This window comes from Erwinia sp. AC075, assembly GCF_979253995.1.
In genome coordinates, this window is the sequence record NZ_CEEDEU010000001.1 from 683,345 (window position 1) to 739,473 (window position 56,129).

At 54.2% G+C, this 56,129-nt stretch carries 57 protein-coding genes, 3 pseudogenes and 1 riboswitch (2 of these 61 running past the window's edge); of the genes and pseudogenes, 26 read left to right on the forward strand and 34 right to left on the reverse strand.

Going from position 1 to position 56,129, the window contains the following annotated elements; genetic code table 11:
• On the forward strand, nucleotides 1-2,685 hold the 3' portion of the coding sequence (locus tag AC0IXH_RS03120) for a transporter substrate-binding domain-containing protein (RefSeq protein ID WP_471719938.1). It extends 897 nt beyond the left edge of the window; 2,685 of the gene's 3,582 nt are visible here — the last part of the coding sequence; its start codon lies off the left edge, out of view; the stop codon is at nucleotides 2,683-2,685.
• 46 nt (nucleotides 2,686-2,731) lie between these two features.
• Here AC0IXH_RS03120 and AC0IXH_RS03125 read toward each other — a convergent pair whose 3' ends face one another.
• Nucleotides 2,732-3,421 (reverse strand): cysteine hydrolase family protein, encoded by a 690-nt coding sequence (locus AC0IXH_RS03125; protein ID WP_346566703.1) that lies wholly within the window; start codon nucleotides 3,419-3,421, stop codon nucleotides 2,732-2,734.
• Nucleotides 3,422-3,563: 142 nt separating this feature from the next.
• On the opposite strand from AC0IXH_RS03125, the gene AC0IXH_RS03130 reads away from it, so the two are divergent.
• Entirely contained in the window at nucleotides 3,564-4,517 is a 954-nt protein-coding gene (locus tag AC0IXH_RS03130; protein WP_346594222.1) for a GlxA family transcriptional regulator, read from the forward strand.
• Between the two features lie 69 nt (nucleotides 4,518-4,586).
• Here the strand turns inward: AC0IXH_RS03130 and AC0IXH_RS03135 are convergent, their stop codons facing one another.
• Nucleotides 4,587-5,117, reverse strand: coding sequence for a hypothetical protein (locus tag AC0IXH_RS03135; RefSeq protein WP_105759969.1), 531 nt, complete (start codon nucleotides 5,115-5,117; stop codon nucleotides 4,587-4,589).
• A 573-nt stretch (nucleotides 5,118-5,690) separates the two neighbouring features.
• On the opposite strand from AC0IXH_RS03135, the gene phnF reads away from it, so the two are divergent.
• The 13 genes from phnF to phnE (AC0IXH_RS03200) all read left to right on the forward strand — a co-directional run bounded on the left by phnF (nucleotide 5,691) and on the right by phnE (AC0IXH_RS03200) (nucleotide 16,219).
• A complete protein-coding gene (phnF, locus tag AC0IXH_RS03140; RefSeq protein WP_471719939.1) occupies nucleotides 5,691-6,407 on the forward strand; it encodes a phosphonate metabolism transcriptional regulator PhnF in 717 nt (238 codons plus the stop codon).
• Nucleotides 6,408-6,854 (forward strand): phosphonate C-P lyase system protein PhnG, encoded by a 447-nt coding sequence (gene phnG, locus AC0IXH_RS03145; RefSeq protein WP_265910861.1) that lies wholly within the window; start codon nucleotides 6,408-6,410, stop codon nucleotides 6,852-6,854.
• Nucleotides 6,854-7,429, forward strand: coding sequence for a phosphonate C-P lyase system protein PhnH (gene phnH, locus AC0IXH_RS03150; protein WP_471719940.1), 576 nt, complete (start codon nucleotides 6,854-6,856; stop codon nucleotides 7,427-7,429). The genes phnG and phnH overlap by 1 nt, the downstream gene beginning before the upstream one ends.
• A complete protein-coding gene (locus tag AC0IXH_RS03155) occupies nucleotides 7,429-8,502 on the forward strand; it encodes a carbon-phosphorus lyase complex subunit (protein ID WP_471719941.1) in 1,074 nt (357 codons plus the stop codon). The genes phnH and AC0IXH_RS03155 overlap by 1 nt, the downstream gene beginning before the upstream one ends.
• On the forward strand, nucleotides 8,495-9,340 hold the full coding sequence (locus tag AC0IXH_RS03160) for an alpha-D-ribose 1-methylphosphonate 5-phosphate C-P-lyase PhnJ (protein ID WP_206404750.1): 846 nt from the start codon (nucleotides 8,495-8,497) through the stop codon (nucleotides 9,338-9,340). The genes AC0IXH_RS03155 and AC0IXH_RS03160 overlap by 8 nt, the downstream gene beginning before the upstream one ends.
• A complete protein-coding gene (phnK, locus tag AC0IXH_RS03165) occupies nucleotides 9,337-10,098 on the forward strand; it encodes a phosphonate C-P lyase system protein PhnK (protein WP_053142301.1) in 762 nt (253 codons plus the stop codon). The genes AC0IXH_RS03160 and phnK overlap by 4 nt, the downstream gene beginning before the upstream one ends.
• A 14-nt stretch (nucleotides 10,099-10,112) precedes the next feature.
• Complete coding sequence (gene phnL, locus AC0IXH_RS03170; protein WP_346566707.1) at nucleotides 10,113-10,814, forward strand: phosphonate C-P lyase system protein PhnL; 702 nt, start codon at nucleotides 10,113-10,115, stop codon at nucleotides 10,812-10,814.
• Complete coding sequence (phnM, locus tag AC0IXH_RS03175; RefSeq protein WP_471719942.1) at nucleotides 10,811-11,947, forward strand: alpha-D-ribose 1-methylphosphonate 5-triphosphate diphosphatase; 1,137 nt, start codon at nucleotides 10,811-10,813, stop codon at nucleotides 11,945-11,947. Before phnL ends, phnM begins: the two co-directional genes overlap by 4 nt.
• Nucleotides 11,947-12,486 (forward strand): ribose 1,5-bisphosphokinase, encoded by a 540-nt coding sequence (gene phnN, locus AC0IXH_RS03180; protein ID WP_471719943.1) that lies wholly within the window; start codon nucleotides 11,947-11,949, stop codon nucleotides 12,484-12,486. The genes phnM and phnN overlap by 1 nt, the downstream gene beginning before the upstream one ends.
• 138 nt (nucleotides 12,487-12,624) lie before the next feature.
• Nucleotides 12,625-13,458 (forward strand): phosphonate ABC transporter ATP-binding protein, encoded by an 834-nt coding sequence (gene phnC, locus AC0IXH_RS03185; RefSeq protein WP_346566710.1) that lies wholly within the window; start codon nucleotides 12,625-12,627, stop codon nucleotides 13,456-13,458.
• 26 nt (nucleotides 13,459-13,484) lie between these two features.
• The gene (phnD, locus tag AC0IXH_RS03190; protein WP_471719944.1) at nucleotides 13,485-14,411 is read left to right on the forward strand and encodes a phosphonate ABC transporter substrate-binding protein; all 927 of its coding nucleotides are present in this window, start codon (nucleotides 13,485-13,487) and stop codon (nucleotides 14,409-14,411) included.
• Between the two features lie 60 nt (nucleotides 14,412-14,471).
• Nucleotides 14,472-15,341 (forward strand): phosphonate ABC transporter, permease protein PhnE, encoded by an 870-nt coding sequence (phnE, locus tag AC0IXH_RS03195; RefSeq protein WP_471719945.1) that lies wholly within the window; start codon nucleotides 14,472-14,474, stop codon nucleotides 15,339-15,341.
• Nucleotides 15,338-16,219 carry a phosphonate ABC transporter, permease protein PhnE gene (gene phnE, locus AC0IXH_RS03200; RefSeq protein ID WP_471719946.1) on the forward strand — a complete coding sequence of 294 codons (882 nt, stop codon included), beginning with the start codon at nucleotides 15,338-15,340 and terminating at the stop codon, nucleotides 16,217-16,219. Before phnE (AC0IXH_RS03195) ends, phnE (AC0IXH_RS03200) begins: the two co-directional genes overlap by 4 nt.
• Before the next feature lie 84 nt (nucleotides 16,220-16,303).
• Here the strand turns inward: phnE (AC0IXH_RS03200) and AC0IXH_RS03205 are convergent, their stop codons facing one another.
• The 3 genes and pseudogenes from AC0IXH_RS03205 to vapB all read right to left on the reverse strand — a co-directional run bounded on the left by AC0IXH_RS03205 (nucleotide 16,304) and on the right by vapB (nucleotide 17,517).
• Complete coding sequence (locus tag AC0IXH_RS03205; RefSeq protein ID WP_151037071.1) at nucleotides 16,304-16,921, reverse strand: dTMP kinase; 618 nt, start codon at nucleotides 16,919-16,921, stop codon at nucleotides 16,304-16,306.
• A gap of 211 nt (nucleotides 16,922-17,132) precedes the next feature.
• Nucleotides 17,133-17,222: pseudogene (locus AC0IXH_RS03210) on the reverse strand (VapC toxin family PIN domain ribonuclease); the annotation flags it as partial.
• A 76-nt stretch (nucleotides 17,223-17,298) separates the two neighbouring features.
• Nucleotides 17,299-17,517 (reverse strand): annotated as a pseudogene (gene vapB, locus AC0IXH_RS03215) (type II toxin-antitoxin system VapB family antitoxin).
• Between the two features lie 130 nt (nucleotides 17,518-17,647).
• Here vapB and AC0IXH_RS03220 point away from each other — a divergent pair.
• Entirely contained in the window at nucleotides 17,648-18,277 is a 630-nt protein-coding gene (locus AC0IXH_RS03220) for a LysE family translocator (protein WP_471719947.1), read from the forward strand.
• A 119-nt stretch (nucleotides 18,278-18,396) separates the two neighbouring features.
• Here AC0IXH_RS03220 and AC0IXH_RS03225 read toward each other — a convergent pair whose 3' ends face one another.
• Nucleotides 18,397-18,792, reverse strand: a complete 396-nt coding sequence (locus tag AC0IXH_RS03225; RefSeq protein ID WP_471719948.1) for a hypothetical protein — start codon at nucleotides 18,790-18,792, stop codon at nucleotides 18,397-18,399.
• Nucleotides 18,793-19,326: 534 nt separating this feature from the next.
• Here AC0IXH_RS03225 and AC0IXH_RS03230 point away from each other — a divergent pair.
• The 3 genes from AC0IXH_RS03230 (at nucleotide 19,327) to AC0IXH_RS03240 (ending at nucleotide 21,412) form a co-directional block, all read left to right on the forward strand.
• Nucleotides 19,327-19,530 (forward strand): hypothetical protein, encoded by a 204-nt coding sequence (locus tag AC0IXH_RS03230; RefSeq protein WP_471719949.1) that lies wholly within the window; start codon nucleotides 19,327-19,329, stop codon nucleotides 19,528-19,530.
• Between the two features lie 147 nt (nucleotides 19,531-19,677).
• The gene (locus AC0IXH_RS03235) at nucleotides 19,678-20,838 is read left to right on the forward strand and encodes an IS30 family transposase (protein ID WP_471719950.1); all 1,161 of its coding nucleotides are present in this window, start codon (nucleotides 19,678-19,680) and stop codon (nucleotides 20,836-20,838) included.
• 289 nt (nucleotides 20,839-21,127) lie between these two features.
• Complete coding sequence (locus AC0IXH_RS03240; protein ID WP_028725237.1) at nucleotides 21,128-21,412, forward strand: DUF3892 domain-containing protein; 285 nt, start codon at nucleotides 21,128-21,130, stop codon at nucleotides 21,410-21,412.
• A gap of 263 nt (nucleotides 21,413-21,675) precedes the next feature.
• Here AC0IXH_RS03240 and AC0IXH_RS03245 read toward each other — a convergent pair.
• The 7 genes and pseudogenes from AC0IXH_RS03245 to AC0IXH_RS03275 form a co-directional block, all read right to left on the reverse strand.
• Nucleotides 21,676-21,846, reverse strand: a pseudogene (locus AC0IXH_RS03245) (transposase); the annotation flags it as partial.
• A gap of 82 nt (nucleotides 21,847-21,928) precedes the next feature.
• Entirely contained in the window at nucleotides 21,929-22,390 is a 462-nt protein-coding gene (locus AC0IXH_RS03250; RefSeq protein WP_471719951.1) for a M67 family metallopeptidase, read from the reverse strand.
• Nucleotides 22,365-24,134, reverse strand: coding sequence for a ThiF family adenylyltransferase (locus AC0IXH_RS03255; RefSeq protein WP_471719952.1), 1,770 nt, complete (start codon nucleotides 24,132-24,134; stop codon nucleotides 22,365-22,367). Before AC0IXH_RS03255 ends, AC0IXH_RS03250 begins: the two co-directional genes overlap by 26 nt.
• On the reverse strand, nucleotides 24,131-25,195 hold the full coding sequence (locus AC0IXH_RS03260) for a cyclic GMP-AMP synthase DncV-like nucleotidyltransferase (protein ID WP_471719953.1): 1,065 nt from the start codon (nucleotides 25,193-25,195) through the stop codon (nucleotides 24,131-24,133). The genes AC0IXH_RS03255 and AC0IXH_RS03260 overlap by 4 nt, the downstream gene beginning before the upstream one ends.
• Nucleotides 25,196-25,218: 23 nt before the next feature.
• Nucleotides 25,219-26,292: a patatin-like phospholipase family protein gene (locus AC0IXH_RS03265; RefSeq protein WP_471721115.1), complete on the reverse strand. Its 1,074-nt coding sequence runs from the start codon at nucleotides 26,290-26,292 to the stop codon at nucleotides 25,219-25,221.
• Between the two features lie 407 nt (nucleotides 26,293-26,699).
• The gene (locus tag AC0IXH_RS03270; RefSeq protein ID WP_471719954.1) at nucleotides 26,700-27,554 is read right to left on the reverse strand and encodes a hypothetical protein; all 855 of its coding nucleotides are present in this window, start codon (nucleotides 27,552-27,554) and stop codon (nucleotides 26,700-26,702) included.
• Nucleotides 27,555-28,055: 501 nt separating this feature from the next.
• On the reverse strand, nucleotides 28,056-29,051 hold the full coding sequence (locus AC0IXH_RS03275; protein ID WP_471719955.1) for a DUF4238 domain-containing protein: 996 nt from the start codon (nucleotides 29,049-29,051) through the stop codon (nucleotides 28,056-28,058).
• Nucleotides 29,052-29,372: 321 nt separating this feature from the next.
• Here AC0IXH_RS03275 and AC0IXH_RS03280 point away from each other — a divergent pair, with 321 nt between their 5' ends.
• Nucleotides 29,373-30,284 carry an alpha/beta fold hydrolase gene (locus tag AC0IXH_RS03280; protein WP_471719956.1) on the forward strand — a complete coding sequence of 304 codons (912 nt, stop codon included), beginning with the start codon at nucleotides 29,373-29,375 and terminating at the stop codon, nucleotides 30,282-30,284.
• A gap of 75 nt (nucleotides 30,285-30,359) precedes the next feature.
• Here AC0IXH_RS03280 and AC0IXH_RS03285 read toward each other — a convergent pair whose 3' ends face one another.
• Both AC0IXH_RS03285 and AC0IXH_RS03290 read right to left on the reverse strand, forming a co-directional pair.
• Nucleotides 30,360-30,569, reverse strand: a complete 210-nt coding sequence (locus AC0IXH_RS03285; protein ID WP_471719957.1) for a DUF6434 domain-containing protein — start codon at nucleotides 30,567-30,569, stop codon at nucleotides 30,360-30,362.
• Between the two features lies 1 nt (nucleotide 30,570).
• A complete protein-coding gene (locus tag AC0IXH_RS03290; protein WP_471719958.1) occupies nucleotides 30,571-31,803 on the reverse strand; it encodes an MFS transporter in 1,233 nt (410 codons plus the stop codon).
• Nucleotides 31,804-32,032: 229 nt separating this feature from the next.
• On the opposite strand from AC0IXH_RS03290, the gene AC0IXH_RS03295 reads away from it, so the two are divergent.
• Complete coding sequence (locus AC0IXH_RS03295) at nucleotides 32,033-32,545, forward strand: NUDIX hydrolase (protein ID WP_471719959.1); 513 nt, start codon at nucleotides 32,033-32,035, stop codon at nucleotides 32,543-32,545.
• 186 nt (nucleotides 32,546-32,731) lie between these two features.
• Here AC0IXH_RS03295 and AC0IXH_RS03300 read toward each other — a convergent pair whose 3' ends face one another.
• Entirely contained in the window at nucleotides 32,732-33,133 is a 402-nt protein-coding gene (locus AC0IXH_RS03300) for a winged helix-turn-helix transcriptional regulator (protein WP_471719960.1), read from the reverse strand.
• Nucleotides 33,134-33,218: 85 nt separating this feature from the next.
• Here AC0IXH_RS03300 and AC0IXH_RS03305 point away from each other — a divergent pair, with 85 nt between their 5' ends.
• Entirely contained in the window at nucleotides 33,219-34,154 is a 936-nt protein-coding gene (locus AC0IXH_RS03305; protein ID WP_471719961.1) for an aromatic alcohol reductase, read from the forward strand.
• Nucleotides 34,155-34,267: 113 nt separating this feature from the next.
• Here AC0IXH_RS03305 and AC0IXH_RS03310 read toward each other — a convergent pair whose 3' ends face one another.
• The 18 genes from AC0IXH_RS03310 to AC0IXH_RS03395 form a co-directional block, all read right to left on the reverse strand.
• Nucleotides 34,268-34,750 (reverse strand): glutathione peroxidase, encoded by a 483-nt coding sequence (locus AC0IXH_RS03310; RefSeq protein ID WP_134824424.1) that lies wholly within the window; start codon nucleotides 34,748-34,750, stop codon nucleotides 34,268-34,270.
• A gap of 415 nt (nucleotides 34,751-35,165) precedes the next feature.
• Nucleotides 35,166-35,987, reverse strand: coding sequence for a glycosyltransferase family 8 protein (locus AC0IXH_RS03315; RefSeq protein ID WP_471719962.1), 822 nt, complete (start codon nucleotides 35,985-35,987; stop codon nucleotides 35,166-35,168).
• A 17-nt stretch (nucleotides 35,988-36,004) separates the two neighbouring features.
• Entirely contained in the window at nucleotides 36,005-37,384 is a 1,380-nt protein-coding gene (locus tag AC0IXH_RS03320) for a D-arabinono-1,4-lactone oxidase (protein ID WP_471719963.1), read from the reverse strand.
• Between the two features lie 169 nt (nucleotides 37,385-37,553).
• Complete coding sequence (locus AC0IXH_RS03325) at nucleotides 37,554-38,189, reverse strand: TetR/AcrR family transcriptional regulator (protein ID WP_013202741.1); 636 nt, start codon at nucleotides 38,187-38,189, stop codon at nucleotides 37,554-37,556.
• A gap of 230 nt (nucleotides 38,190-38,419) precedes the next feature.
• A complete protein-coding gene (locus tag AC0IXH_RS03330; protein ID WP_105759945.1) occupies nucleotides 38,420-39,181 on the reverse strand; it encodes a hypothetical protein in 762 nt (253 codons plus the stop codon).
• Nucleotides 39,182-39,381: 200 nt separating this feature from the next.
• Complete coding sequence (locus AC0IXH_RS03335; RefSeq protein ID WP_471719964.1) at nucleotides 39,382-40,317, reverse strand: ABC transporter substrate-binding protein; 936 nt, start codon at nucleotides 40,315-40,317, stop codon at nucleotides 39,382-39,384.
• A 25-nt stretch (nucleotides 40,318-40,342) separates the two neighbouring features.
• On the reverse strand, nucleotides 40,343-41,110 hold the full coding sequence (locus AC0IXH_RS03340; protein WP_471719965.1) for an ABC transporter permease: 768 nt from the start codon (nucleotides 41,108-41,110) through the stop codon (nucleotides 40,343-40,345).
• Entirely contained in the window at nucleotides 41,107-41,856 is a 750-nt protein-coding gene (locus AC0IXH_RS03345) for an ABC transporter ATP-binding protein (protein WP_471719966.1), read from the reverse strand. The genes AC0IXH_RS03340 and AC0IXH_RS03345 overlap by 4 nt, the downstream gene beginning before the upstream one ends.
• Nucleotides 41,853-42,548, reverse strand: coding sequence for a thiaminase II (gene tenA / locus AC0IXH_RS03350; RefSeq protein ID WP_346594247.1), 696 nt, complete (start codon nucleotides 42,546-42,548; stop codon nucleotides 41,853-41,855). The genes AC0IXH_RS03345 and tenA overlap by 4 nt, the downstream gene beginning before the upstream one ends.
• Nucleotides 42,549-42,613: 65 nt before the next feature.
• A riboswitch (TPP riboswitch) is annotated at nucleotides 42,614-42,718 on the reverse strand.
• A gap of 118 nt (nucleotides 42,719-42,836) precedes the next feature.
• Nucleotides 42,837-44,111 (reverse strand): TonB-dependent receptor, encoded by a 1,275-nt coding sequence (locus AC0IXH_RS03355; RefSeq protein WP_471719967.1) that lies wholly within the window; start codon nucleotides 44,109-44,111, stop codon nucleotides 42,837-42,839.
• Nucleotides 44,112-44,263: 152 nt separating this feature from the next.
• Entirely contained in the window at nucleotides 44,264-45,664 is a 1,401-nt protein-coding gene (locus AC0IXH_RS03360; protein ID WP_471719968.1) for an FAD-binding oxidoreductase, read from the reverse strand.
• 30 nt (nucleotides 45,665-45,694) lie between these two features.
• The gene (locus tag AC0IXH_RS03365) at nucleotides 45,695-46,510 is read right to left on the reverse strand and encodes an ABC transporter permease (RefSeq protein ID WP_455916550.1); all 816 of its coding nucleotides are present in this window, start codon (nucleotides 46,508-46,510) and stop codon (nucleotides 45,695-45,697) included.
• A gap of 3 nt (nucleotides 46,511-46,513) precedes the next feature.
• Nucleotides 46,514-47,341, reverse strand: a complete 828-nt coding sequence (locus AC0IXH_RS03370) for an ABC transporter ATP-binding protein (protein ID WP_013202732.1) — start codon at nucleotides 47,339-47,341, stop codon at nucleotides 46,514-46,516.
• Nucleotides 47,338-48,321 carry an ABC transporter substrate-binding protein gene (locus tag AC0IXH_RS03375; protein WP_167738452.1) on the reverse strand — a complete coding sequence of 328 codons (984 nt, stop codon included), beginning with the start codon at nucleotides 48,319-48,321 and terminating at the stop codon, nucleotides 47,338-47,340. Before AC0IXH_RS03375 ends, AC0IXH_RS03370 begins: the two co-directional genes overlap by 4 nt.
• 13 nt (nucleotides 48,322-48,334) lie before the next feature.
• Nucleotides 48,335-49,216, reverse strand: coding sequence for a creatininase family protein (locus AC0IXH_RS03380; protein ID WP_471719969.1), 882 nt, complete (start codon nucleotides 49,214-49,216; stop codon nucleotides 48,335-48,337).
• Between the two features lie 21 nt (nucleotides 49,217-49,237).
• Nucleotides 49,238-49,708: a RidA family protein gene (locus AC0IXH_RS03385; RefSeq protein WP_338574581.1), complete on the reverse strand. Its 471-nt coding sequence runs from the start codon at nucleotides 49,706-49,708 to the stop codon at nucleotides 49,238-49,240.
• On the reverse strand, nucleotides 49,698-50,987 hold the full coding sequence (locus AC0IXH_RS03390; protein ID WP_471719970.1) for an amidohydrolase family protein: 1,290 nt from the start codon (nucleotides 50,985-50,987) through the stop codon (nucleotides 49,698-49,700). The genes AC0IXH_RS03385 and AC0IXH_RS03390 overlap by 11 nt, the downstream gene beginning before the upstream one ends.
• Entirely contained in the window at nucleotides 50,984-51,952 is a 969-nt protein-coding gene (locus AC0IXH_RS03395) for a PDR/VanB family oxidoreductase (protein ID WP_471719971.1), read from the reverse strand. Before AC0IXH_RS03395 ends, AC0IXH_RS03390 begins: the two co-directional genes overlap by 4 nt.
• Nucleotides 51,953-52,098: 146 nt before the next feature.
• On the opposite strand from AC0IXH_RS03395, the gene AC0IXH_RS03400 reads away from it, so the two are divergent.
• The 4 genes from AC0IXH_RS03400 to AC0IXH_RS03415 form a co-directional block, all read left to right on the forward strand.
• Nucleotides 52,099-53,019, forward strand: a complete 921-nt coding sequence (locus AC0IXH_RS03400) for a LysR family transcriptional regulator (protein ID WP_105759937.1) — start codon at nucleotides 52,099-52,101, stop codon at nucleotides 53,017-53,019.
• A 302-nt stretch (nucleotides 53,020-53,321) separates the two neighbouring features.
• Nucleotides 53,322-54,260: an ABC transporter substrate-binding protein gene (locus AC0IXH_RS03405; RefSeq protein ID WP_346566795.1), complete on the forward strand. Its 939-nt coding sequence runs from the start codon at nucleotides 53,322-53,324 to the stop codon at nucleotides 54,258-54,260.
• An 11-nt stretch (nucleotides 54,261-54,271) separates the two neighbouring features.
• Nucleotides 54,272-55,699, forward strand: a complete 1,428-nt coding sequence (locus AC0IXH_RS03410; RefSeq protein ID WP_013202724.1) for an amidohydrolase family protein — start codon at nucleotides 54,272-54,274, stop codon at nucleotides 55,697-55,699.
• 27 nt (nucleotides 55,700-55,726) lie between these two features.
• On the forward strand, nucleotides 55,727-56,129 hold the 5' portion of the coding sequence (locus tag AC0IXH_RS03415; protein WP_013202723.1) for an isopenicillin N synthase family dioxygenase. The gene runs 578 nt beyond the window's last position; the window shows 403 of its 981 coding nt (coding positions 1-403); it begins with the start codon at nucleotides 55,727-55,729; the stop codon falls past the right edge of the window.

Here is a 56,129-nt window from a genome sequence, read left to right on the forward strand (position 1 = left end):
GTTGTGGCGATCGACGGCTTTGCGCCGCTGACCTTCACTGATGATGATGGCAATTACCGGGGCATTACGGTGGATGTGCTGTCGCAGATCCGCCTCCGTACCGGGCTGGATTTTGAGATAACCAGCGCGGATACGGTTGGCCAGATGCAGCAGATGCTGGCAGATAATGAGGCCGATATGATAGGTGCCCTGACGCCAAGCATTGAGCGCAAAAGCGATCTGTTGTTCAGCCGGTCATACTTCACCAGTGCCTTTGTGATGGTGGTACGCCAGCAGGCCAATGCCCCGCGCAACCTTAGCGAGCTGGCAGGCAAAAGGCTGGCGGTGATTGGCGGCACGGGCATCGGGGCCCGCATTCGCAGCCAGCATCAGGGCATTCAGATTATTGATGCCGCCAGCGCTACCGAAGCGCTGGCGTTGCTCAACAGTGGAAAGGTGGATGCGGCGGTTAACACCCTTGCCAACTCGGAATACCAGATCGCCCGATACTACCGTAACCGCATGCGTATCAGCGCCACGCTCGGGGAATCCCCGGCCTATCTGTCGTTTGCCGTGCCCGGCGGATCCGCCGAGCTGTTGAGCATTGTCGACAAGGTAATGCTAAGCATCCCGCCAGATGAAATGGACGTGATTGGCAACCTGTGGCGACCGAATAACATGGTGGCACCAGAGAGCTTCTGGCGTGAAAATCGCAGCTGGATTTATACCGGCGGCGCGTTTGCCATCGGGCTGGTGCTGGTGTCTCTGCTGTGGGCCTTCTGGCTGCGGCGTCAGATTCGGATCAAAACCCGGGTGCAGCGTGAGCTTAACGACCAGCTTGAGTTCATGCACGACATGATCAACGGCACGCCTAACTCCACCTATATCCGTGATGCCTCCGGGCGACTGACCCAGTGCAACGACAGCTATTTACAGGATGTGGGCATTGCCCGGGAACACGCTGTGGGGCAGTTGCTACACGAGAGCCATATCTTCAGCGAAACCGGTCAAATACAAAGCTATATCCAGGATTTTTATCAGGTGCTGAGCAGCGGCAGCCCGGTTTCGCGCGATCGCACTTTCCTGCATCCGGTTTCCGGGCAGGAAAAAACGGTGTTTCACTGGATCCTACCCTACCGTGACGCGGATGGTACGGTGAAAGGGGTGATTGGCGGCTGGCTAGATATCAGCGAGCGTCGTCAATTGCTTGAAGCACTGAGCCTGGCAAAAGAGCAGGCAGAAGGGGCAAACCGCGCCAAAACGCTGTTCCTGTCGACCATGAGCCATGAAATCCGCACGCCGCTGAATGCGGTGATTGGCATGCTGGAAATGGCCCGCAAGGCGGCTGACAAGAATCGCGTCGATCATCAGGCGCTGGACGTCGCCTCGGACTCCGCCAACGAACTGGTGGAGCTGTTGGGCGATATTCTCGACGTGGCGCGTATTGAGTCTGAAAAAATGACGCTGCAGCCGGAGTCCTGCAGCGTACAGCAGCTCTGCCGGTCGGTGCTGCGGGTGTTTGAGGGGCTTGCTGCGCAGAAAGATCTCACTCTGTCCCTGACTCTGGAACCGGAAAGCGGTACGCGGGTGTTCATTGATCCGCTGCGCTTCCGACAAATCCTTTCCAATCTTGTTGGCAATGCCATCAAGTTTACCCGCCGGGGCGAAGTCAGCGTCAGAGTAACGATTACGCCAACGGCAGACAGCCGCTGGAAAATTGCCTTCACCGTGAAGGACACCGGTAAGGGCATCACCCCTGAAGATCAGCTGAAACTGTTTGCGCCGTTCAGTCAGGTCGGCGATCACGGGGATCTGTCTGCCAGGGGAACGGGTCTTGGGCTGATTATCTGCAAAAGCCTGTGCGAAATGATGGGTGGCAGCATTGCATTACGCAGCCTGCCGGGAGAGGGGACTGAAATCGATGTGGTGGTGTATGGCGAGAGTGTGGAAGAACACCCGCCGGAATCCGACGAGACGGACAGCATTACGCCGCTCAGTCCTCTTTCACCACTGCGCATTTTGATTGCCGATGACTTCCGCGCCAATCGGCTGCTGCTGACCCGGCAGTTACACTTCCTTGGCCATCAAGTGGTCGAAGCGGTTAACGGGGCAGAGGCGTTGGAAAAATGGCGTGAAGACGATTTTAGCACGGTGATCACCGACTGCCGGATGCCGGTGATGGACGGCTATCAGCTGGCGCGGGCGATAAGAAAAGTGGAAAGTGAAGCGGGCAGTGATCCCTGTACGATCCTTGGCTTTACGGCCAGTGCTTTGCCGGAGGAGCTTGAACGTTGTCTGGCGGCGGGCATGAACGGCTGCATGTTTAAGCCGGCCACCCTGCAGGATATTGAAAGCTGGCTGAGCAGCGTCCCGCGTACGGCTGAACGGGAGGCTAACAACTCTGACAGCGTTCATCAACTTACCGGCGGAGATCGGGCGCTGATGGCGGAACTGATGCAAAGTTTCCAGCAAGACAGCATGGAGCTGGCCGCCGCTCTGGCTGAAGACGACCGGCACAAGCTTGGCGAGCTGGCACATCGGATCAAAGGCGGTGCGCGAATGACCGGCGCCTCATCGCTGGCCGACGCCGGTATCGCACTGGAAGCCTGCTGTAACAGGGCTGAATCTGAACGCAAAGAGATTGTCGAGGCCGGACGGCATCTGCTGAGCGAACTGCGGCGGCTGATTAATAGCCTGAGCCAATAACCTGTAGGTCAGGCATTGCCCGGACCTGCAGAGTGACTTTCAGGCGTTAATTCACCGGCAGTGCCAGCACTTGCTGCGTGGTCTTAATCTCAGCAAACACATCAGCCACGCCGGCCAGGGCAGCACGCTGTAAATCGTTATGGTCAATCACCTTGCCATCCCAGGTGTCCAGATCGCGGGTGGCGGTGGCATCTTCCGGGATAATCACCTGGTAGCCCAGCGGCACCGCATCACGCGCGGTGGAGGAGACGCACATATGGGTCATCAGACCGGTAACAATCAGATCGCTGATCCCTAACTTCTTCAACTGCGCATCCAGGTCGGTGCCCACGAATGAGCTCGGGGTGGCTTTGGTGATCACAAGGTCACCGTTGGCCGGGCTCAGATCCTTGTGAAAATCGGCAAAGTGGCTGCCTTTGGCAAACAGCGGGCCGTCTGCCGGGCCTTCATGACGCACGAAGACCACCGTCATGCCTTTTTTATGGGCAAAATCCACCAGCTTTTTCGCCTCTTTCAGCGCTTTCAGGCCATCAGGGATTTTCATTTTTCCATCAAAGTATTCGTACTGGAAATCGACCACAATCAGCGCGGTTTTTTTCGCGGTCAGCGAAGTGATGGGCGTGGCGCCACTCAGGGTGCGGATGGTTGGCGCGTTAGCCTGGCGACCGTCGGCGAAGGCGGCGGAAGACGCCATCATTGACAGCGCCAGGGTAGAACAGATAAACAATTTCTTCATGGTATTGTCCTTCTCAGTTTAAGGTAGCGGTGCCGCTGGCACCCTTGTTGACGGCGAGAAGTATGACGATTTTCGTCGATGTCCAGCAGTAGCCTGGATAACCAAAAGCGAGCAGATTGGGCCAACCTCAGGGAGAACACCGGTGATAACCCGCGTAGCGATAGTGGTATTTGATGACATCATCCCTTTTCATCTTTCCGTGCCGTGCGCGGTGTTTGAAAAGGCGCTTAATCCTGACGGAACGCCCGCCTATCAGATGACCATCTGCGCGCCCGAACCTGGCGTGCTGCGCACCAACGCCGGTTTTTCTATCGTGGCCGAACACGGGCTGGAGGCGTTGCAGGAAGCTGAGATGGTGATTGTGCCGAGCTGGACGGATCCGGCACGGTCGCCTTGCCCGACGCTGTTAACGTCGCTGCGGCAGGCGCATCAGCGCGGCGCGACGATAGTGGGGTTGTGTATGGGCGCCTTTGTGCTGGCGGCGGCGGGATTGCTGGATGGACGGCGGGCGACGACGCACTGGCGCTGGACGCCGGAATTTATCCGCCTCTATCCGCAGGTCAACATCGATAGGGATGTGCTGTATATCGACGAGGGCGACATTGTGACGTCAGCAGGAACGGCCGCCAGTATCGACTGCTGCCTGCATCTGGTGAGGAAACTGCGCGGGGCCGATGTGGCGAACAGCGTGGCGCGACTGCTGGTGGTGCCGCCGCATCGTCAGGGTGGGCAGGCGCAGTACGTCGAGCAGCCGGTGTATAACACCAAAAGCGGCGATCACTTTCTGGCATCGCTTAACTGGGCAACGGAAAATTTGCAGCAGCCAATTTCACTGGAGTCGCTGGCCGAACGTGCCTTTATGAGCCGCCGCAGCTTCACCCGACGCTTCCAGCAAACCACCGGCACCACTTTTACGCAGTGGCTGTTAAACCAAAGGCTGGCGGTGGCGCAGCGCTTCCTGGAAAAAACCGACCAGTCGGTGGAGCAGGTCGCCTGCCATGCGGGCTTTACCTCCGCAGTGGTGTTGCGCCGTCATTTCAAAAAGCAGTTCAACACTTCGCCAGGCCGTTACCGCCGGGAGTTCGGGGCAAGGTAAACACGCCGTCGTACATCCCCCAACGCATTCGCCAGAACAGCCCGATTTCTCGGGCTGAATGACAGTGGCTTAGTGAACCTGCAACAGCGCTTCGCCGTCAATCATGGCCAAGCCATGACGGGTGCGGATAAAGCGCGGTGCCTTAAGATCGTCAGCCAGCACGTGCAGCATATCGTAGAGCATTTCGATCAGCTGGTCTGACAGATCCGTCGGCTGCTGCTGGCTAAGCAACACCAGCGTCAGGGCCGAACAATATCCGCAGAGCGTATCCGAATCGGCCGTCAGCGGATTGACAGCGCCGCAGGGCTGACCCTCATCGACCGTTAACTGCGCAACCAGATAATCCGGCAAAGGCTGCTCTAATACCAGCTTCAGCACTTCCAGCCCGGCGAACAAACGGCCACAGAGCGCCATGCGTTCGGTGGTACTGTCATTCTCAATTAATGCGTCGACGTAGCACTGGCACCGATCCAATATCTGGAACAGATCCAGCGCAGGACTTACCGGTAATTCCAGCAGTGCCGTGATTTCAAGATCAAAAATAGACGGTGTGGAAGTGAAATCATGTCGAACGTCTGTGTTACTATTCGCGTTAGCCATATTCGTTCTCCTATAACGTTTGTGGTCAGACGCCCTGATTGTGGTTCCAAGCACTTTCGGGGCGTTGCTTTTTGTTACGCGGAAATAAGGGGTTGTACGTAACAGAAACTATTCTCCTGTATGGATATATAGGAGTCAATGCCAAAGCGGCGGTAAATACTGACGCGGGAGAATGTCGTTAATTTTCTTCGAGTCGGCTCGCAAAAATAATTAAACGCGGGGTTTTGTTGCAGGATTAGTGCCGACGCCAGAAGAGTATTGGTGTTGCGCATAATATTAAAATGTTAATAAGAGATATAATTCTTTTTATTATTCATCATACCTTTCGGGCTACGCGCCAATAATCCTGACCTGATATCTGCTGCTAATCTTCCTTGTTTTCCGAAAACCGGTTCTGCAAATGCGCAGGCTCACTGCCTGACTCTGCCCTGAGCCTCAAATTCATCTGCCCGACACTTAGCCTTAACCCCGCTGTCACATTGCGCACGCAACATACCTGCATTGAAAAAGTCAGGTCGCCAGAGCATTGCCGTCTCGCGACACCGCCTCCTCCCTGTGATTGAGGATTTTTCCATGCTGAACCTGTCCAGACATCCGACCACTGTATATCAGGCGATTGCCGCCCAGCTTGAAACGGAACTCAGCAACACCTACCGCTGCGGGGAATACCTGCCTTCCGAAAAACAGCTGGCGGAGCGCTATGCCGTCAATCGCCATACGCTGCGCCGCGCGGTGGATGAGCTGGTCAATAAAGGCCTGGTTCAACGGCGGCAGGGCGTTGGCATCCTGGTGCTGATGCGCCCGTACAACTATCCGCTGCATTCGCAGGCGCGCTTCAGCCAGAACCTGCTGGAGCAAGGCAGCCATCCCACCAGCGAACGTCTGCTGGCGGTGCTGCGTCCCTGCAATGCGGAAATCGCCGCCGCACTTGGCCTCGTTGAGGGCGACACGGTGATCCATCTGCGCACGCTGCGTCGGGTGAACGGCGTGCCGGTGTGCGTGATCAATCACTATCTTCCCGACCTGCGCTGGTGGCCGAGCCTGCAGCAGTTCAACTGCGGATCGCTGCATGACTATATGCAACAGAACCTGTCGCTGGCGTTGTCCCGCAAGCAGACCCGCATTACCGCACGTCGCGCCCAGGCTAAGGAGAGCAAACTGCTGGAAGTCGCGCTGCACTCGCCTTTGCTGTGCGTCCGCACGCTTAACACCACCGGCGAGCAGCAACTGGCGGAATACTCCGTCAGCCTGACGCGCGCCGACATGATTGAACTGACGCTGGAGCACTAAATGGATCCGATTAAGGCAAGACAGCGCTGGCTGTCGGTGCTGGCTCACTGTCAGCCCGCGCAGCTGCTGGCCCACTGGCAGCCGCTGAATCTTCATCCGCATTACGAACAACTGAGGGTGCCGGAAACCGGTCTGACCCGCCTGCAGGCCAGAATGGGCGGCACCGGACGCCGCTTTATTGTGGGCGATACCACCGTTACCCGCGCCGTGGTGCGCCTGGATGACGGCGTGTGTGGTTACAGCTACGTGATTGGCCGTAATAAAGCGCATGCCGAACTGTGCGCGGTACTGGATGCCCTGTTGCAACAGAGCAGCAGCGCCGAACGGATCCAGCAACAGATCATCGCGCCTCTGGCCGCCGCCCGCCAGGAGCTTCTGACCCAGCGTGCCCGCGAAATCGCCAGCAGCCGCGTCGACTTCTTTACCCTTGTCCGGGGAGATAATTAATGACCTTACTTGCCAGCTTTACCCATCCGGTTGCCGATTCTCAGCGGGCCTTTCGCCGCATCCTGAAAGCCATGAGCGAGCCGGGCGTGATGGTCTCGTTGCCGCATCTGCCGGCCTGGGGACGGGTATCTTCCGCCGCCACCGCGGTACTGATGACGCTGGTCGACCGCGAAACGCCGGTTTACCTCGACAGCACCCTGAATGATGAGGCGCTGCTGACCAATCTGCGCTTCCATACCGGTGCGCCGGTAACCGAACAGACCGACGCGTCGTTTGCGCTGCTGCATGCCAGATCCGATACCGCGATTGGGCAGTTTTCGGCAGGGAATAACGTTTCGCCGGAGAAAAGCACCACGGTGATTATCGAAGTGCCCAGCCTGAACGGCGGGCTGACGCTGCGCCTCAGCGGTCCCGGCCTGCTGGAAACGCGGGCGATTGCACCGCAGCTGCCGGAAGGCGTGCTGCAGTATCTGCGCGAGCGCCCGCACTGCTTCCCGCAGGGCATCGATCTGATTTTCACCTGTGGCGAAAACATGATGGCGTTGCCACGCACCACTGACGTGAGGGTCTGCTGATGTACGTTGCCGTTAAAGGGGGCGAGAAGGCGATTGAAGCCGCCCATCAGCTGCAGGAAAACCTGCGCCGTGGCGAAGGCAAGGATGAACTGCAGTGCCAGCAGATCGACCAGCAGCTCGGGCTGGCGGTCGATCGGGTGATGACCGAAGGCGGCATCCACGATCGTGAACTGGCGGCGCTGGCGATCAAGCAGGCCTCAGGCGATTTGGTGGAAGCCATCTTCCTGCTGCGCGCCTATCGCACCACCTTGCCACGCCTGGCCGACAGCCTGCCGCTGGCCACCGAGAATATGCGGCTGGAACGTCGCATCTCCGCCGTCTACAAAGATTTGCCCGGCGGACAGGTGCTCGGCCCGACCTATGACTACACCCATCGCCTGCTGGATTTCACCATGCTGGCAGAAGGTAAAGCGCCCGCTGCGCCGCGTGCCGAACAGCCGCTGGATGAACGCTGCGCGCATACCTTTGACCTGATGACGCGCGAAGGGCTGGCCCTGCGGGAAGAGGATGACGGCAGCGAACCGGTGGATATCACCCGCGATCCGCCGTCCTATCCGTCGCCGCGTTCCGCCCGTCTGCAACAGCTGGTGCGCGGCGATGAAGGTTTCCTGCTGTCGCTGGGTTACTCGACCCAGCGCGGCTACGGACGTAATCACCCGTTTGCCGCGGAAATCCGCACCGGCTATCTGACGGTGGAGATTGCGCCGGAAGAGCTGGGCTTTTCGCTGGATATCGGCGAGATCCTGCTGACCGAATGCGAGATGGTCAACGGCTTCACCACGCCTGCCGATAAGGCACCGCACCTGACGCGCGGCTATGGCCTGGTGTTTGGCCGCGCCGAACGCAAAGCAATGGCGATGGCGCTGGTGGATCGCGCGCTGCAAACCGGCGAACACGGCGAGTGCGTGACCAGCCCGGCGCAGGACGAAGAGTTTGTGCTGTCCCACGCCGATAACGTGGAGGCGGCGGGCTTCGTCTCGCACCTTAAGCTTCCGCACTATGTTGATTTCCAGGCCGAGCTTGAGCTGCTCAACCGCCTGCGTGCCGAATACCAGGAGAAGCACCGTGACTGAACTGAGCGGTTATAACCCCGGCTACCTTGATGAACAGAGCAAACGCACTATTCGTCGGGCGATCCTGAAAGCGGTGGCCATTCCGGGCTATCAGGTGCCGTTCGGCGGCCGCGAAATGCCGATGCCGTATGGCTGGGGCACCGGCGGCATCCAGCTGACCGCCAGTATCATTGGCGAACACGATGTGCTGAAGGTGATCGACCAGGGCGCGGATGACACCACCAACGCCGTCTCGATCCGTCGCTTCTTCCAGCGGGTGAGCGGCGCGGCGACCACCGAGCGAACGGTGGACGCTACCCTGATTCAGACCCGTCACCGCATTCCGGAAACGCCGCTAACCGAAGATCAGATCCTGATTTTCCAGGTGCCGATCCCGGAACCGCTGCGCTTTATCGAGCCGCGCGAAACCGAAACCCGCACCATGCACGCCCTGGAAGAGTACGGAATTATGCAGGTGAAGCTGTATGAAGATATCGCCCGCTACGGCCATATCGCCACCACCTACGCCTATCCGGTGAGGGTCAACGATCGCTACGTGATGGACCCGTCGCCGATCCCGAAATTCGACAACCCGAAGATGGACATGATGCCCGCGCTGCAGCTGTTTGGTGCCGGACGTGAAAAGCGCATCTATGCCTTGCCGCCGTATACCAAAGTGGAAAGCCTGGACTTTGACGATCACCCGTTTACCGTGCAGAAGTGGGAAGAGCCCTGCGCGATTTGCGGTTCACGGCACAGCTATCTGGACGAAGTGGTGCTCGACGATCAGGGGACCCGGCTGTTTGTCTGCTCCGACACCGATTACTGCCACCAGCAACAAGAGGCACACCAAGCATGATCAGCGAACACCCCCTGCTGGCCGTTAACCAGTTAACCCACCTTTATGCGCCAGGCAAAGGCTTCCGCGACGTGTCGTTCGAGCTGTATCCCGGTGAAGTGCTGGGCATTGTCGGCGAGTCCGGCTCCGGTAAAACCACGCTGCTGAAGGCCATTTCCGCGCGCCTGGCACCGCAGCAGGGCAACATTATTTATCAGGGACAGGATCTGTACGCCTTAAGCGAAAGCGATCGCCGCCGGCTGCTGCGCACCGAATGGGGCGTGGTCCATCAGTATCCGATGGATGGCCTGCGTCCGCAGGTGTCTGCCGGGGGCAATATCGGCGAGCGTCTGATGGCCGTCGGCCAGCGCCATTACGGCAATATCCGCGAAACGGCCGGCCAGTGGCTGGAAGATGTCGAAATCCCGCTGTCGCGCATCGACGACCTGCCGGGCACCTTCTCCGGCGGCATGCAGCAGCGTCTGCAGATTGCCCGCAACCTGGTAACGCATCCGAAGCTGGTGTTTATGGATGAACCAACCGGCGGGCTGGACGTGTCGGTGCAGGCGCGCCTGCTCGATCTGCTGCGCAGCCTGGTGCGGGATCTGAATCTGGCGGTGGTGATTGTCACCCACGATTTGGGCGTCGCGCGTCTGCTGGCCCATCGCCTGCTGGTGATGAAAGAGGGTGAGGTGGTGGAAAGCGGGCTGACCGATCGGGTGCTGGACGATCCGCATCATCCTTACACGCAGCTGCTGGTCTCTTCGGTGTTGGGTTAACTCTGGAATAAAACATGACTCTTCAACTTCGCGTCGAAAATTTGTCGAAAACCTTCGTGCTGCATAATCAGCACGGTGCCGAGCTTCCGGTTTTACAGCATGCCAGCCTGGAGGTGGGGGCGGGGGAATGCGTGGTGCTGCACGGCCATTCGGGCAGCGGGAAATCCACGCTGCTGCGTTCGCTGTACGCCAACTATTTGCCGGACAGCGGTCATATCTGGGTCAGGCATCAGCAGGAATGGATCGATCTGGTCAGCGCGCCGGCGCGACAGATCCTCGCACTGCGCCGCGACACCATTGGTTGGGTCAGCCAGTTTTTGCGGGTGATCCCGCGCATCACCACTCTGGACGTGGTGGCGCAGCCGCTGCGGGAACGGGGAGTGGATCGTCAGGAGAGCGAGGAGCGCGCCAAAGCCCTGCTCAGCCGTCTGAATGTGCCTTCCCGCCTGTGGGGACTGGCACCGTCAACCTTCTCGGGCGGCGAGCAGCAGCGGGTAAACATCGCCCGTGGCTTTATCGCCGATTATCCGGTGTTGCTGCTGGATGAACCGACCGCCTCGCTGGACAGCACCAACAGCGCCGCGGTGGTCAGCCTGATTGAACAAGCCCGCGATCGCGGTGCCGCCATCGTGGGCATCTTCCACGATAGCGCGGTGCGCGACCGTATTGCCAACCGTCTGCATGTGATGAACCCTGTTGCCGAGAGCGCCTTATGATCATCAATAACGTCAAACTGATTCTGGAAAATGAAGTGGTCAACGGATCGCTGGCCGGTGAAAACGGCGTGATCCAGGCCTTCTCGGACACCGCAAGCCAGCTGCCGGGCGCGATCGACGGCGAAGGCGGCTGGTTGATGCCGGGGATGGTCGAGCTGCACACCGATAACCTCGACAAATTCTTTACCCCACGTCCGAAGGTGGACTGGCCGGCCCACTCGGCGATGAGCAGCCACGATGCGCTGATGGTCGCCAACGGCATTACCACCGTGCTGGATGCGATTGGGGTCGGCGACGTGCGTGACGGCGGCCACCGGCTGGATAATCTGGAGAAGATGATCAACGCCATTCGCTACAGCGAAAAGCATGGACTGAATCGCGCCGAGCACCGCCTGCACCTGCGCTGCGAACTGCCGCATGACTCCACCCAGCCGCTGTTTGAGCAGTTGATGTGCACGCCGGAACTGTCGCTGGTGTCGTTGATGGACCACTCGCCGGGCCAGCGTCAGTACACCTCGCTGGAGAAGTATCGCGTCTATTTCCAGGGCAAATACAACCTGAGCGATACGGAAATGGATGAGTTTGAATCCAGCCAGCTGCGCTATGCCGAGCGCTGGTCGAAGCCGAATCGCGAAGGGATTTCCGCCTGGTGCCGCAAATACAATATTCCGCTGGCCAGTCATGACGACGCCACGCTGGCCCACGTTGAAGAGTCAAAGCAGGTCGGCAGCGTGATTGCGGAATTCCCGACCACCGAAGAGGCGGCGAGAGCCTCCCGCGAGCAGGGATTGCAGGTGCTGATGGGCGCGCCGAACATCGTGCGTGGCGGATCGCATTCCGGCAACGTGGCCGCGCATCAGCTGGCGGCGCTGGGACTGCTTGATATTCTCTCCTCCGATTACTATCCGGCCAGCCTGCTGGATGCGGCCTTCCGTATCGCCAACGATGCGGATAATGGCTACGACCTGCCGGCGGCCATTGCGCTGGTGACACGCAATCCGGCCCGTTCGATTGGCCTTCACGATCGCGGGGTGATTGCCGAAGGGAAGCGCGCCGACCTGGTGCTGGTTAAGCAGCATAACCAGCAGGTTTACGTGCGCTCGGTGTGGGCGAAAGGCAAGGCCGTTTACTGATGGCCAGGCTGATCTGGCTGATGGGCGCGTCAGGATCGGGCAAGGACAGCCTGCTTGATGCGCTGCGGGAAACGGCTCCCGCCGGGGTGCTGGTGGCCCATCGCTACATCACCCGCGCTGCCGACGCCGGGGGCGAAAACCATGTCGCCCTCAGCGAGGCCGAGTTCAGCCGGCGGCGTGCGAAGGGGCTGTTTGCCATTGACTGGCAGGCGCATCAGCACAGCTATGCGCTGGGCATCGAGATCGACTTCTGGCTATCGCAAGGGCTGGATGTGGTGGTGAACGGTTCACGGCTGCATCTGCCGGCCGTTGAACGGCGTTATGGCGCGCAGCTGCTGCCGGTCTGTTTGCAGGTCTCGCCTGACGTGCTGGCCCAGCGTCTGCGTCAGCGGGGCAGGGAGAGCGAAGAGCAGATTGCCCTTCGGCTGCGCCGCGCAGCGGAAGGAGCGCCCGCATGCTGCACGATGCTGAATAACGACGGTCCGCTCAGCCAGACGCTGGACCATTTTCTGACGCTGCTGGCCGAGCCCACGGCGTAAACGGCCTGATGGCGCTGGGGTTTTCTCTTTCACCTTCCGGCGTCACGCTTTCATCATCCCGTTGTCATTAAAACGTCACCCCGCTCACCCTTAATAGGGCGCACAAGGCGTAACGCCTGACTCACTACGGGAAATATTATGGCACAGGCACTTTTAAAACCGGCTCCCGCTCCTGACGTCACACCGCTACGGGCAGCACAGAAAAAAGTTCTGGCAGTGAAGGGCCTCGGCAAAGCCTATAACGCGCAGGAACGCGTGTTGCACGACATCAATTTCGATCTGCACGCCGGTGAGCTGGTGGCGGTGGTTGGCCGTTCCGGCGCGGGGAAATCCACCTTGCTGCACGTGCTGAACGGCACCTTACCGGCCACGGACGGTGAAATTCTTAATTACCGCGACGGCGGTCAGCAGCAGAACATCGTTGAGCTGAATGCGCGCCAGATGCGCGAATGGCGCAGCGAATGCGGGATGATTTTCCAGGACTTCTGCCTGGTTCCGCGCCTCGATGTGCTCACCAATGTCCTGCTTGGCCGTCTCAGCCAGACCTCTACCCTGAAATCCTTCTTCAAAGTGTTCCCGGATGCGGATCGTGCCCGTGCGATTGGCCTGCTGGAGTGGCTGAATATGCTGCCGCAGGCGCTGCAACGCGCCGAGAACCTGTCCGGCGGACAGATGCAGCGCGTGGCGATTTGCCGTGCGCTGATGCAAAACCCAAAGATTCTGCTGGCCGACGAACCGGTCGCTTCCCTCGATCCAAAAAACACCCGCCGCATTATGGATGTGTTGCGTCAGGTGAGCGACAACGGCATCAGCGTAATGGTCAACCTGCATTCGGTTGAGCTGGTGAAAGAGTACTGCACCCGCGCCATTGGCATTGCCAAAGGGCGCATTGTGTTTGACGGGCATCCGTCGCAGTTAACAGAAGATCTTCTCCATACGCTGTATGGCGAAGAGATGACGCAACTTAACTAAGACCTTTTTGGGATACGGACTCAGCAATGAAAAAATTATTTTTATCGGCAGTACTGGCCAGCGTGATGGCGTCTGGCGTTGCTCAGGCTGCCACGCCAAAGGAACTGAACTTAGGCATTTTGGGTGGTCAGAACGCCACGCAGCAGATTGGTGATAACCAGTGCGTGAAGGATTTTTTTGATAAAGAGCTGGGTACCGATACCAGGCTGCGCAACTCTTCCGACTACTCTGGCGTGATCCAGGGCCTGCTGGGCGGCAAAGTGGATATGGTGCTGAGCATGTCACCGTCGTCTTACGCTTCGGTGTACATCAACGATCCGAAAGCGGTGGACGTGGTCGGCATCGCGGCGGACGACACCGACAAGTCAACCGGTTACCACTCGGTGGTGATCGTCAAGGCCGACAGCCCGTACAAAAAACTGTCCGACCTGAAGGGCAAATCATTCGGCATGGCGGATCCGGATTCGACCTCTGGCTTCCTGATCCCGAACCAGGCGTTCAAGAAAGAGTTTGGCGGCAGCGTGGATGATAAGTACAACGGCTTCTTCAAAAGCGTGACCTTCTCCGGTGGCCATGAGCAGGACGTGTTAGGCGTGCTGAACGGCCAGTTCGAGGGCGCGGTGACCTGGGCGTCAATGATCGGTGATTACAACACCGGTTACACCAGCGGCGCGTTCACCCGCATGATCCGCATGGATCACCCGGACCTGATGAAGCAAATCCGCATTATCTGGGAATCGCCGTTAATTCCTAACGGCCCAATCCTGGTGAGCAACAAGCTGGATCCGGAATTCAAAGCGAAGCTGATTACCGCCATCAAGAAGCTGGATACCAGCAACCACAGCTGCTTTATCAAGGCGATGGGCGGCACGCAGCACATTGCGCCAGCCACCGTGGCTGACTACAAAAACATCATCGAGATGAAACGCGAGCTGACCAAGGGCGCGCGTTAAGCTGTCACTGCGGACAACGCCCTGTGCTGTGAGCAGGGCGTTGCCACAAGAGAGTTCCGTATGCAAAACACTGAGTTCGAGCGCTATTATCAGCAGATCCGTGGCAGGCAAAAACGCGATACGGTGCTCTGGTCACTGGTGCTGTTGGCACTGTATCTGGCTTCCGGCACCCTTTCTGAGTTCAGCCTGACCACCGTCTGGTCGTCCCTTCCGCATTTCTTCGATTACCTGGCCGAAACCGTCCCCGTTCTGCACTGGAAGCTGCTGTTTGCCAATGGGCACACGGAGGGATCGCTGGCGTACTGGGGTTACCGTCTGCACATTCAGCTGCCGTTAATCTGGGAGACGCTGAATCTGGCGTTAGCAGCCACCATCCTGTCGGTGATTGTCGCGGTGATCCTCGCCTTTCTGGCGGCGGATAATACCCAGTCGCCGGTTGCGGTGCGCTATGCCATCCGCACGGCGGTGGCCTTCTTACGTACCATGCCGGAGCTGGCGTGGGCGGTGATGTTTGTGATGGCCTTTGGCATTGGGGTGATCCCCGGCTTTATGGCGCTGGCACTGCACACCATCGGCAGTCTGACCAAGCTGTTTTATGAAGCGATTGAGAGTGCGTCCGACAAGCCGGGGCGCGGGCTGGCGTCCTGTGGTGCCGGGCCGTTGCAGCGAATGCGCTTTGCCCTGTGGCCGCAGGTGAAACCGGTGTTTCTGTCATACAGCTTTATGCGTCTTGAGGTGAATTTCCGTCAGTCGACCATTCTCGGGCTGGTGGGTGCCGGCGGGATAGGTCAGGAGCTGATGACCAATATCAAACTGGATCGTTACGATCAGGTGAGCATGACCATGCTGTTGATTATCGTGGTGGTGTCGTTACTGGATACGCTCTCCGGGCGGTTACGCCGATGGGTGGTTGAGGGGAAAGCAGCATGATTGCACTAGCCGGTTCAGAGACATTGCACAGTATGAAGACGCAGCACAGCGAGCTGTTTTCTGTTCAGCGCCGTTATTTGCGCCGGACCGGGATGGTGGCGGCGTGCATTCTGGCTTACTACATTTTCTTTTTTAACATGTTCGGCATTAGCTGGGCGCAGATCGCCACCGGTTCGCTGCAAATCAGCCGTTATTTCCTGCGGATGTTTGTCTGGCATGACGTGGCCAACTGGCCGTTCGCCTACTACTTCAACCAGATTTTCATCACCCTGGCGATCGTGTTTGCCGGCACCCTCACCGCCACGCTGGTGGCGTTACCGGTGTCGTTCCTTGCGGCGCGTAATGTGATGTCATCGAAGCCGCTGCGGCCGGTGGCGCTGGTGGTCAGGCGTTTACTGGATATTATGCGCGGCATTGATATGGCGATTTGGGGACTGATTTTTGTCCGCGCCGTCGGGATGGGGCCATTGGCCGGGGTGCTGGCGATTGTGATGCAGGATGTCGGGTTGTTGGGCAAGCTGTATGCGGAAGGGCACGAAGCGGTCGAGCGCTCGCCGGGCAGGGGATTGAATGCGGTGGGCGCGAACGCGTTGCAGAAGCACCGCTACGCGATTTTCACCCAGTCTTTCCCGGCGTTTCTGGCACTGAGTCTGTATCAGATTGAGTCGAACACCCGTTCAGCGGCGGTATTAGGCTTTGTCGGCGCAGGCGGCGTGGGTCTGGTGTATGCCGAGAATATGCGTTTATGGAACTGGGATGTGGTGATGTTTATCACCCTGATTCTGGTGGTGATCGTGATGGCGATGGATTACGTGTCTGCCAAATTGCGTAAGCGCTATATCACCGGCAAAGCGATTCCGTTGTTTGGTCAGGAATAGGGTAGGGATAAAATGGATGCCGCATCCCTGCGGCAGGCGAGGGTGAGGATCCTGTTTGAGGTGATCTGCCCGCAAAATCGATGCTTACAGGCACTCATGCACCCTGTAGATCTCAGAAACCACGTGCATCGTTGCGACCTCGAGCGGTCCGTCATTACGGCATAAAACCCAGCCGTTATCTGCAACTTCTCGCTCGAACGCCTCGGTACACGCGACATGTTCGTCCAGCTTGTGGATCACCGTACTGCTTAGCCCACGCGTTCTGGCTGCGGCCCTGGCCCATGAAATCTCCGGCGCTGTGACCACCCCGACATGCAGATCGGGCGTGCGCACGTTTCTCTCGAGGTTAAGCTGTAAAATCTCTGCAAAGGGAACCATCCGGCGAAACGCGGCATCCGACGGATACCAACGATCCATCAGGATGATGCTACCCGGTGGCTGTTTAGTCAGCACATGCCGGGAGATCCATGCACGGCTATCAGCAAAGCGCTCACAAACTTCCCGTTCCAAATCCATGGCGGGATCTCTGGCAAATCTGTTTACCAGGGCCATGGTCTCTTTCCGCCAGGGATCGCTTTTTTTCTCGCACAGCCGGATCACCTTTTTGTTATCAGCCCTGAGTACTTGGGTAATGGCCTCCAACAGTGTGGTTTTACCGACCCCCTTGGGACCGTCCAGAGAGACAAACAGCGGACGATTCATAGTTGAAATGACGATGGGTAGGGGGTTTGTGTAAAAATTAAAACGGGTAAAAGCATCTTATTTCCATACCAAAGAGATTAGAGAAGTAGCAGCAGATTGCCGGTCTCGTAACAAATTTATCGTAATGAATCACCTATGCTGAGCTTCCACTCCTGTGCGGGTCCTGAACCTCTGTCGCCAGTTCCAGCGATGACAGGCCACTCAGGCATCGTTAGTTAACCCAGTCTTCTAATACCAGACCGGGCACCCGCTCAAACTCTCTCGTATTGTTTATCACCAGGATTACACCGGCTGCTATGGCGCGGATTACGGCTGCCCGCGCATAATGAACGAGCAGATATTGGTATCAAGCATATCGGTTTTGTTCGTGGTTGAAATCATCTTTCATCGATGACATCGTTCTCACGCTTGGCCATAAAGTCCTCATCAGCTTTCTCCTGCTGAGTAAACGAGCCCCAGGTCGGCCGGACGGGACGCAGGATAATGCTGTCGCCTTCGCGAACAATCTACAGTTCGCTGACGCCCTCAAAGTCCAGATCGCGCGGCAGAAGGATCGCGCGGTTAGTACCGTTTTTAAAAATAGAAACTGTCCGCATGGTTTTTCCTCTTATATCGGGTCGGCAGGGTTGTTCCCTGTCAGGTGAAGAAATCAGCGACAGGATATAGTAAATATTTGCGCGAATAGATATAACAGACGCAAAGGACAACCTTACCGCTGAGGAAAACATGGCGCTATCCCATGAATTAATTCTGATTTATTCCACTTACTTTATCGCAACTGCCAGCCCCGGACCGAGCAACATGGCTATTATGGCTACGGCAATGAATAAGGGCCGTGGGGCGGCGTTGGTTCTGGCTGGTGGCGTGATAGGTGGGTCGATGATGTGGGCACTACTGGCGGCCTGCGGCGTGCTAACCGTGCTGTCGACCTTCGCGCAATTGCTGATCGTGTTAAAAATCGGCGGCGGTTTATACCTGTTATGGCTGGCATTCAAAGCGAGTAAATCGGCACTTTCGCCTTCTGATCCCACGGTGTTCAAGACCCATGATAAAAGCTTCGCGTATGGCGAACTTTTCCGTCAGGGTATCCTGATGCACGTTGGCAATCCTAAAGCGATCCTCACCTGGGTGGCGATCATGTCTATAGCACTCAAACCAGGTGCGGCAGCCTATACGTTACCCATGATCATCTTCGGCTGTGCAGCTATTTGCGTGGCGGTGTTCTGCGGTTACGCGCTGCTGTTCTCAACGGCATTAATGAGCGCATTTTATCGTCGTATCCGCCGCGGGCTTGATGCGTTGTTAGCCTGCTGCTTTGCTATTGCTGGCCTGAAGCTGGTTTTCAGTCGCAGCTAAAGGTAGCTCCCTATTTATTCATTACTCGCTCGGGCGTTTGCCACGTCGGCGGTCGGCACAGTGCAGTCATACGACCAGGGCAGGATTCCGCCGTGGCTTATCCGGGGCCGTTTTGATTATTAAGGCCGTGCATCGCGTAAGCAGGACCGAATCCTGTGGATGACGGTGTCGGGATGACCCGTAACCGGCCCGGACAGGGTGACAAACACCCAGTGACCGGCCTTTAGCCCGCTGCATATTGCCCTGCATTTTTCATCGTCTTCAGGGCGTGTCTGCGGGAATATCATCAGCGGCCGCTTTTCATCCTCTTCAAAATACCGCAGGATCCCAGCTAATTTTTGGTCTGCAGTTATGCCCTCCGGGGCACTGACCACAACGATCGCCGGTCCTTTTCTGATACAGAGATCGGCCACAGATCGGTCATCCCTCAGGGCGGGCGAAGACAATTCACCGGCGGGTGATAATATGAAAATATGGCTGTCCAGCGGACCCACCGTTACGTTTTGGCTGATCATGTCGGTTAACCTGTCTTCCCGTTTATTACCAGAGCACGGTTTGCCTGGCATGTTGCGCTGTCTGATTTATTCCTGCCGTTAACTGTGAGCATGAATTGTTTCAATTTTATTACACGGCGATATAAAACAACTCCCTGCCGTATAAGTTAAACTTAATAAATAAGAAGGGATATTTTATATATAAAATGCATGTTCTGTTTTTTCTCTTACGTTACAGGTCAGCTTGCGCCTGGCATTGGCTTATAATCCATTAAATTCATTATCATGCGTTTTGTACAACAACATGCCCTTGCACAGACTATGGGCTAGTGTGTTGATTATAAAGACGTAAACGCATTAGGTCAGGGAAAGTAATAATCATCAGGTAAATGAATTTAATCGTGCGGTATCCTGCGTCCGTATTTTTTAACTCATCTTCAGTCAGAATGCATATTTTCGGTGATCCGGTGCGGTCGCGTTAAGGGTTTCTGTTCGATCCTGCTATATCCTATTTTTTCATGTTAGAATCCCCGATTATTCTCAATGGGGTAAATAATGATTCTGGATGAAGAAAAGGCCCGGGTGATTGCCTGCGAAATAGGGTACGCCGTGCTGAAAATTATAAAAAAAGGTGACGCTATCACCCAATATAATATCTCATCTCTGCTGGAACATAAACGGGCTGAGGTTGACGACGTGTTGCATAAACTGTTGCTTAAGGGGACAGCGCAGTTGATCAGAAACGGTTTTGAAAATTAATGCCGGCATTTTTCCCGCCAGTCGTGATCTTCTGCCTGTAGGGCCCGGTTGTCGTTGATTCACTCTCCTAGTCTAGGGATATCCGCTTTTGAATGTGAGTTCAACGGGTCGACGCAACGCTATCCTTAAACAAGGGGGGACGTTGCCATGAAACGAAGAACGCGCATTTACTACACGCCAGAACAGAAAGCGATTATCTGGGACAGGTATAAGCAAGGTGATTCCCTGCATGATATCGCCAGAATGTTCGACAGATATCACTCTTCTGTTATGCCCACTATTCACCAAACTGGTGGTTATCGCCCTTCTGTCAGAAAGCGACACCGGCTGGCTCTTTCACTTGATGAAAGAGAGGAAATATCCAGGGGGCTGGTAGCAAAAAGTAGCATCAGGGACATCGCCGACAAATTATCAAGAGCCCCTTCAACTATTAGCCGCGAGATCAAAAGGCATGGAGGTGCAAAACATTACCGAGCTGCAAAAGCGGATAAGGACGCGTGGGACAGTGCCCTGAGGCCAAAACCTTGCAAGCTAATTGGATGCCCCGCATTGTGTAAAATCATTGCAGAGAAGATGTATCAGGACTGGTCGCCGGAACAAATCGCCGGTTGGCTTAAACGCTGTTATCCGGATAATCAGGAAATGCAGGTGTCACACGAAACGATTTATAAAACGCTTTTTATACAAACCCGGGGAGCTTTAAAAAAAGAGCTGCAGCAGTGCCTAAGAAGCGGGAGAGTAGTACGTAAATCCAGAACGACATCACTTAAAGGAAAGGGATTAGGCTCAATACCGGATGCAATACCCATCAGCGAAAGGCCATCTGATGTTGCAGACAGAGCTATACCAGGTCACTGGGAGGGAGACCTAATACAGGGCTCTAAAAACTCATATATTGTCACGATGGTAGAACGCCATTCCCGCTTTGTTATGCTTGCCAAAATCAGTGATAACAAGACAGTCACAGTCATATCCGCACTAATCAAACAAGCCCGGCAGCTGCCTGTTGAACTTTATAAAACATTAACTTGGGATCGAGGGGCGGAAATGACTAATCACACCCTTTTTACTGTAGCAACAGAAATTGAGGTCTATTTTTGTGATCCACAATCTCCCTGGCAACGCGGCTCCAATGAAAATACGAACAGATTGCTTAGGCAGTATTTTCCAAAAGGAACTGACTTATCGGTTCACAGCCAGCAAAGACTAAACAGTGTTGCCAGGCAGCTCAACGAGAGGCCAAGAAAAACGCTAGACTATGAATCACCCGCAGAGCGTTTTAACCAATGTGTTGCATCCATCGGTTGAACTCACAAAACGAAGCGGACAGGCTACCGAGGCAGGATTTCCGCTATGAGCGAAAAGCGGAAGTTAGAACTTATCCCCTCACAATGAAAAATAGCTACGAAAGTCGTGGCTATTCAGTTGGCTTATTTTTGATACGCAGAGAACTGTAATGGCAAACCGGAAGGCATGGCGTTTTTTGATCTGTGACAACTCTCAGCGTGTTATATACCTGAACAAGTTGATATGACTAAGTTCAACCTGCATATATTCTGGAGAACGCTATATGGGATAGCGTATCAGGAGATACACAATGACTCTGTATTATATTTCGGCAGTTCGCATGGATGCCAGTAACCAGCACATTGAGTATGTGAAAATCATCAAAGGTGGTAAAGGTGAGGCTGATACAACAATCAATTCTAGGCAGTTTGTTGCAGAATTGATCAACGACGGAGCAACAAAATTTAAAACCATCACCAAAAAAGATGGTAAGTGGGTTAACGGGGCAGATGTTCACGTTATAGATGACATTTACCTTTCGACAGACCGTAATAGTACCAAACGCGATAATCTGGGTAACTTGCCGAAGTTTTAAGCGTGCACAATACCCCTTGCCCTAAGTTCGAGAAGCATATGAGATCATTCTCCGGAGACGGAGAAGTCGTAGTCTCCGTTTTATTGCTTTAACAGAAGACTAAAAACTGCTGAATCACCGGCGCTATTAGCCTGGAAAGCAGGCTTTGCCATGGGTACATAATTTTTCTTGTAATCGAAAACTGCGTGGGCAGATAGCTAACGAGCTCACGTTTTGTCGCTGTTTTTTAGAGCTTTTTTCGATGACGTATTTCAGCCCCTGCATTCTAGACTCAGATCGGCGAACATCTGCTTCAGACGACGATTCTCATCTTCAAGATCTTTGATTTTCTTGATATCAGCGGCTTCCATCCCGCCATATTTCGCCTTCCAGTTGTAGTTGCTGGCTTCGGAAATAGCGGACTACCGGCAAACATCCTTGACGGTCCTCGCCGAAAAATCTGCCGGTTACCAGAATATGCAGCCAACATGAAGCCGGTTATTCCTGATTATGACTGGAGCATATTCGGGGCCAGGGTCATAACAAAGTTATTTCTGATTCGCTTTTCGTTCCATTTGGGAGATAGGTGTGAGCAGTTATAATTAGCTCACCTTTCGAACCTGATTTGACAATGACAAGGACCGCGAAGTTTGCCCCAACATTTTTATCCTGAACAATTTGAAGCATGGACCTGTCGTCCTTACTGCTGGGGTACGGTTCAAAAGATGGGTGGGAGTGCCATTCACCGATATAGTTAAATATCTGATAATTATGGCCTGTTTCGTTAAAAAATTTACTGAACCCACTGATTGCTTCTTCAAGCCGTCTGACAAAGTAGGCAAATGCACCACAACGATGTACTGTCATTTCATGTACTATAAATTCATTAGGTCCAATATGTTCCCCCATTAAAACCCCACCAATTTCGCGGCGCCCGGCTTTAGATAGAGCGTCCATTATAACTGCCTGTTGTTCAGCTGGAAGTATCAGGTTCAGCACGTTCCTCTCCTTCATAAATTTGCAGTATCGCTTGTAGGGCAGCTAAACGATCCTCCTCACTGGCGCTTGTGTCATCGGTATCCCATCCAGCTCCAGACACATGGACTGGATGCGTGTCAAAAGGTTGCTCAAAAATCCACTCACAACGCATGCCGAGTAAATATAGAGAGTAAGGGAATACGCTGGGATCTCTTGATAATGCTGTATCAATAGCAAGCCTGGTTAGCGCTGTAGCGATAAATCCAACATCACTGTCATATGCGGTCAGAGGCTGTTCTTCACTGCCATCGTAATTTTGGGCGCTATCAAAAGGCGCTTTAGGAAGAGTTGAAAGATGACTATAAAATGCGTCGCGAACGGCCAAAGGGTTTGGGTCATAACCCGGGCGGGAACGAGCAATCATTCCCCCATACCCTCCTGCAAAGATTTCCCCCCAACACAGCGGTATCTTATAGCGTTTCGCAAGAGCGGATAACTGAAGAAAAACCTCGGGGTTTGCTGTTGCGTCAATAAGCAAATCGCATTTTGAAAGGTCATTAAGGATGGAAGCCATAAATACCGAGGATTCTTGTCCCGCCAGACGAATAATACTTGCATCGACTTCAATGCCCGCAGAAATCAGTGAAAGTGCACTTTTTACGCCCTCTACCTTATGTTCGCCAACATGATTCCAGTACAGCTCGTGACGCACTATATTGCTGGTAGCTAGGTAATCATCATCAACTAACAAAAATCGCTTTATTCCTGACCGGGCAAGCGATGTTGCGATTTTACTACCCATTGAGCCTAGGCCAATTATTCCGATTCTGATCTTCGTCAGCCGTTGTGATTCCTCTGATAACCTAAGCTCTGTGGATGAAGGCCAAATAATACTGAATTCGTGTATAGTGGGTTCATCACCAGGGTTAAGGTAAAAAGTTCTCAATGACGATCCATCTCGGCCTAGTAACACTATCGTTCTGGCCTTGTACTTATTATCTTCCTGAACCAGAATGTCTACTGTATCAAAGCCCTCATCTGATATCGCCTGAATTAAATCTTCTGCAGATTTAATTTTCAATTTCAAGTCAAATCGTTCACTTTTGAACACCCACCCTTCTCCGGATAGTGAAAGTAAGTAAGTGAATGACCCAAGACTTTGTGGAACGTCTTCGACGTTTTTTAAATTATTCTCTGCATCGGAAATCTGAGTTATGAATGTTACAGCCTTGTCAGAACTGAACAGGATAGCTGTTTTTAAACTGGCGCTGGATAGAGGGGGGAGATTATTCCAAGTTTCCATGATATCGGTGGTTAGTATTAAGCGCCGGATCGAACCCCGCAAAATCTGGCCTTCTGTTAAACGATGTGCTGAAGGGACTGAATTTGGTAGTTCGGGATGCTGCTCTGTATTCAGTAACTCAAATGCACTGAGCACCATATCCGCCCCGGTTATGTCAGGCTGCCAGTTATCAGCTCGCCATTGCAGACACAGTGACCCCCCTTCACCATATTGGTGGTTTGACCACCTCTCGGAACGATCTCTGGGACGGATATAGGGTGGAGAATCTGGAAACGAGTCCGGATAAGTCATCTTCCCTTCATAAATACGACCATGAATAGTCATGTTTATTTCTACTGACAACTTACCATCACTCTGAAAGCGCAAAGCCATACTTAGCCACTCTTGCTCACTCTCAAGGAGTTTGAGCTCCTTCTGCTCACGCAAAAAGCGCGCAGGATTCTCCAGTAACCAACTCATCATGCAAACCCCGCTGATTTATTAGGTGTGACGGGGTGAGCGGGGAAGGATAGAGATGCCGATGCGCTGACAGCTGGGCGCATGAGAGATTTGGACATGTTGGTTTCCTGAGCGATTTCTGTACTGAAATAATCAGTGTTGAAAACCTTATCCCAGGCAAGCGCGGCTTTTTCACGAGTGCAGTTATACTCTTCAAGCACTTCGAGTGCATTTAGCGCCTCAGTTAGGCATTCTTGAAAGAAAATTACGGCCTCATCGTTTTCTTCTGCAAGATTCTTATCTGCAAAAACTGGATGCCCGATGCGCTGGCTATATGTCAGCTGAGATTTGATGACCTTCCACGTTTCACGTAAAGCATCATCATCTCGGCCCGCCTGACAAACAAAATGATCTACAACTAATTTCGAAATACAAATACCGCTTGTGGTTTTCTTTTTCCATGAGGTACGGGAACGAGCCATTTTCTTGGTCAGCCTTGTAACACGGCGAAGTTGGCTGGTATCAGCCTGACCAGCTTTCAGCTCTGAAGCAACAGCATTGATGTACCATCGTGTAACCTTGCGGGCATCAGATTTAGTCCACTCATCGCCACTGGCGAGCTCATATTCAGTTGTTTCGTTGCCCCAAAAGTCCTTTGTGATAAATGAACGGTATACTGGGATATCGATGTGATAACCATCAGGGTAGAGTTGGCGGACGCAATTTGTCTTAACAACAGCATCATAGGCCAGCCTGTCGTCTTTCAACGCTTTTCGAACTCGCTTTCGTGCATCCTGCGCACCAAGATAATTACCGTCTCCATCTTTAAGGTCTTCTTTGTTGAAATAAATTCCGTCATCGATGTCGTAATCACATAAATCGTCCTGGACCATGGTGCGCATCGCATAAGAACCTTGAGAGCTAAAGTCTTTTGGCAATGGATGGGATGAGCGAGTCAGGCCATTTTCGAGCCGTTTTCTTCCATTATCACGACGGTCACGCATTTCAGACTGGTCGGTATTTGACAGAGTTACTTTTTCTGAATGATACCCTTTCATTTCTTTATTGCAGTCAATTAACGTCATGCTGATCTCCCAGAGATTTAAATTTAGGTATTAGATTTAATCGACAGGGCGGTTCGAAATTCTTTCATGTGATTATTCGATTCGGCCAGAGCCCATGCGTGATCAACGTCGGACACTGCCTGCCGGGCTAATGCATTTAGTACTCTTGGGCGTGCGTCATCCATATTTTCGAGGTATTTGTGTAGCTCCCCAGAGGGGCACTGAGCTGGCATTCGGTATGCAAAACTGCCATTGCCTCTCAACTCGGCAATTTTCCGAGCCATATAATCGCAAGCAACCGCCTGGGCATTCATACTCGCAGTGATTGCTTTGAGGCCGCCAGACCATCCCAAAGCACCACGGTGCAACATACTGCTACTGCCAAGTTCCTCACCTCCCTGGACAGGAAGAGTGCCCAGCATGAATAAGTGCACAGGGCGTTCAGTCTCGCCCCTGAACTGAAGAATTTCATGGGCTTCGATCATGCCTACAGCACCTGGATTATTAGCCCAGAGCCCACCATCAACGTAATCGACGATTGCTCCGCCAGAGCCTGGCTCCTCAAGGCGTGCAATTGATCGGAGGATAGGTGCAGCACTAGTTGCCATACATACATCAACCAGTAGTCGATCATTGTCTCGTCCATTTAGGCGAGCCATATGTGGTGTTTTAAATACAGTTGAGGAGTGACGATTTAAATCTAAAGTAGTGATGGCTAAACCGATCCCTCGGCGTTCATAAACTTTGCCGATAGTTTCTTCACCAAAGGTATCTTTAAGCACTTTGCGTAAGGCAAAGTCACCTGAAGCTAGTCCCGAGCATAACCCGCGAACGTATTTACCTACAAAAGGAAGGGCACGAAGTCGCTGCCGTGGAAAAATATCTTTACCGTAAGTCTGGTAAAGCTCAAGAACCTTCTCAAGATGAATACCAGCGGCTAATGCGCAGGCAACGATCCCTCCTGTACTGGTACCTACCAGTAGATCGAAGGCAGAACCAGGGTCAGACTGTTTAAAACCTGTCTGACTTAGCCTTTGAGAAAAAGTCTGTAAGTACGTGGCCTGATAAACACCACGCATTCCACCACCATCTAAGCACAAAACACGAAATGGGTTCATTTGCACTATATATGCCAAAAGAGAAATGGGTTAATTACTATATATAGTGATTCCAACCTTTTTTCAAGTCATGCTGGATATAATCACATACTGTGACCTGCTCCCCGCAGATTAGTACATCCTGATGTTAGCAATGTCCGCTTTTGGCACCAAGCCGCCTGCTAAGAAACGTCGTTGGCTAAGAGCGTGAAGCGGAAGTTCGCTTTAAGGTAACCTAACCCAAATGCCAGAAGACCTCTAAAAGAGAGTGGTTTGTTTTATCGGGATGCTTACAGAATGTCTCAGGGCGTGATTGACCCTGACCCAAAACTCTTCTCCATTTCTTGCCATCAGAAAAGAGCCTTGAGTGACTGCAGGAGAGTAACCACACCGTATACGACAGCTCTCAGCGCAATAGTACATGTGCATTAGCTATTTTGGTCTGAACAGTATTGTTGTTCCGCAATTTTATATATTTCACTAAACGATACAGCAGGTTCAGCTCCAAGGAAAATTCGGGCGCTTTTAATGTAATACTCTTCCAATAACTTCATGTCGTTTAACTGTATGATAAAGAAAATTAGAGCGTCTTTGTAAGACATCTTGCTAGGATTAAAAATATTCTCTGTACAGTGTTGTGCTGCAAGACGAGCAGCATGTTTTTGTAAATTACTCCCGATGTGCTGGTTGGCAAGATGTCTAATGCGCAACCGAGTAAAAAAAACTTCAGCGCAGTAAACGCGTATATCTGAAGGGAGACCGTTGATAGCATCTTCTATGTTTGGTTCTGTAAATAATTTTTTGTAGAAAATAATAGCTGATGATAGTAGGTCACCTGCACTGATTTTTCTGTACGGACCAAAAAGATAATAGAACGGTGTGGCATCATGTATTTTTATAGCCGAAATAGCATGGAATCCATGGCAACACGCCATGTATACAACTGGTGAATAATCCATATCTCGGTTTATTAAGCTAAGCTGTAACGAAAATTCCTCCCAAGTGATATGATCATTATCACCAATCTTAGATAAGGTTTCATTACCATGACTTTCAAAATGGTAGATGGGCCTAAGTCCATTACTTGTTTGACAGATTTGATCCTTCAGAAAACCATCCAATTCTGTTCTAGTTTTGATTTCCTGGTATTCGATAACTCCAGTTTTCTGGTAATACATGATATCTTCATAAAGTCTGTTGGCTGTATTAAAGTCATCAGCACCCAGCATGTTAATAATATACAGCTTATTGAAGCTTAATTCTTTAACTATCTCTGATATCATTATTCTCTGTCCTGCAGGAAAATTGCAGCCGGGATTTCAGTATTGTAGGAAATGAAATAAGGTAAGTCGAACGCAACTGTGTCTTCCTCCTCGTTTTATTTGAATACCAACTTAACGGCGATGTGACTAAATTTCAACAAGTTCTTCTGAAATCGATAATTTTTTTAGATAAAAACTTATACAAGTAGTGACCTCCTAACCGTTGATTAACACATCCCGATGTTAGTAATTTCCGCTTCTGGCACACAACTGACAAGAGGCATGATAATCAACTCATCTATGAGCGAGAAATGAGCATTGGTGAAATAAAGTGACTGCGATTCTTGTACTTTAAACCAAACTCGTACTTTTAAGTTGAATTGCACTCGGTTTCCAATTTAATTTGGCCTCACATCAATGATTAACATACGTTTAGTAATTGCACTAAACGACCAAACATGAACGTCATCAGATCCGCTATGATTACATACTCTATAAATAGCAGGCAGTAGACTAATTTTATTATGTATTAATAATTTTCACCCGGGTCGCATGCCCACCTCTTATAGGAATAGAGATATTATCGGCATAAGACTTACTTAGTGAAATAGCCTTAATATTGCACCAAAACTTGCCTTCATGGATGTATGTTGCTAGGCAATCTCTTAGTGTGAGGTAACTAGAGAGGCGAGGAAGATAAATGTTATTATCACAATTTTCACACTGCATCATATTAATATAAGCAATTTCATTAAAATCAGAAATAAAAACCACATTCTCAATGTTTTTTACATTGAAGTAACGTTCATCAAAGAAAAACAAACAATGTGCGGGGCTTACCGGCATGAAAAATGAAGGGACATGCTCAGGAAAAAATGTCACTATATTTAAAACTGGATTGTCACTTGTAATAAATGGTATTTTTGATGAGTTAAATAACACCATCGCTTTCAAATGCTGATTTTTCTCAAAATTCCTATGCGCCTCTCTGAAAATATGATCAAACGGATCATCTATTTTAATAGTGCTGGAATCTATAAATTTATTGAGATCATCCCTTGTTAACCCCCAAGAATCAGAATCATTTTTTTTAATTAGTTTACTTAAAATCTCTTCTTTTTTTTGCACCTTAAATAAATTGAAATTATTTTCCAGTGCCTTATCCACAAGATCCTTAGATTTTTTAGTTCTGGTGTATTGAATGTAAATATACGACAACATAGAGCGCCTTAGTTCATGATCATTAAGACATACTCCACTGGGATTCATCAGAGGGGCTAAACATCCAGTTATCAATTTATTAATCTCTGCATCTATAAAATTCTCAACTTTTGAAAGAGCATTCTCTATACGCTTATCTGCACCATAAAAATATCGTTTCTGGCACTGCGGTTTATACGGCACTGAAATTAATTCCTGTTCCCCCCTTATATTGCAGATATTCACATTGATACCATCCCATGAATAGCGTTTTAAAAGCATCTTCGGGACAAAATGTTGTTTTGCTTTGTCAGCCATAATTATCAATCCTTTTACTGTACACTACATTGATCCTAAATTTTCAAGTATGTTAATAGCTTTTTTTCAACTCATCAACCATCTGATCTGTTATGCAATGTGCGAACTTCGCAACTTCCGCTTTTGGCACACAGCGGACCTCTGGTTAGGAAAGGTCCGCTAAGAGCGAGGAGCCGGCTAACGTTTATCGCTGTCAGTGAAGAACGGTAACCGGTACATTCCAAAGCCCTTGTATCCATCCCTCAATGATTTTATCTTTTATGATAAACCCTTCTGTCAGCTGCCCCGGTTTATCAGGGATAAATAACAAGGACTTAACTCATGCCTGCCGCATATATTCGTGCCACCATCGGAGGGGCTGTTTTATTGATGTCAGTCTTGGTCACAGCATCCGCAACGCAGTCTATGTCGAAACCTTCAGAGCATCCGAGTTCGCAGCGTATCTCTGTGCAGACGCAAGGATCTGGCCCTGATGTCATATTGATTCCGGGGCTGGCGTCGTCCCGCGAAGTTTGGGCCGATTTAGCATCAACTTTACGTATGAGCCACCGTATTCATCTTGTTGAGCTTGCGGGCTTTGCAAGTACGCCTGCTATTTCCAATCCAGAGGGAAAGGTCGTCGCTCCGGCAGTAGAGGCCATCGCTGATTACATTCAAACCCAGCACATCAAAGCACCGGCGATCGTTGGCCATTCTCTTGGCGGGGAGATTGCATTGATGCTGGGGGCCCGTCATCCCGACCAGATCGGTCGTTTGATGATCGTCGATGCCTTGCCGTTCTATACATTGATGATTGACCCTGCGGCGACCACCGAAACTGCTGTCCGGCACGCTACAACTACGCGGGATTGGCTACTGGGGCAGTCGCCGGAGCAAATCAAAGGGTCTCAGAGAACATCCATCATCCGATTGGCTAAGACCGAGGCGGCGAGGCCAGCTTTAGTGGCTGCGGGGATCAATTCCGATCGCAAAACGGTTGCGGATGCCGTGTATGAATTGATGATTACCGATCTGCGTCCCGAACTCGCCCGCATCAAAGCGCCGATTGAAATCGTCTACGCGTATGACCCTTTATTCGGGATCCCTTCCGCCAGCGTGGATGCAATGTACCGTCAAGCCTATGCTTCTGCACCCGATATCCATTTCACGCGGATCGATGACAGTTTTCACTTTGTCATGCTTGATCAGCCAGAACGGTTTTCCAGCGCGGTAGAGTCTTTCTTAAATCAATAAAGGATGCTGATGCACATCAAGCTGACGATGGAGCAGTATCTGTTGTCCGTCACTCGCACAAGCCCCGATCCATCATTAGGACAGATGTCTGCGCTTCCATTCGTCTGCCACGTCCCCCAATGTTTTGGGATCTTCATTACGTATCCACATCATGAATTCCCGATCGAATCGAAAGTCTTCCCCACACTCTTTAACCATAAAACGACGAACGTTCTGGGTATTTTTGTAGTTTTTATCGACGCGTGTGGTTCGTGTCAGTAATGCGCTATGCCAATCGATTTTCAACTTACTTATCCCCCATCAACGTCTTTTGCTCAGGTTGAAGTGATTTAAACACGTGCCTGCTGAATAGCAGCCAGATGCAAAGGGCGCAGAGCGCGATGGCCGCCAAAATAAGATAAGCGAAGCTCCATGAGGTGTGGCTGACGATGGTGCCAGCCAACGCCGGGCTAAGTGAGGCGCCCAGTCCCTGCAGTAACATTACGAGCCCAAGCGCGGCGTTGATATGCCCTGAGCCATTAAACAGTGCGGCAATCAGTCCGGGGACGGCCACGCCCAAAATACCGGCAGCGACACCGTCCAGCGCCTGCACGGGAAATAAAACGAATTCATTGCTCCAGAACGACGCAATTGCTGCCCGAAAAGGCAACACGAGCAGCGCAATGACGATAAGCCTGGCGTAGCCATACTGTGAGGCGTACCTCGCCGTAAGCAGTGCCACGGGGATCATCACCGCCTGAGAAATCGCGACCGTAAGAGCGGCATAAGTGCCAGGCGTGAACAGAGAACCTGCGGGAGAAGAGGCGGCCTGCATGCTTAACATCGGCAGCTGTGCCGCATTGGCCAGGTGGAACAGAAGCAGGGTTATCCCCGTTACCGCCAGTTCAGGCCGCTTCAGCAATGCCAGCACTGAGACAGAAACGGCAGGGCCTTCGTGCTTTTCAATCCCTCGCGCCACATCATGATCGATATCGTTTTTATTAATCGCTAATGTGCAGACCACGGCGCAGACCGCCATGGTGGTCATCAGTAAAAATACCGACCCGGTGCCCCAGATCCAGCAGGTGAACGCCGCCAGCACCGCAACCGCCATATTGCCGCTGTGGTTGAAGGCTTCGTTTCGGCCCATCTGTGACAAAAACCCTTTCTGACCGGTGATGCCTAAGGTGATACCGGCAATGGTGGGCGCGACGATTGCTGCCGCGATACCGGTAATAATTTGCGATAAAATCACCACGGCCGACGTCGGGAAAAACCAGAGGGCGAGCGCGCTCAGGGTAATGAGCAGGGAGGCAGCGATAATTAACAGACGCTTATATCGGGTGGCATCGACGATCATCCCCGCCGGGAACGTGGCCAGCAATCCGGCCAGACCGCCAAGCGTCATCACCAGACCAATTTCTTCCGCCCGCCAGTGATGGGACACCAGAAAGATGCCTAAAAACGGCCCAAGTCCGTCGCGGACATCAGCGATAAAGAAGTTGAGCAGACAGAGAACCTGCAGTGAACGTAATCTCATCAACACCCGCCCCCGAAAGTTTTATCATCACGAAAATGCCCTGGCACTGTGGCCGGGATTGATTTATTTATCTTTTGATTGTTCAGTGCCTGAATAGCCCTGGTGCTTATGTCCGGGAACCTGGCTCAAAAATAGTGCGCATCTCCCGCTTCGTCAACGTCATTGCCAGCATAAGATGGCGGGATACATAATTTCAAAAATCAGGATTTAACGTTATTAAAGGGGGCTTATGCGCACTCGTCCATCTTCCCGATTGATTGTCCTTTCGCCTGAAAATCGCGTCCTGCTTTTTAGTTTCTGCCATACAGACGATGCTTTAAGTGGAAATACATACTGGGCAACTCCAGGTGGAGGACTTGAACACAATGAATCCTATGAACAGGCTGCCTTACGCGAATTATTTGAAGAAACCGGTCTGACAAGAACAGCAACAGGACCGCAGATAGCATCCAGAACCTTCACCATGATGCTGCCAAGCGGGGAGAAAGTTCTCGCTGAAGAGCGCTTTTTTATTATTAATACCGAGAAATCAGAGATCGACTGCTCCGGCTGGAGTCGCAACGAAAAAAATGTCATTCGTGATCACTATTGGTGGGCAGTCGAAGAGCTGAGACAGACCAATGAAACAATCTTTCCACGCGATTTATTAATCAACATACTTGAAAGGTCATCACAGCAGTTATTCATGAGCCTGGAACATGAGAATTCAGGAAATCGAAAAGCCTGGCCTGGACACTCTTGAGGCGTCTGCGCTGCTATATGTCAGATTAAATGACGCTGTGAGCGGGGAGCGGGCAGGCGCCCGACATAACTCTCGAAATTCATAGGTTGATGCTATAACGTACTAAGTCCTCTGTTGCCATCCGATACTAACAAGCTGATTTATAGAGTATCTACCTTTGTGAAAGGACATTCGCATTTAGACGACTCAATCACCGTCATATCGTTCTCTTGCTGAGCGGAAATCTTCGGCTGATGTGATAATCCACGACCATAATGGCAGCATTTTCAACAGCATTTCCTTTCCCGTTGCTGTAATTGTATAAACAACATGAGGCAGTTTTTCCTCATAATCAAAACGGGAAATTAACCCGTCCCGTTCCAGGTGGCGCAATGTTCGCGTCAGCATTCTTTGCGTGACTCCCGTGAGGGTGCGGCGTATTTCGCCATAGCGAAGTGGCCTATGAGTACCGAGAATATGCAGCACGCCCAGCGACCAACGATTACCTGCATGTGCCAGGATCTCTCGTTTCAAACCCTCATCGTCGTTGCTTAACTCCGCACAAAATTCTTTGGAAAATTGCAAAAGCGCTTCCCGTTCAGACTCCATATCCCCTCCGGTATCATGCGTGTGCCTAATTGAACCAGCCAATCTCAGCTGTCAGGATGACGTTTTTAAGTGACAGGAAGCAATAATGAAAGTTGAAAAAAAACCGATTGAAACGTTACTTGTACTGGGGGCGGGAGAGCTTGGGATTCAGGTGCTAAGAGCGTTGGCTAATAAAACGCAGGAACATAGCCATTTGAAAATCAGCGTGCTACTCAGAAGCGAAGCCGCTCATGCTATTTCTGGCTCACGAAAGGCACGGCTGGATGAGCTGATGAAACTCGGCATCAGTGTAGTCGAGGGCGATCTGCACCAAAACAGTATTGACGAGCTGAGTGAGATATTTGGTTCTTTCGACGCCGTCATCAACTGCAGCGGTTTTGTCGGCGGCCCGGGCACGCAGATTAAGATTACGCAGGCGGTATTAAAAGCGGCTGTAGATCGCTACTTCCCATGGCAGTTCGGTGTTGATTATGACGTTATCGGTAAAGGCAGCGGGCAACAAGTGTGGGATGAACAGCTTGATGTTCGCCACCTTTTGCGTGCACAGAACGCGACAGAGTGGGTCATTGTCTCTACGGGGATTTTTACCAGCTACCTGTTCGAACCCGGCTTTGGTGTCGTTGATGCACAGAATAAAACCGTTTATGGCCTGGGTAACTGGGATCATGCGGTGACATTAACCACACCTGAAGATATTGGTCGGCTGACGGCAGATATATTCTTCTGTCAGCCTGCTTTCCGTAATGAGATTGTCTTTATTGCCGGGGATACGCTGACTTATCGCGAGCTTGCTGACATCATGCATACCCACTGGGGCAGTGAAGTAACCAGAAAATTACTGGACGGGCAAAAGCTTGAGAATGACGTGCAGCAGAATCCGCAAGATGTCGGAGCTAAATACCGGCTTGCTTTTGCACGGCCTGATGGTGTGGCCTGGCATAAAGAAAATACCTTCAATCACCGTCAGGGAATTGCCACGACAACGGCCGAACAATGGCTTGCAAAACAGCAAAGCCTCTAGCGTTATGGTGTGGAAGAGATCGTTATATGCGATAAGCGGCGGTTTATCTCACTAGGATATATTCAGCTTGCGGGAAGCCCTCCAGATGCGGTCGATTCGATTAACACGAGCCCTTAAAGTTCAAGCGCAGCCACAATGACGGATTCCATTTTCTCTGGTTTGGTGAATGGAGCGAAACGCTTGAGCGGTTTGCCGTCGCGTCCAATCAGGAACTTGGTGAAGTTCCACTTAATCCGTCCACCCAGCACGCCGGGCAATGCGTCTTTCAGGTAGCGAAATACAGGGTGACTATTGGCGCCGTTGACCTCCACTTTCCCGAACATCGGGAAGCTCACGCCATAGTTGATGTGACAGGTCTGCGCGATTTCGTCGGCACCGCCGGGTTCCTGTTTACCGAACTGGTTGCAGGGGAAACCCAGCACCACCAAGCCCTGAGCGGCGTACTTCTTGTTTAGCGCCTCAAGCCCGGCGTATTGCGGCGTGAAACCGCACTGGCTGGCGGTATTCACCACCAAAACCACTTTGCCCGCATAGTCGGCCATCGAAACAGGCTTGCCATCCAGACGGGTGGCGGAAAGTTGATGAAAGGTGGTCATAGCGGAAACCTCAGAGAAAATCAGTTTGACGTCAACATCTGGAACGAAGCCGCCAGTATACCGATGCAGAAGGGTTTTAATCAGCGAAAAGCGGACGTGTAAGCATCGAGAGTCCGCTTAAAATCGCGCTAGCACATCATAATGAAAATTCTTATCTGCAAGATTGGCAAGATTGGCAAGATTGGCAAGATTGACAGGACATAGGTGGTTTTAGATTTTGACCTGTGTAACCCCAATCAACCAGTCAACACTGAAGCTCAGGGAGGGGAGGGCGCGTTGATAAGCAAAGCATCTGCGACAGGGATGTCGCAGCTGAGCCTCCAGGGATGGATTCACGGCGACTTTGCGTTCAACGCGCCCTCCCTGACCCGTCACCCAAACCCGCAGACGACTCCCCTGAACCCACCAATCCAAATCAGGCTTCCGCGATATCCCACCACATCTTATTCAATGCGTAATAGCGGTCGCCCTTGTCCAGCGCCTTCTCCCATGGCTTATCAATGATAAAGTGAATGTTCTTCACCTCATCCAGATCCCACATCGCGGAGTGCTGGAACGGTAGCGTTTTCAACGCGTTGTAAATGTACGGCAAGGGCTTCCACCGCTCGTGGAAATAGTCATTGAGGAAGTCCTGCTCGGCAAACAGATAGCGGGAAAGATCGTCCAGCTCCGCCAACTGATGCAACATATCTTCAAATATCGCCTGATCCGGGCGTAACACCAGGAAACCGCCGTTCAGGTAATTATCCACTTCTTCCAGTTCTTCCGTGTGCTCTACGCCACGGCAAAAACTGTAGAAACAGTTCTCCGGACGCCAGCTTTTCGGATAGCTTGGGATCTTGTTTGGATTGCAACGACAGGCGTGACAGGCCGCAATCTGATCCTCTTCCAATGGCAGCTCAAACAGCTCATCCATGTTTTGCGTCACTAACATGTCCGCATCAAGGAACACAATGCGTTCAAATTCGGTCAGCTTCCATACCGCCAGCTTGGTCCATACCTCGGAAAAACGCGCGTTAGCGTAGTTGTTTTGCAGGCTGCTGTTCGGACTGATCGGCTGCACATCGCGCAGCAAACAGCCGGCTGCTTCCAGCGTCTTACGCGCATCGGCATCAATATTTTCCGTGACCATCACCACCAGTGGAAAGGCGCTGCCTGACTTCACTAACGATTTCTGCAAGGCCTGCACGCCAACCAGATAGCCTGGCTGCGTCAAAAGGGTAGTCCATGCCTTCATTGGCTTCTCCTGGATAATCAGTCTAATAATGCGGCGGTAAACGCATTCTCAAATTTATGCTGGGGATCCAGCGCTTCACGCACGCTGGCAAACTCATGCCACTGCGGATAGAGCGCTGCCCAATCGTACAACGGCGCCTCAAAGTATTTGCCCCAATGCGGGCGACCACCTTCTTCAGCCAATACTTCTTCGACGGCGCGCAGGAAATTCACCCCTTCTTCAGACAGTGAACCGTCCTCGGAGTAATACACCACAAAACCAAAGAAGCAGGTGTCCTGCTGATAGGCCGGGCTGAGCCAGGACGAAGACGGGCCGGTGCAGCGCAGGATAATCGGGTAATGCATGTGCGGCTGAGTGTCGGCATGCCAGGCTTTAATCTTGCGGATCACCTCGCCGGCACGGGCCAGCGGAATGCCGATTTCAACGTTGATCTGCGGCGTGGCGATCCCGCGACAGAACACCTGATACACATCGCCGGTCACGTCAGAGAAATCCTTAAAGCGCGTGACGGTGCGGAACGGTTTGCCATTCTCATCAAGAATTTTGGTGTCGCTGCGCATATGCTCCAGCGTCTGATCGATGGTCTCGTTCATCGCATCACTGGTCTCTTCCTGCTTCACCAGATCTTCGTTGTTATCCTGGTAAAGTGCGATCTCTTCTGCATTCGCTTCTCGTGCTGCCCAGACGTGAACCTGGTTCTCGTTCGGGAACCACCAGGCTTTGCTCAGCGCATAGTTGTGGTTCCAGTCGAGTAGATCCTCTTCCAGCGTGTCGGCACTGACCGCATTTTTGAAACAGGTGTAAACCACAGAAGGCGTGGTGCGTAATGTCACCTGAGTCAGCACGCCTAACGAGCCTAACCCCAGTTGCACCGCCGGGAACCACTTATGGTCGCGGTCATACTCGGCAATGCTGCCGTCGGCCAGCACCAGACGGATGCTCAGCGCCTCATCGGCAATCGAACTTTGCTGCAATCCCTGGCCATGGGTGCCGGTCGACAGGGCACCGGCAAGGGACTGCGAGGCAATCACGCCAGGGGAAGCCGGCAGCATTCTGCCAATGCCGGACAGGATCTCGTAAACCTCGTGCAGCGGCGTACCGCCGGCAAAGGTGGCGCTGTCATCGGTGATCGCAATCAAGCCGCGCAGCTTGCTGAGGTCCACCAGCGTATCGCCTTGCTCCAACAGCTTGAGCATCCGGCCGGGCGACATTTTGCTGCCCATTACGCGGATTTTACCCCGGCTGGCGGCAACCAGCTGCTGCAATTCGGACTCGGACTCCGGTGCGCACACCGCGTTTTTATCGCCCAGCGTGGAATTTTGGGCCCAGTTCCATACTTTGCCATCAGCGGCAGGATGGGGGTTGCGAAGGGGATATCCGCGATTTTCGCTCGTCATCGACTACTCCTTTCATAAGGACAATAACAAATCAGTAAGGGGGAAAAGCGCAGGAATAAGCTTTCGAGGCGCCGTACATTACCGGTAAGCATAGCTGAAAAGCCCCAGAACGACAGGTTCCGGGGCGTGAAAAGTTGTACAGGATGTTTTTCGTTGTACAGATTGCCGATCAAATCGGACGCAGATAGCGCAGGGTGGCATCAACCACCAGCTGACGATTACGTGAGATGCTCTGCTGTTCGCTCTCGCCGCCGCCAAACAGCGTGTTGAAGGTGTAGCGGTTCGACACGTTATGCGTACAGATACTGCTGATCAGACGGTGAACGTCGACCGTGTCCGCTTTGCTGTCGAACACACCTGCCGCTTTACCGCGCGCCAGAATATCTTCCAGCACGTCGAGGGCACTCTGGTTCAGCGTTTTGATGCGCTCCGACTGACTGATATAGCGCCCGCGCATCAGATTCTCGGTGCAGACTAAGCGCATAAAATCCGGGTGGGTGATGTGATAGTCAAAGCTGGCTTCGGCGAGGCGCGCCATGGCGATCACCGGCGGCATTTCAGCCAGGTTCAGGCCGGTTTCATGCTGGCGAATTTCCTGATACACCTGCTCGAGGACTTCCACATACAGGTTCTCTTTGTTGCTGAAGTGGTACACCACCATCCGTTTAGTGGTCTGAGCATGTTCAGCAATCTGTTCCATGCGGGCGCCCTGCAGGCCGAATTCGGCAAAAGTGGCAAGCGCACCGGCAAGGATGCGTTTCTTCAACCCTTCCGGGTCGTTTTTTCTTTTGGCTGTGACTGACATAGCAACTCGTTAAATCCGTCGTCTGTAAGAGGACCCTGACAGGGTTTACATCCACCATATTACCACAGAAAGCCTAAGGCCTCGTGAGCAGGGCGGGCGGTGTGATCCTGTTGGTCAATAGTAAGGTATGGAGGCAGCTGAGGGAGATTCAACCCTTTACAAGGGAAGGGTAACGGTGGGGGATTGGGTTGCCACGAACATGTTCAGGACGTTGTTCGCGGCAAAGTGACTTAAAAATAAGGATGCGTTCCGTCTATCACGCTGGCGTAATGACCTTTGATTTTCTCATTCAGCTGCGCCTCGTTCGGCAGAGGCCGCCCGCGCAGCACCGCTTCGGTGGTGAAGCAGAAAATCAAAATGCCCCGGCTGCAAATGTTGGCTGCCTCGGTGTAGCTTTCAAGCGTCGAGAAATACGCATCGCTGCTTTTGGCTTTTTCCAGACTGGCGGACATCACCGACACCAGCATACGGTAAACGTCTATCGCCTCGCCCAGCACCGGGATTTTACCGATTGAGAACGCCAGAATCTTGCTGATGCGGGTAAACAGCAGCTTTCTGTCCGGCAACGCAAACAGCTCTTCCAGCGTCTCCAGCCACAGGTTAAAGGTGGTGGCGAACAGTTCATTCTGCACGATCTGCAGGCTGGCATGCTGCCAGGAGAATGAGGCCGCCATCAAGGCAAAATCCCGCTGATAGCTCAGGAATGCCTGCTCATTATCATCGTCCGCCAGCGTCAGCGCATTGCTGGCCAACTCGAAGTTTTGCAGCTCTTGCTGACTGTCTGCTTCATGCCAGTCAATCAGCCTGGCTTTGCGCAGTTGCAGGGTTTTTAACGCTTCCAAATCGTGGAAGGTTGCCATCGCGATCTCACTGGCTAACAGCGCCTTATTGATCGTCTGAATCACCACGGGCGACTCCACCACAGAACGCTGCGCCAGCAATTCATTGCGGCGATTAAGGTAGGCGGCGGCAGGACTGAGGAAGTTGCTCATGGAGTTTACCCGGGGTCGGAGGGGGGACAGGCATCAGAGAACCTGTACAGTAGGTTCCAGTATGGCATAAGTTCTTGCTAAGAAAGCCTGGGGGGAAAGCTTTTCAGGATAATGCCAGATAGCCGAGGGTAATCAGCAGCTTGAAATGGCCTGTAACATCTGTTCGCCCGCCAGCATCGACTGGCGGGCTTTACGATTTCTTAACGTAATTCCATCGCGTAATTGTTAACCGGCGTGATTTTTTTGATCAGCTTATGGTCAAAAAGAAACCGTTCGTAAGCGTCATAACGGGCTCTGTCCAGATGGGCCGGATCGCGGGCAAACATCGGCAGGGTTTTCATCCACGCGGCTTTGTTTAAGGCATTATTAAGGTCCGGGTGCGCACTGGCGAACGCATCCCAACTCTCCTGCGGATGGGCATGCAGGTAGTCGCTGCCTTTCTTCAGCGCAATCAGGAATTTTTTGATTTTCGGCGCGTTCACCTCATCGCGATTCGCCACGATAATCAGCTCGTCATAGGCCGGAACGCCGTAGTCCTCAACGTTGAATACCTGCGGATCCTTACCGTGCTGCTTCAGCTCCAGCGCTTCGATATTGCGATAGCCGCCTATCACCGCATCGACCTGGCCCGCCATCAGCGCGCTGTTGAGCTGGAAATTGACGTTGACCATCTTCACCTGATCCAGACTGACCTTTTCATGGTTGAGCATGGTGCCCAGCGTCGCCTGTTCAATACCGCTGACCGAGTAGCCAATTTTTTTGCCCTTCAGTCCGGCCGGCGAGGTGATGCTTTTATCCAGCGTCATCACCGTATTTAACGGCGAGTTAATCAGCGTGCCGACGCGCATCAGCGGTAAGCCCTGATCGGCAAAGAAATGCAGCTGTGGCTGATAGGTGATCGCCAGGTCGGCCTGTTTGGCTGCCACCAGCCGTGGCGGCAATGCCGGATCGGAAGGCGGCACAATCTTCACCTCCAGCCCTTGTTCCTTAAACGCGCCGATCTGTTCCGCGACCATGATCGGCGCGTGATCGGGGTTGATATACCAGTCCAGCACCAGCGTCAGCTTGTCGTTGGCGCTGGCGGCGTGGGCACAGGCGGCAGTCAGCAGCAGGCCGCAGAGGGTTTTCTTAAACATGTGTTTCCCTTGAGTGAGGTATCGATCAGTCATTTTCCGGTGCCCAGCGGATCAGGCGACGCAGTGCACTGTCCACCGCCAGCCACAGCAGCAGAGTCATCAGCACCAGAATAAAAAGTGCCGCAAAGCAGAGTTCGGTTTGCATCCGCGCATTGGCGTTCAGCATCACGTAGCCCAGACCTTCGCCTGCGCCGACCCATTCGCCGATGATGGCGCCAATCGGTGCCACCGCCGCCGCCATCCTCAGCCCGGAGCCAAACGCAGGCAGCGCCGCCATCAGCCGCACATGGCGTAATAACGCCCAGCGGGATGCGCCCATGGTGCGGGCGAGGTCGAGAAGATCGTTATTGACCCGGCGCAACCCGTCGAAGAAAGCCGAGGTGACCGGGAAGAAAATCACCAGCACCGCCATCGCCACCTTGGCGCTGATGCCGAAGCCGAACCACAGCACCAGCAAGGGTGCCAGCGCAAAAACCGGTATGGCCTGGCTGGTCAGCACCAGCGGCATCAGCCAGCGCTGTAAGCGGGGGGAGAACATCATGCACAGCGCAAGGATGGCGCCGAGCAACACGCCGGCGACCAGCCCGCTGACGATTTCCGCCGCGGTCACCAGCGTGTGCGCCGCCAGATACGCGCGGCTGGTCCACAGGACGTCGGCAACCGACATCGGTGTGGGCAGCAGGAAGGCAGGAACGCCGCTGCGGGTGATTGCCCACCAGACGGTAATCAGGCCGATAAACACCGTCAGGCCACGCCGCCAGCGGCCAAAGGCCGATTCTTTTACGGATATCATCCTGCCGCCCGGGTCAGCTGTTGCAATAATTCACCCTGGCTCTGCAACAGATGCCGATCGTCAGGGGCCCGTGGCGGCAGTCCGGCAATCTGATGCGAATCATCAATCCCGGCCGCAGACAGCACCAACAGCTGGTGGCTAAGGCGGCAGGCCTCCAGCGGATCGTGGGTGATCAGTAACACCGTGTGGCCGGTCAGTAACGTCGAGGCCAGGGTCTGGATACTGGTGCGGGTAATGGCGTCCAGCGCTGAAAAAGGCTCGTCCATCAGCACCATCGGCTGACGCTGATAAAGCGTGCGGGCCAGCGCGGCTCGCTGCCGCATACCGCCGGACAGCCCGGCAGGCAGGCTGTCGCCATAGCCGCTGAGCCCGACGCGCGCCGTCAGCTCGTCAGCCCATTCGCGGTCGGGCTTCTCGCCACGCAGGCGTGAGGCGAGGCTGATATTCTCGCGGACGGTTAGCCACGGATAGAGCAGATCTTTCTGCCCCATATAGGCCACGCGTCCCTGCACCGGCAGGCCATCGCTGCCCGTGACCGTGCCTGCCGTCGGCTGCGCCAGCCCGGCTATGATCTTCAGCAGGCTGGTTTTGCCGACGCCGCTGGCTCCCAGCATCGCGGCAAACTGACCGCCGGTGATATCGACATTCAGCCGTTCAAACACCGTCCGTGCGCCGTAGCGCAGGGTCAGATCGCGCACCTCAATCCCCGGCGGGATCACGCCGCGGGCAATGTCATGACTGTTCATACCACGTTGCTCAGGCTGGCATTGAGGCCCATCTGCCAGAAGGCACTTTCCAGCCGGGTGGCGGTGGTGAAGATGGTTGAAAGCTCCGGCAGACGACTTTGTGCGCCGCGCTGAACCCCAACCGTTTCCAGTAGATCTATCGCCCGCTGAACGCTGGCCAGATAGTTTTCGTCGCCGTAGTTGGCGATCCACGAGCGGTAGGGATTGCCTTCGGTGACGGTGGTGGGATTGTGCAGCAAGCCGAGGCCTATTTCGGCATAGCCCGCGACGCAGGGAAGCAGTGCGGCCAGCAGATCCAGCGCATCGCCGGACTGGCCGATATCCAGCACATAGCGGGTGTAGTTGAGGGTTTCGGGCGCTTCCTGTTCATTGCGCATCTGGCTTTCGCTGATGCCCCACTGCGTGCAGTAACCGACATGCAGCGGCAGCTCGGCGACGATGGCGTTCAGCGAGGCGGTGGCGGCACGCATTTCTGGCAAGGTTCGGAACTTGCTGACCAGCAGGGCATAGGCGCGGGCGAAATGGATCAGGAACAGGTAGTCCTGGGTCAGATAACGCCGAAACGCGCTTTCAGGCAGCGTGCCCTGGGCCAACTGCTGAAGAAAAGGGTGGTTAACGTAGTGCTGCCAGTCAGCCGCGGCTTGCTGGCGAAGCTGGCCATAAAGACCACGGGAAAACATGTTGTCAGACATGGGACCTCCAAAAGTGAGTGGAGATCCGGGCGTGCAGAGGTATGAACAGGCAACGATCGAAAGTGGTGCTATTGCCAACCCGTCCCTTCGCTGGCATGACCCAGATCAGGTTCAAAGGGTCCGGCTAACGTCGCCATCTCAGCCCATAAAGGACACCCCTCGGAGAGGCTTGTTATACGATATTTACTTTTTGATTACAATCGATGGCTGGCAGCCGAGTTGGCGTCATAATGAAAAACGGCCTTCTTGCGAAAGCCGTTGTTTAAGCGCCACTAAGCCTGTTTTGGCTTAGAAATCATATTCTAACGCTAAGCGGTTCTGCCAGAAGTTCTTGTCAGAGGTCGAGGTGGTTTGCACGCCGACAAAGTCGGTCAGGCTCAGCCCTTTCAGCACGCCATCAAAGCTGTAGGTGCCGTAAATCAGGTACTCCGACTGATTGCTGCTGGACGCGCCGGCGCTGGCGGTCAAATCCATAAACGAGTAGCGGCTGCCGAGGGAAATATTGCTGTTGGCGGTCCAGTTCAGATCGGTGGAGTAGGCGTTGCCGCTCCCCAAATCCTGGGTACTGGTGAAGAACGGTTGGGCAAAATACTGGCCGGACGAGGTGTTATGGGCATAAGGCGTCACCAGCGCGCCGTTGCCATAGGCATTCTCACTGGCGGCGATATGGTCCCAGTTCAGTGACCAGCGCAATGACGGCACAAAATTCATCGCATACTGCGCGCCGTAGCTGGTGCTGTTTACTTCGCCCGCCAGCGCGTCGCCCTGACTCAGGCCGCGAATAAACTGCACGCCAATTTTGGGCTGCAACGGATTTTCCGACCACGACAGGAAGCTGTCGGCGTAAACCATCTTGGTGTAGTTATTGTATTCTTCGTACCACAGCTGGCCGGTCAGCTTTTTATCATCCAGCTTCAGGGCACGTCCGCCGCCGATGCCCCACATGCCGTTAGTGCGGCCATCGGCATCGGTGTAAGCGGTGGTGTCGAGAAACTGATCGTCACCCCAGGGTTTATAGCGGGTAATTTTGGTGGCGTGCAGGAAGTTGTCGCTGTCGCCATAATTGGCGTCCACACCCCGGAACAGGATCGGGGTGATGCGCCAGTCGTAGTCGCCGATAAACGGGATATTGATACGCTGGTCACCGGCGGTGATGCGGAAGTCCTGATAGTGCCAGCTCAGATAGGCTTCGCCGACGCCGGTCTCGTTTGGCCCCAGTTCACCGATCAGGTGGTCATCGTTATGCGAGATGCCGCGTTGCAAAATGCCGCTGACGCCAAGGCTCAGGCCATAATATTCCGCCGTGGCATACTTCACGCTGCCGCCGTAACTGACGGTGTCCTGAGAGTAGCCCGGCGAGAAATAGGCGTTGTGGGTGGAATAATAAAGGCTGCGCAGGCTGCCATGGACCGAGCCGCAGGTAAACATTTCGGTCAGTGAATCGGCGACGCCGGCATCACAATCCGAAACCGGTGCCGCGGCCAGCGCGTTACCCATTAATAAAGCCTGAGAGACGACGAGTGCACCCAACTTTAGCGCAAAGTTGACCTTCTTTGTTTTCATCAATAGCTTCCTGTCAAAAATTGAAAATGATCTGCCCGCAGCAAAATTTGCTGAGTAATTGTTTTTTGGTATCCCGTAAAACCGTCCAGTGGCGAGCGCGTTATTTTAGCTGCGTGCTTTATTTACTCACTGTAATTAATTTCATGCTGATTTCATTTATTCAGTGACAGCGGATCGCTTGGTAATTCCAGCGTGTCGCGCACGTCCCAACCCTGCAGCTTTCCTGGGTTGAGCAGTCCTGCCGGGTCCAGCGCCTTTTTAACTGAGACCACCTCGGCCTTAATTTCCCCTTGCTTACCTTCTTCAATGGTAAAGACATGCGGATTGTTTATTTTTACATCATGATCGCGGAATATCTGCATTATTTCGTTCAATCTTTCTTCACTGGAATAGCGAATTAATTGTAATCCGCTGGCAGTGATATTGCTATCGTTGTCACGCAGGAATTCAATGTGGGAAATAACTTCATCGCCGAACAATTCCGCCATCGCAATAATTTGTTGGCGATAGGTGGAATAATTGAACGCCGTCTGCAAATAGGTCAGGGTGCTGTCCACTTTCAGCGCATGCAGCGTGGTATGGTTCCAGCAATATTCCATCAAGGAGGCATTGGCTTCACGCGCCTCGTCCGCCGTCTGGCGCACGGCATTCTGGCCGCGATACTTTTCTAACAGTCCGCTGCACAGGCCTTCACTTTGCTCCGCAATCACGCTGATCACCGCATGCTGCGTGGCCTGATAATTGCCGTTCAGATGGGTGAAATAGCTTGGGATCGGTGCGGCGAACAGCGCAAGCTGGCGTTTCACCAGCCCTGGCGAGCGGGCAAAGGCATTGGCATAGTCCAGCGCTTCGGTGAAGTCGTCGAACACATCCAGCCGCTCAATCCACTGATGCACCGGTGCCAGCGCCAGCTCGACTTCCAGCACGATGCCGTTGCTGCCGTAAGCATGATGCAGCAGCAAGGCCTGCGGCGCGGGAACGCTGAGGATGCGCGGCTCGGCTTCCATGGTCATCACTTTCACGCTCAGCACGTTGCCGGGTGCGCCCAGCGGGCCATAGTTGATTGAACCGATGCCGCCAAAGCCGCCGCCATACAGTCCGCCCAGCGTCGCCAGCCGATAGGTCGACGGCATACAGCGCAGCTCCCAGCCCTCAGGACGGGTCACCGTTTCAATCTCGGCCAGACGGATCCCCGCCTGCGCCCGCACGCGGCCTTCACCCAGTTCCACCACCTGATTAAACGCGGTCATATCGACCAGAATGCCGCCCTGTAGCGGCACCAGCTGACCGTAGTTGCCGGTTGCGCCACCGCGTAATATCAGCGGCAGGCCGTGCTGCACGCAGGCCTTGACCAGCAGGCTGAGCTCTTCTTCATTGCGCGGGCGAACCACCGCATCGGCCTGCTTGTTTTCCAGCTGCTGCTTCAGCACCGGGCTGAACCAGTGAAAATCGCGCGAAAGACGTTTGACCTTGGGGGCCTGAAGCGTCCACTCGAGGTCGGGAAGCGCCAGCAGCATCTGCTCTACGGCGTTCTTACGTTGTTCACTGTCCATACTCATCCTGTCGGCAAAAGGGTCATTAAATTAGTGAGACTGCACGGCTTCGCTTTCATGCCAGGCGCTGAGGGCGCGCCGGGAAATCCACGACATCACGCCAAACAGCGCGATCCCGGTTAGCGAAATCAACAGCAGCGCGGCAAACATCAGCGGAATATCCAGCTGATAGCCTGCCTGTAAAATCTGATAGGCCAGCCCGGTGTTATTGCCGCCGGTGCCCGCCACAAACTCGGCCACGACCGCGCCGATCAGCGACAGTCCGCTGGAGATGCGCAGCGCGCCGAAAAAGTACGGCAGGGCTGAGGGAATACGCAGGCGCACCAGGATTTGCAGGCGGCTGGCATGGCTCAGCTGGAAATAGCTCAGCAGGCCGGGCGACACGCTGCGTAACCCCTGGGTGGTGTTGGAGATAATCGGGAACACCGCCATCAGCGTCGAGCAGACCACTAACGACAGCGTGGTGTCTTTCACCCAGATGATGATCAGCGGCGCGATCGCCACAATCGGCGTCACCTGCAGAAACACGATGTACGGGAACAGCGCCGTTTCAACAAAGCGGTTCTGCACCAGCACAAAGGCCACCGCGCAGCCGATGACGATCGACAGCACAAATGAAATCAGGGTGATTTTCAGCGTGAACATCAGCGACATCATCAGCGAACCGAAGTTGGTCCACAGGCTTTGCAGCATCACCACCGGCGACGGCACGAGGAACTGTGGGATTTTGAAATAACTGACCCAGCCCTGCCACAGCAGGATCACCACCACGGCGACCACTGCCGGGTAGAGAATTTTACGGAAGGTCGGGTTGCTGGCCCAGGGCGTTGATCGTTGCGTCTGCATGGCTTACTCCTTTCCTGACTGGCTGGCTTGCAGAAGGCTGTCCTGCAGGCGTTTGGCATAAACCGAAAATGCCGGGCTGACGCGGAAGTCTTCACTGCGCGGGAAGGGCTCGGTAATCGCGATATCCTCCACCACACGGCCAGGTCGTGCCGCCATCATGATCACCCGCTGCGACAGAAACACCGCTTCGTGAATGGAGTGGGTGACGAACACCACCGTCAGGCCCTGTTCGCGCCACAGACGCAGCAGATCGCTGTCCAGTTTGTTGCGGGTGATTTCGTCGAGCGCGCCGAACGGTTCGTCCATCAGCAGCAGCTTAGGCCGTGTGACCAGCCCGCGCGCAATCGACACGCGCATCTGCATGCCGCCGGACAGCTCACGCGGCAGGACTTTGGCAAACTTGCCCAGTCCCACCAGCTCCAGCGCTTCACTGACGCGGGTGTTGGCTTCTGCGCGCGGCACGCCGGCCAAATCGAGCGGCAGGCGCACGTTGTTATGCACGTTGCACCACGGCATCAGCGTGGCTTCCTGGAAGACAAACGACAGCGGCTCCTGCGCCTTTTCACGGCTGTCACGCCGCCACAACATCAGCTTGCCGTCGGTCGGTTCAATCAGCCCGGCCACCATCTTCAGCAGCGTACTTTTGCCGCAGCCAGAGGGGCCAAGCAGGGTGATAAACTCACCCTGGTTGATGGTCAGATTGACCGGCAATAACGCGCGGGTGCCGTTGCTGTAGATCTTCTCCGCCGACAGCACCTCAATGGCGGGCTGTGGCGGCGCGCTGGGCGCGCGCACCTCACTCATTACGGTCAGTTTAGGGGCTGAATTCATGGCATAACCTTCGCGTCTTTAATCAGGTCGAGGGTATAGGTCTGTTCAAACGGCACTTTATCGGCGGCGATCAGTTTGTTTTTCACCAACATATCCCAGGTCTCTTTCAGACGCGGTTCGGTGATGATGCCAATGCCGCCGGTTTGTGCGTCGCCGCCGGTCACCAGTTCATATTTCTTCATCTGCGCGATGCCGAAGGCAATCTGATCGGCACCCATTCGCGGGTTGGCCTTGGTGATCAGCACGTTGCCGGCGGTCGGGTCCTGCAGATACTCTTTCCAGCCTTCCATCGACGCCTTGATAAAGGCCGCGACCGCCGTTGGGTGATTTTTCACCGTGTCGGCCATACAGATAATCGAGTTGCCGTACGGCGGATAGCCCCAGTCGCTGAGCGGGTAGACGTAGAATGGCTTGCCGCCTTTTTGCACCGAGAACGGCTCGGAGGTGACGTAGCCCTGCTGGACTAAATTATTGTCCGCGAGGAAAGGCTGCACGCTGAAGGTGTAAGGACGAATTTTGGCGTTGGCCAGGCCCAGATTGCTCTTAGCCCATGGCCAGAACGAGGTATAGGCCTCGGTGGCCAGCAGAAAGGTTTTATCTTTTAATTCCTCGCCTTTGCTGACCTTGTCATGGCTGATAAACACCGTTGGCGAGTGCTGGAACACCGTCGCGACGGTCATCGCATGCACACCGGCCTGCCAGGTCTCCAGCGCCTGACCGTTGTCGCCCAGCGTACAGTCCGCCTGGCCGGCGGCCATCAGCTGCATTACATTGACCTGCGGGCCGCCCATCTTGATGCTGACGTCCAGCCCGGCATTTTTGTACAACCCTTTGGCCTGCGCCTGATAAAAGCCGCCGTGTTCTGCCTGAGCGTACCAGTTGGTAAGGAAGGTGAATTTTTCTTCTGCCAGGGTGGAAAAAGAGGTTCCGGCCAGCATCAGGGCAATCAGGCTATAGGTGGGTTTGCGCATGTTATTCATCACGGGAAATCCTTTATTCAGAGGCAAAAGAAGACGAAGGTGGCGTAAAAGAGGTCTGCACAAAGCCATTCCAGTGGTGTTTGCCCCAGGTGGGTTCACTGCGTGCTTTCCATTCCATTTGATGGATTTCGGTAATGGCCTGCGCCCAGCTGGCGGCCAGCGAGTCGAGGATCGCGTGGCCCTGCTCAACGGTGGCCTGCGTCGGGTCGCCAATCACGCCGCTGGGACCAAAGTCATACGAGGCCCAGGCGGCGGCCGGACGGCTGCTGGAAAGCGTCGGGCAGGGGAATTCAGGAGGATAGTTCACCACCGCATGCTCCATATGGACGCACTCCGGGGCCAGCGCCAGCATCACCGCCGTTTCGCTGTGGCCAGCGTGCATCGCCATTTTTTGCTCCTGCGCGCTGAGATACTGGTTCTCCACGTTCGGCACGCGGAACACGTCATGTGGGATCATAATAATGTCGCCATGGCGCAGACGCATCTCGCGTGAGGCCATCTGCAATACCTGCGGCTGTCCACCGTGGCCGTTTATCATCAACAGCTTGCGGAAGCCGGCGCGATAGACCGATTCGGCAATTTCCAGAATGGTTTGCAGCAGCGTGTCGCCGGTTAAGGTCAGGGTGCCGGGGAAATTGAGATGCTCGTCCGACTTGCCGTAGGTGACCGGTGGAATGGCGAACGCCGGGATTTCTTTTGGCAGACGGGCCAGCGCGTGGCCTGCCACGCCGGACGAGATCACGCTGTCCACGGAGCAGGGCAGATGCGGGCCATGTTGCTCAATGGCGCCGGTCGGCAATACGATCACGGTATTGGCTTTGTCCGGCAGGGCAGCAATCGCCGGCCAGCTAAGGAAGGGGAGGAAGCGGGCTGCGGGAATATAACCGTTAATCATACTGTGCCTCGTTGTCCGACATTATTGCGTTAAGCGGGATTGGGGTAGCCACGCGGTGGCCTCGACTTCAATCAGTACCTCGGCACCTGGCAGCATCTCGCTGACCTGAACCACGGTGGAAACGGGCGGCTGACCGGGATAAAACAGTTTTCGCACCTGGCTGTAATACGGGAAGTGATCGAGGTTGCGGAAATACTGCACCAGCTTGATCACGTCACTCATCTCGCCACCGGCCTCTTCAATGGTGCGGCGAATGCTTTCCAGCACGTACCAACTCTGTGCAAGAATCGGGCCTTGTTTGGCATCGGTCGAGAATTCGCCGGTTTCACCGAGCAACACGCGGGCGTCGGCCGGAATATCCTGAAAGCCGCGCACGATGGTGGCGCTCTGTGGATTGACCGGAATAATGCCGGACAGAAAGATAAAATCTCCCGCGCGACGCCAGGCGGCATATTTGGCGAGCGGCTTGCCCGCTCCGGCTTCAAGACTCATAACAGCACTCCGCATTCCACGTTCGTTGAAAGGTCAGCTTGCCGTGGTGGATCACCACGCGAGCCGCACTGTTTAAAGGCCAGGTTACGCTATCGCTTCCCGGGAAAAGCACCAGGCTGGCGGGGCTACCCACCGCCAGCGGTAAGTCGTTTGCCGTACCGCTCAGCGCAGCAGCAGAACAGATCAGCTGGGACTGCTGGTCAAAAACTCTATCCAGCTGCAGGGCAAACAGCCCGCAGCTCAGGGTATCCAGCGGGTCATAGCTGCCTGCCGGGCAAAAGGCATCCTGCACGTTGTCGCACCCGAGCATCACCGGAATGCCGGCGGCCTGCGCCTCTTTCACCAGGGTGATCCCGCGCTGGCGCGGCGTCTGGCCGACAACGGCGTCCTGCAACAGCAGGTTGGTCATCGGCAGGGCGATCAGGGTGACACGGTGTTTAGCTAATTCGCTGAGCACGACCTTAGCCTGCTGTTCACTGCCGGACGCCAGCGCGCATCCGTGGCTGCAGCAGATATGCCCGCTAAAGGCGTTTTCGCTGAGGAAGTCAGCCAGCCAGACCAGGCCGTTGGCGGTCTCGCTAAGCTCTTCGTCGATATGCAGATCCACATCCAGCCCCCAGCGGGCGGCGCTGTGCATCAGGTTGGCCATCGCGGCCGGATCCCAGTTGGAGGAGTGAACAAATCCGCCTAACAGGCAGTGTTCACCGCTTTGCGCCACCGCGCGGGCAATGCGGTCTGCGGCATCCGCATCGGCGAAAAAGCCCAGTGGCGCCAGCGCCACGCGTTGCAGCGTGACGCCAGGCTGGTGAAGGGTCGCCAGTTCATGCCAGGCGAGGGGTGGCGTCGGTTCAAACCAGTCGATATGGCTGCGTAACAGGCTGACGCCGTGGGACGCCGCCCACGCCAGGCCCTGCGCTGCACGCTGGTGGAGATCCTCCGCGGTCCAGTGCTGGCGATCCTGGTGCAGGGTTTCTATCGCCGCTAACAGACCCGGTCGTGCAGGGCGACTGCGGCCAATGGTGAAGGTTTTATCCAGATGCGCGTGCGGTTCAATCAGGCCAGGCAAGGCCAGCGTGCCCTGAAGGTCCCACAAATCTGGCTGGTCGGGCTGAGCGGGGGTTAGCGAGGGGATCCTGCCGTCGGCGAAACGGATATCCGCCGCGACGGGTTCACCCTGCTGCTGCGGCCAGTCGGCGGGCAGCAGCCACGCCGGTAAACGGACGTTGGCAACGCCGGCCAGTGGCGAGCCGGGTGGAGTCGGGCGCGTCGTCAGCCTCACAGGTCGAGGACCAGAACAGGGGATTTGGCGCGGGAACAGCACACCGTTATCTGGCTGTTGTCGGCCTTTTCTTCATTGGTCAGCACACAATCCCGGTGATCCGGAATGCCGTCGATCACGTCGGTAATACAGGAGCCACAGATACCCTGTTCGCAGGAAAGCATAATATCGACTTTGGCACTGAGTAAGACTTCAGCAATGGTCTGCTCCGGGCTGACCAGATAACGTTGTCCGGTGGAACTCAGCTCAATATGAAATGCCGTATTGCCACCTTGTCGCGCTAATTCCGGGTTGCTGAAACGCTCAAAATGTAACTGGTCGGGCTGCCAGTGATGCTGCTGCATAATGTCCTGCAGCCTCTGAATAAAGCCGTCCGGTCCGCAGGCCATCACTCGGGTGTGCGGGTCGGATTGCGTCAGGGCGAACGGCGTGTTGTGGCGCAGGGAATCGTTTGCGTCGCTGTAATGAAAAAACACCCGCTCCGCGAGAGGTTGTGCTCTCAGACGCTGCAGGAAGGCGGTTTGCTCAGCGTTCGAAACATAGTAATGCAGCTCACATTCGCCGCCCTGACGCGCGATAGCTTCCGCCATCGCCAGCAACGGCGTAATGCCAATGCCGCCTGCCAACAGCAGATAACGCGGCGCGTCCGGTAACGGAAAATGATTGCGCGGTGCGGAAATCGTCAGGCTGTCGCCAGGCTTAAAATGGTGGTGAATATGCTGCGAACCGCCAGAGGACAGTTCGGCCAGCTTGACGCAGATTTCATAATATTCCGCGTCACCGGCTTCGCCACAAAGGGAATACTGGCGCGGCCCAAGCTCAGGAATAAACAGGTCGATATGTGCGCCTGGTAACCAGCCTGGCAACGCATAATCCCGCTGGGCAATTAACTGCAATGACCGGTTTCCTTCGCCATTTTCAGTGATTGCTTTAATCGTGACAGGGATTATTTCGGCGTCTTTCATGTTCTTTTACCGTAGCGAGTCTGGACTCTGTTTGAGTGATGAAACGATTGTTCCCGTTGCAATGAAAGCTACGTTATTGCTATAACTGCGTTGCGTCGAGAGCTTTGATTCGCACGTCCCGTTGCATAAAAGAGAGCACCTCACCTATGTTCGCCTTCTCAAAGTTCCTGCTGTATTTCACCGAAGTGGCGCGTCTGGGATCCTTCCGTAAGGCGTCAGAAACCCTGCACGTTGCGGCGTCCTCTATCGACCGGCAAATCCTGCGGGTGGAAAAAGAGCTGGCGATGCCGCTGTTTGAACGGCATCCCACCGGGCTGCGGCTGACGGCGGCGGGGGAGCTGTTGCTGCATGCCGCCAAAAACTGGAAGAAGGACTTTTCCCGCGTGCGTGAACAGCTCGACGACCTGCGCGGCTTACGGCGTGGGCACGTGCGCATTGCCACCATCGATGCCATTAACCGGCATTTCTTCTCGTCGATGCTGAAGAAAGTGCATCAGGACTATCCCAACATCTCCTTCACGCTGACCACCATGAACAATATCGATATTCAGCAGGCGCTGATTTCGGGGGATGCGGACTTTGGCATTATGCTTAACCCACAAAGCTCGAAGGAGCTGATGGTGCAGGCCTTTGCCGAGATCAACCTGGGGATTGTGGTGCCCAAAGGGCATCCGCTGGAGGGCCGAAGCGGGGTGCGCTTTAATCAATGCCTTGAATATCCGTTTATTATTCCCTCAGCCCCGCTGATGCTTTACGGGCCGGTCGAGGCGCTGCTGAATAATAACGGCGGCATGGTGAAAGAAGTGGCGGTGTCCAATAACATCCATATGATCCGTTCACTGATCAAAGAGAAGATCGGCATTGGCATCCTCTGCTGGCTGGACATCATGGATGAGGTGGACCGCGAAGAGCTGGCCTTTATTCCGCTGACCGATCCGCAGTTAAAATCCTTCACCCTGTCGCTGTGCCTGGCGCCTTCACGACAGCTTTCGCTGGCGGCATCGATGATGTTGAAACAGCTGGAAGTGTTGTTCAGCCAGATTGATGCACCGGGCCGTGAGGACTAATTGCACCAGTTTAGTGCGTGATGCTCTCCTTTGAATCAAATGTTGCAACGCCATTCCCCGACAAACCCTGTGGAATGGCGATCGGTGAAGTTGGCACCGTTTTTGTATAGCTAAACGTGAGTAGAAGCGGTCAGTGCAGCTCAATGCGCGGGACATTGCTCAGCAACCATTTCGCGGTTCATTTTGCGCCGGATTGGGAGGCTGAGCCGCGTCTGCTTGTCCTCTCTCCGGCAACGATAAGGAGAGGAGCAATGAAGTTACCATCCCGCATTTCCCTGTCTTACTGCGTGCTGAGCACGTTGATGTTTGGGGCGCTGTCATCCACCGCCAGCGCGGAAGAGAAAATCGCCTTACTGACCTCCTGGTACGCGCAGGCCGAGCAGGGCGGTTATTACCAGGCGCTGGCCACCGGCATCTATAAACGCTACGGCCTGGATGTCAGCATTCAGTCTGGCGGCCCGCAAATTAATGGTATGCAGCTGCTGCTGTCGAAACGCGCGGACGTGATCATCGGTTACGACCTGCAGCTGCTGGAAGCGGTCCAGCGTGGCTTTCAGGCTAAGGCCATCGCCGCGCCTTTCCAGTATGATCCGCAGGGTTTGCTGACCCACGCCTCGGTGACCTCCCTTGACGGGCTGCAGGACAAAACCATTCTGGTCTCCAGCTCCGGGCAGTCAACCTGGTGGCCATGGCTGAAAGAACGTTATCACCTGAAAGATTCTCAGGTCCGCCCTTATACCTTCAATATCCAACCCTTTGTCGCCGACGATAACGTCGCGCAGCAGGCTTACGTCAGTTCTGAAGTTTTTCAGGCGCAGAAAGCCGGGGTGAAATCCAACTTCTTCCTGTTCTCCGAGCATGGCTACCCGCCGTATGGCGGCATCTTAATTACCCGTCCGGATGAGATCGGCGGCCGCAAAGAGGCGATGGCGAAATTTGTGCAGGCCTCGATGGAAGGCTGGGTGAGTTACCTGAAAAACCCGGCACCTGGCAATGCGCTGATCAAAAAAGACAACCCGAAAATGACCGACGATCTGTTGGCGTGGGCGGTTGAGCAAATCAGCCAGCATCATCTGATTGATGGTGGCGATGCGGCAAGCAAAGGCTGGGGCACCATGACCGAGGCACGCTGGCAGAAAACCCGCGATTTTATGGTCAATGCCAAACTGCTTAACGCCGATACCGACTGGAAGCAGGCCTATACCACCGAGTTTATTGACCACATACAGGTTAAACCTTGAGGAGCGCTGCGATGCTGTCTGATTCACTGCTGATAAAAAACGCGCACGCCATTCTGACGGGATTACCCGGTGAAGCCGCGCGCCATAACGGGCCGGATATCCGCGTGCGTAATGGGATTATCGAGGCGATGGGCACGCTGGTGGCGGAACCCGACGAGCGGCAGATCGATGCCCGCGACTGCGTGGTCTATCCGGCCTGGGTGAATACCCATCATCATCTGTTCCAGTCGTTACTTAAAGGCGAGCCGCAGGGGCTGAACAAAAGCCTGACCGGGTGGTTAAGCGCCACGCCTTACCGCTTTCGCGCCACCTTTGATGAACAGACTTTCCGTCTGGCGGTGCGCATTGGGCTGATCGAACTGCTGCGTTCCGGTTGCGCCACCGTTGCCGACCATAACTATCTCTACTGGCCGGATATGCCGTTCGATACCTCGGCGATCGTCTTCAGCGAAGGCGAAGCGTTGGGGATGCGCATTGTGCTGTGCCGTGGCGGAGCAACGCAGGGACGGTCGATTGAGAAAGACTTACCTCAGGCGTTGCGCCCGGAAAACTATGAGGCGTATATGGCCGACATGGAACGCCTGGTCGGTCGCTATCATGATCCGCGGCCGGAATCTTTGCGTCGCGTGGTGATGGCACCGACCACGCTGTTGCATTCCGCGCCGGGATCGCAGCTGCGTGAAATGGCCAAACTGGCGCGCAGCCTGAATATTCGTCTGCACAGCCATCTGTCGGAGACGGTGGACTATCTCGATGTGGCACGCGACAAGTTTGCCATGACGCCGGTGCAGTTCTGCGCCGAGCATGACTGGCTGGGTGACGATGTGTGGTTTGCGCATCTGGTGAAGCTGCTGCCGGAAGAGATCGCCATGCTGGGGAAAACCCGTACCGGGATTGCGCACTGTCCGCAGAGCAACGGGCGGTTGGGCAGCGGCATTGCCGATCTGCTGGCGCTGGAAAAAGCCGGCGTGCCGATTTCGCTGGGCGTGGACGGCGCGGCGTCAAATGAGGCGGCGGATATGCAGAGTGAAACCCACGCGGCCTGGCTGTTACAGCGCGCCCGTAAGGGGATGGCGGCCAAACCCCGTTATGACGGCGGCACCTTCGAGGGCGGCGGTGACGCAGCAACCATAGAAGACGTGGTGCGCTGGGGCACCGCCGGCGGAGCGCAGATCCTCGGTCTGCAAAAAAGCGGTTCCCTGCAGCCAGGCATGCTGGCGGACATCGCCATCTACCGGCTCGACGACCCGCGTTACTTCGGCCTGCATGACATGGCGATTGGTCCGGTTGCCTGCGGCGGTCGTGCCGCACTGAAAGCCTTAATGATTAACGGCCGCACCATCGTGGAAAACGATGTGGTGCCCGGTCTCGATCTTGACGCGCTGCGCCATCAGGCGATGTCTGCGGTGCGTACTCTGCAACAGCGCGTTGCGGGTTAACCTCATCCCATAAAGAAGGAAAACAACATGTCACAGTCTCAAGGTTACGGTCTGCAGGAACTGGAAAAAGAGGCGCTGATGGGCGCCATGGGCGAAGAGACCTTTACCCGCGAAGTGCGCTGCATTGACCTGTCGAACTTCGACCAACGCAAAAGCGAGATCGCCGACCAACTCTGGCAGGCTGCGGTTGAAATTGGCTTCTTCCAGGTAAGCAATCACGGCATTGCGCTGGATGATATCCGTCATGCCTTCAGCACCACCGAGTCGTTCTTCGCGCTGCCGGATGCAGTAAAAGCGCAGTATCCGCTGGCGAGAAACGCCGGTTGGGAAAATAAATCCCAGGTACGTCCTTCTACCAAAACCCCCGATCAGAAAGAGTCCTATCAGATCACCCGTCCGCTGATGGATGGCCTGTGGCCGGGCGAGAACG

Coding starts and splice junctions, on each gene's coding strand:
- AC0IXH_RS03125 (WP_346566703.1), bottom strand. CDS start 3,421: ATGAAGAAATTGTTTATCTGTTCTACCCTGGCGCTGTCAATGATGGCG.
- AC0IXH_RS03135 (WP_105759969.1), bottom strand. CDS start 5,117: ATGGCTAACGCGAATAGTAACACAGACGTTCGACATGATTTCACTTCC.
- phnF (WP_471719939.1), top strand. CDS start 5,691: ATGCTGAACCTGTCCAGACATCCGACCACTGTATATCAGGCGATTGCC.
- phnG (WP_265910861.1), top strand. CDS start 6,408: ATGGATCCGATTAAGGCAAGACAGCGCTGGCTGTCGGTGCTGGCTCAC.
- phnH (WP_471719940.1), top strand. CDS start 6,854: ATGACCTTACTTGCCAGCTTTACCCATCCGGTTGCCGATTCTCAGCGG.
- AC0IXH_RS03155 (WP_471719941.1), top strand. CDS start 7,429: ATGTACGTTGCCGTTAAAGGGGGCGAGAAGGCGATTGAAGCCGCCCAT.
- phnK (WP_053142301.1), top strand. CDS start 9,337: ATGATCAGCGAACACCCCCTGCTGGCCGTTAACCAGTTAACCCACCTT.
- phnL (WP_346566707.1), top strand. CDS start 10,113: ATGACTCTTCAACTTCGCGTCGAAAATTTGTCGAAAACCTTCGTGCTG.
- phnM (WP_471719942.1), top strand. CDS start 10,811: ATGATCATCAATAACGTCAAACTGATTCTGGAAAATGAAGTGGTCAAC.
- phnN (WP_471719943.1), top strand. CDS start 11,947: ATGGCCAGGCTGATCTGGCTGATGGGCGCGTCAGGATCGGGCAAGGAC.
- phnC (WP_346566710.1), top strand. CDS start 12,625: ATGGCACAGGCACTTTTAAAACCGGCTCCCGCTCCTGACGTCACACCG.
- phnD (WP_471719944.1), top strand. CDS start 13,485: ATGAAAAAATTATTTTTATCGGCAGTACTGGCCAGCGTGATGGCGTCT.
- phnE (WP_471719945.1), top strand. CDS start 14,472: ATGCAAAACACTGAGTTCGAGCGCTATTATCAGCAGATCCGTGGCAGG.
- phnE (WP_471719946.1), top strand. CDS start 15,338: ATGATTGCACTAGCCGGTTCAGAGACATTGCACAGTATGAAGACGCAG.
- AC0IXH_RS03205 (WP_151037071.1), bottom strand. CDS start 16,921: ATGAATCGTCCGCTGTTTGTCTCTCTGGACGGTCCCAAGGGGGTCGGT.
- AC0IXH_RS03220 (WP_471719947.1), top strand. CDS start 17,648: ATGGCGCTATCCCATGAATTAATTCTGATTTATTCCACTTACTTTATC.
- AC0IXH_RS03225 (WP_471719948.1), bottom strand. CDS start 18,792: ATGATCAGCCAAAACGTAACGGTGGGTCCGCTGGACAGCCATATTTTC.
- AC0IXH_RS03230 (WP_471719949.1), top strand. CDS start 19,327: ATGATTCTGGATGAAGAAAAGGCCCGGGTGATTGCCTGCGAAATAGGG.
- AC0IXH_RS03235 (WP_471719950.1), top strand. CDS start 19,678: ATGAAACGAAGAACGCGCATTTACTACACGCCAGAACAGAAAGCGATT.
- AC0IXH_RS03240 (WP_028725237.1), top strand. CDS start 21,128: ATGACTCTGTATTATATTTCGGCAGTTCGCATGGATGCCAGTAACCAG.
- AC0IXH_RS03255 (WP_471719952.1), bottom strand. CDS start 24,134: ATGATGAGTTGGTTACTGGAGAATCCTGCGCGCTTTTTGCGTGAGCAG.
- AC0IXH_RS03260 (WP_471719953.1), bottom strand. CDS start 25,195: ATGACGTTAATTGACTGCAATAAAGAAATGAAAGGGTATCATTCAGAA.
- AC0IXH_RS03265 (WP_471721115.1), bottom strand. CDS start 26,292: ATGAACCCATTTCGTGTTTTGTGCTTAGATGGTGGTGGAATGCGTGGT.
- AC0IXH_RS03270 (WP_471719954.1), bottom strand. CDS start 27,554: ATGATATCAGAGATAGTTAAAGAATTAAGCTTCAATAAGCTGTATATT.
- AC0IXH_RS03275 (WP_471719955.1), bottom strand. CDS start 29,051: ATGGCTGACAAAGCAAAACAACATTTTGTCCCGAAGATGCTTTTAAAA.
- AC0IXH_RS03280 (WP_471719956.1), top strand. CDS start 29,373: ATGCCTGCCGCATATATTCGTGCCACCATCGGAGGGGCTGTTTTATTG.
- AC0IXH_RS03290 (WP_471719958.1), bottom strand. CDS start 31,803: ATGAGATTACGTTCACTGCAGGTTCTCTGTCTGCTCAACTTCTTTATC.
- AC0IXH_RS03295 (WP_471719959.1), top strand. CDS start 32,033: ATGCGCACTCGTCCATCTTCCCGATTGATTGTCCTTTCGCCTGAAAAT.
- AC0IXH_RS03300 (WP_471719960.1), bottom strand. CDS start 33,133: ATGGAGTCTGAACGGGAAGCGCTTTTGCAATTTTCCAAAGAATTTTGT.
- AC0IXH_RS03305 (WP_471719961.1), top strand. CDS start 33,219: ATGAAAGTTGAAAAAAAACCGATTGAAACGTTACTTGTACTGGGGGCG.
- AC0IXH_RS03310 (WP_134824424.1), bottom strand. CDS start 34,750: ATGACCACCTTTCATCAACTTTCCGCCACCCGTCTGGATGGCAAGCCT.
- AC0IXH_RS03315 (WP_471719962.1), bottom strand. CDS start 35,987: ATGAAGGCATGGACTACCCTTTTGACGCAGCCAGGCTATCTGGTTGGC.
- AC0IXH_RS03320 (WP_471719963.1), bottom strand. CDS start 37,384: ATGACGAGCGAAAATCGCGGATATCCCCTTCGCAACCCCCATCCTGCC.
- AC0IXH_RS03325 (WP_013202741.1), bottom strand. CDS start 38,189: ATGTCAGTCACAGCCAAAAGAAAAAACGACCCGGAAGGGTTGAAGAAA.
- AC0IXH_RS03330 (WP_105759945.1), bottom strand. CDS start 39,181: ATGAGCAACTTCCTCAGTCCTGCCGCCGCCTACCTTAATCGCCGCAAT.
- AC0IXH_RS03335 (WP_471719964.1), bottom strand. CDS start 40,317: ATGTTTAAGAAAACCCTCTGCGGCCTGCTGCTGACTGCCGCCTGTGCC.
- AC0IXH_RS03340 (WP_471719965.1), bottom strand. CDS start 41,110: ATGATATCCGTAAAAGAATCGGCCTTTGGCCGCTGGCGGCGTGGCCTG.
- AC0IXH_RS03345 (WP_471719966.1), bottom strand. CDS start 41,856: ATGAACAGTCATGACATTGCCCGCGGCGTGATCCCGCCGGGGATTGAG.
- tenA (WP_346594247.1), bottom strand. CDS start 42,548: ATGTCTGACAACATGTTTTCCCGTGGTCTTTATGGCCAGCTTCGCCAG.
- AC0IXH_RS03355 (WP_471719967.1), bottom strand. CDS start 44,111: ATGAAAACAAAGAAGGTCAACTTTGCGCTAAAGTTGGGTGCACTCGTC.
- AC0IXH_RS03360 (WP_471719968.1), bottom strand. CDS start 45,664: ATGGACAGTGAACAACGTAAGAACGCCGTAGAGCAGATGCTGCTGGCG.
- AC0IXH_RS03365 (WP_455916550.1), bottom strand. CDS start 46,510: ATGCAGACGCAACGATCAACGCCCTGGGCCAGCAACCCGACCTTCCGT.
- AC0IXH_RS03370 (WP_013202732.1), bottom strand. CDS start 47,341: ATGAATTCAGCCCCTAAACTGACCGTAATGAGTGAGGTGCGCGCGCCC.
- AC0IXH_RS03375 (WP_167738452.1), bottom strand. CDS start 48,321: ATGAATAACATGCGCAAACCCACCTATAGCCTGATTGCCCTGATGCTG.
- AC0IXH_RS03380 (WP_471719969.1), bottom strand. CDS start 49,216: ATGATTAACGGTTATATTCCCGCAGCCCGCTTCCTCCCCTTCCTTAGC.
- AC0IXH_RS03385 (WP_338574581.1), bottom strand. CDS start 49,708: ATGAGTCTTGAAGCCGGAGCGGGCAAGCCGCTCGCCAAATATGCCGCC.
- AC0IXH_RS03395 (WP_471719971.1), bottom strand. CDS start 51,952: ATGAAAGACGCCGAAATAATCCCTGTCACGATTAAAGCAATCACTGAA.
- AC0IXH_RS03400 (WP_105759937.1), top strand. CDS start 52,099: ATGTTCGCCTTCTCAAAGTTCCTGCTGTATTTCACCGAAGTGGCGCGT.
- AC0IXH_RS03405 (WP_346566795.1), top strand. CDS start 53,322: ATGTTTGGGGCGCTGTCATCCACCGCCAGCGCGGAAGAGAAAATCGCC.
- AC0IXH_RS03410 (WP_013202724.1), top strand. CDS start 54,272: ATGCTGTCTGATTCACTGCTGATAAAAAACGCGCACGCCATTCTGACG.